This window comes from Microbacterium sp. TPD7012, assembly GCF_003075395.1.
GTDB lineage: Bacteria > Actinomycetota > Actinomycetes > Actinomycetales > Microbacteriaceae > Microbacterium.
The window spans coordinates 1-56,260 of the sequence record NZ_QDFV01000004.1 but is presented as its reverse complement, the minus strand read 5'-3'; the positions used below and the strand labels follow the sequence as shown (position 1 = coordinate 56,260).

Sequence of the window (56,260 nt, the reverse complement as noted above, 5' to 3'; positions counted from 1 at the left end):
ATGAGCCAGCCGCTCACCGCCAGCAGGCTGACGGCGGCGCCCGCCGAGAGCACCCCCCAGATCAGGCCCGGGAGGAACCGTCCGATCGGCGGCTGCGCGAGACGGAGGATGCCGCGCACACGCTCGGCGCGCGTGAGAGAGGTCATGCGCTCATCCCCAGGGCGACGACCTGATCGGCGATGTCCCGCGCCGACCGACGGTGCGAGACGAGCAGGATCGTCGCCCCGGCATCCGCCCGGTCCCGGAGAGACCGCCACAGCCGCTCCTCCGTGTCGGGGTCGAGCGCGCTCGAGGGTTCGTCGAGCGCGAGCACCCGGGTGGGATCCGCGGCATGCCGGTACAGCGCGCGGGCGACGGCGACGCGCTGCGCCTGTCCGCCCGACAGCCCGCTGCCCTGCACGCCGAGCATCCGCTCCGCATCGAGCGCGTCCGCGCAGGCGGCGTCCAGCGCAGAGCGGATGCCGCCGGCATCGGGCTCCGGGTCGCCGAGAGCCACGTTCTCGGCGACGGTCCCCTGCAGCAGACCCGGCTTCTGCCCGGCCCAGGCCAGCCATACAGCGGGTGAGAGGTCGCGCACATCCCTCCCCGCGAAACCGGCGCTGCCCTCGTACTCCGCCGCACCCCGCAGGGCCGCCAGCAGGCTCGACTTTCCCGCGCCACTGGGCCCTTCGATCAGGGTGATGGTGCCCGGTTCGGCCGTGAAGGAGACGGGCGGCAGGTCACGGACACGGAGGTCGGAGACCACGAGAGCCTCAGCCGCCGGAGGGACCCCGCCGGCGGTTTGCAGGTCGATTTCACGGATGCAGGCAGCATCCGCGGTATTTCGACCTGCATCCGTGATCTGGACCTGCAAAGTGACGCGGTCCCGGGTCCGCGCCCCGGCCTGGTCGAGCACGTCGAACACGTCCTCAGTCGCCGCCACCCCCTCGGCCGCGGCGTGGAACTGCACCCCGACCTGGCGGATCGGCAGGAACGCCTCGGGCGCGAGCAGCAGCACGAACAGCCCGACCTCGAGCGACAGGTCGCCGGAGAGCAGCCGGAATCCGACGGCCACTGCGATCAGCGCCACCGCGAGCGAGGCGAGCAGCTCCATCGCGAAGCCCGAGAGGAACGAGAACCGCAGCACCTTCATCGTCTCGCGCCGGTACTCGTCGGCGGTGACCTCGATGCGGTCGGCCGCACGCCGGTCGCGTCCGAACAGCCGCAGCGTTGAGAGGCCCTGCACCGTGTCGGCGAACCGCGCCGCGAGCCGCTGCAGCGTCTGCCACTGCTTCTTCTGCACGGTGCGCGTCGCGATGCCGATGAGGATCAGGAACAGCGGGATCAGCGGAAGGGTGATGATCGCTGTCAGCCCGCTCGGCCAGTCCTGCCACCACATCACCGCGACGATCACGGGCGTCGCGATCACCGTGAGCACCAGCTGCGGGATGTACCGGGCGAAGTACGCGTCGAGGGCTTCCAGCCCGTGCCCCGCGGTCACCGCCAGTGCTGTCTGGTTCCGCTGCGCCAGCCACCCCGGTCCGAGCCGGCCGACCGCCGCGATGAGCGCCGACCGCAGCTGCATCCCCGTCTTCGCGGCGGCGCGCGTCCCGGCGGCATCCGACGCGGCGATGAGAATGCCGCGCAGCAGCGCGGCCGCGAGCAGCCAGAACAGCGACGACGAGACATCCCGCCCCGCGAGCGCGCCGGTGACGGCATCCGTCAGCAGCCACGCGAACGCGACCGTCACGGCCGTCTGCACCACGCCGATCAGCGCGGATGCCGCGAGGAACCCCCTCGCGGCCCCCGCGTACCGCAGCAGTCGCGGATCGACGGGTTTCATGGCTCGGTCGTTGAGCGAGCGAAGCGAGACGAAACGCCCCGCACGGAGGACTTGCTCATGCGTGTGCCGGAGCCGCCTCGATCGACGAGCGCGTGACGCGCTTGCGGAAGATCCAGTACGTCCAGGTCTGGTACGCGATGACCAGGGGAAGGGCGATCAGCGCGGTCCAGCTCATGATCTGCAGCGTATACGGCGTGCTCGAGGCGTTGGCGATCGTGAGGCTGTACGCGGGGTCGATCGTCGAGGGCATGACGAACGGGAAGAGGGCGAAGAACAGCATGACGACGGCGAACAGCACGGTCGCAGCTCCCGCGGTGAAGGCCCGGCCGTCACGCCCGCGCAGCGAGAACAACACGGCGGCGATCAGCGAGACCGCGGCGAGCGCGCCCGCGACGACGACCAGCCAGAGCAGCGGCGCCTCGCGTCCCGCGGCGATCCCGATCGTCCAGAGCACGGTGCCTGCTGCCACGAGGATCGTCGGCACGGCCGCGATCTTCGCCAGGCGCCGCGCGTCGTCGTGCACCTGTCCGTCGGTCTTCAGCGCCACGAACAGCACGCCGTGCAGGAAGAACACCAGCAGCGTCGTGAGGCCCACGAGCAGGGAGTACGGGTTGAGCAGGGCGAAGAACCCGCCGACGTAGATGTGGTCCGCGTCGATCGCGACTCCCTGCACGATGTTGCCGAAGGCGACGCCCCAGAGGAAGGCGGGCACGGCCGAGCCGATCACGATCATCCGGTCGAAGCCGCGCTTCCACGCCGCGCTCTCGCGCTGGTGCCGGTACTCGAACGAGACCCCGCGCAGGATGAGCGCGAGCAGGATCAGCAGCAGCGGCAGGTAGAAGCCGCTGAACAGGGTCGCGTACCACTCCGGGAACGACGCGAACAGGCAGGCGCCGGCGACGATGACCCAGGTCTCGTTGAGGTCCCAGATCGGGCCGATCGTGTTGATGACCTGTCGGCGCGACACGTCGTTCCGCCCGAGGAAGGGCAGCGACATCCCGACGCCGAAGTCGAAGCCGTCGAGCACGAAGTAGCCGACGAAGAGGAAGGCGACGATGAAGAACCAGAGCGTTGCGAGATCCATGATGCTCCTTCCTCTCAGTAGACGACCGACGGCAGCTGGGCCGTCTCGTCGTGGGGTTGCTCTTCGGTGTCAGGCCCCTTCTGCGCGGCCCGGATGATGAGGCGGATCTCGACCACGGCGAGGGCGGCGTAGATCGCGGTGAAGGCGATGAGCGAGATCAGCACCTCGACGCCGCTGACGCCCGGCGAGACGCCGTCCTGCGTGGTCATCAGACCGAACACGATCCAGGGCTGCCGGCCCATCTCGGTGAAGACCCAGCCCATGATGTTGGCGGCGAGAGCGAGCGGGAACGACCAGATCGCGAGCTTCCACATCCACTGCGTCGGAGGCTTCTTCGCACTCTTGCGGGTGAGCCACAGGCCGATGACGGCGACGAGACCGGCGGCCATGCCCAGGCCGATCATCCAGCGGAACGCCCAGTACGTGACCCACAGGATGGGGGCGAACTCGGTCAGCCCGGTGTCGGCGAAGGTCTGGGAGTACTCGGCGTTCAGGTCGTTGATGCCGTGCACGCATTCGTCGAACGAGTGGGTCGACAGCAGGGAGAGCAGATACGGCACGCGGATCGAGAACAGCTCGGAGCTCCCGTCCGGCGTGCCGAGCGTGAACAGGCTGAACGAGGCGTCGTAGCCGCAGACCGTGTTGAAGGTCGCCTCGGCCGCCGCCATCTTCATCGGCTGCGCCGCGTACATCGCGAGCCCGAGCTGGTCGCCCGTGAGCACGACGCCCGCAGTGGAGAAGATCATCGCCCACAGCCCGAACTTCAGCGAGATGCGCATGGTGTCGAAGTGCTGGCCGCGGGCGAGGTGCCAGGCCGAGACCGAGATCACGACGCCGGCGGCGAACATGAGCGCACCGAAGATCGTGTGCGGGAAGGCCGCGAGCGCGACGGGGTTCGTGAGCAGCGCCCAGAAGTCGGTCAGCTCTGCGCGGTTCGTCTCGGGGTTGAAGACGTAGCCGACCGGGTTCTGCATGAAAGCGTTGGCGGCGATGATGAAGTACGCGGAGAGGATGCTGCCGATCGACACGCACCAGATGGTGGCGAGGTGCAGCTTCTGCGGGAGCTTGTCCCAGCCGAAGATCCACAGGCCGATGAAGGTGGCCTCGAAGAAGAAGGCGAGCAGGCCCTCGAAGGCGAGCGGAGCTCCGAACACGTCGCCGACGAAGCGGGAGTAGTCCGACCAGTTCATGCCGAACTGGAACTCCTGCACGATGCCGGTGACGACGCCCATCGCGAAGTTGATCAGGAAGATCTTGCCGAAGAAGCGGGTCAGGTGCAGGTACTGGACCTTGCCGGTGCGCACCCACACGGTCTGGAAGATCGCGGCGACCAGCGCCATGCCGATCGTGAGGGGGACGAACAGGTAGTGGTAGACGGTCGTCAGCCCGAACTGCCATCGGGAGAGGACGAGCGGATCAAGCCATTCCATGCGCGACTCCTGTCGTGTCGGTCAGCGGCGCTCTGTCGGTCGGCGGCACTCTTTCGGTCAACTGCACCGTGCAGTCCGTCGGTCCGTCGGCGGCGCGCACGCAGTCGGCGACCAGCGGTCCGCCTGCTTCGTTGAGCACGCCCTGCATCAGCCCCAGGTGCACCTGGCAGAGCATCGGGCGGGCCTCCGGACGGCCGGTCGCGTGCGGGCACGGGCTGAGGTCGACCGTGAGCCGCACGTCGTCGACCACGGGCTCGAAGCCGCTCTCCTCCAGGTGCTCGACGAGCGCGTCGAGCTGGTAGGTGGCCTCCCTGCTCAGATCGGATGCCGGGGCGGGCAGCATCCGTCGCATCAGATCTCCGCGGCGCGCTGCGGCCTTCGCCTTGTCGCGGGCGACCGGGCTGGACGCGCCCGGCGCTCCGGTCGCGGCCCGGTAGAGCGTGCGCGGACGACCGCGGACGGTCCGGTGCTCGATCGTCGGGATCACGTACCCGCCTTCGATGAGACGCTGCAGGTGCTCGCGCACCGTGTTGGCGTGAAGCCCGGTGGCCTCGCACAGCTCGCCGATCGTGAGCTCGGCCGGTCCGTGCGCGCGACCGGCCTCGAAGAGCAGGTGCAGGAGCTGCACCCGCGAGTAGGTCGAGATCGGCCCGCAGACGGGCCCGCCGTTGCGCATGCCTCCATCATCCCAGCGGCGTCCGTCCCGATCGAGTGGTTCGGCCGTGAATAATGCCCGGTTCCGATAGGGATGTCGGATGCCGGCGATAGCCTGGCTGCATGGCCACCCGAAAACCCGCTCCCCCGGCGTACGTCTGCACGGAATGCGGGTGGACGACCGCGAAGTGGGTGGGCCGCTGCGGCGAGTGCCAGCAGTGGGGCACCGTACAGGAGCAGGCCGCACCCACGGGCATCCTGCGCCGGGTGACCGCGCTCGCGCCGACGGCCGAGCGCACCGCGCGACCGATCACGCAGATCACCACGCAGGATGCGCCTCGTCGCACGAGCGGGGTCGGCGAGTTCGACCGCGTGCTCGGCGGCGGCATCGTCCCGGGCGCCGCGATCCTGCTCAGCGGAGAGCCGGGCGTCGGAAAGTCCACGCTGCTGCTCGAGGTGGCGGCGCAGGCCGCGCGGTCAGGACGCCGCGTGCTCTACGCCAGCGCCGAGGAGTCGCCGGGCCAGGTGCGACTGCGCGCCGAGCGCACCGGCGCCCTGCACGACGAGCTCTACCTCGCGAGCGAGACCGACCTCGCGACGATCCTCGGCCACATCGACGAGGTCAAGCCCGAGCTCGTGATCGTCGATTCGGTGCAGACGGTCTCGTCGTCGCTGACCGACGGTGCGGCCGGCCAGCCGAGCCAGGTGCGCGAGGTCGCCTCCACGCTCATCCGGGTCGCGAAGGACCGCGACCTGCCGATCATCATCGTCGGCCACGTCACGAAAGACGGTCAGGTCGCCGGCCCCCGGGTGCTCGAGCACCTGGTCGACGTCGTCTGCCACTTCGAGGGCGACCGGCAGACCGCGCTCCGCTTCATCCGCGCACTCAAGAACCGCTTCGGCCCGACCGACGAGGTCGGCTGCTTCGAGATGACCGGTGCCGGCATCGCCGAGGTGCCTGACCCGTCCGGGCTGTTCCTGTCGCAGTCGACGGCCGAGGGCACGTGCGTCGCGATCTCGCTCGAAGGGCGTCGAGCGCTCCCCGTCGAGGTGCAGGCGCTGACGGTGCCGTCGAACGCGCCGAATCCGCGGCGCATCGTGCACGGCGTCGACTCCTCGCGTGTGGCGATGGTGCTCGCGATCCTCGAGCGGCGCGCGAACATCAAGACGAGCGACCTCGACGTGTACGTGTCGACCGTCGGCGGCGTGCGGTTCACCGAGCCCGCCGCCGATCTCGCCATCGCCGTCGCGGTCGCCGGGTCCGTGCAGCGCACGTCGGTGCCGCGCACGGTCGCCGCCGTCGGCGAGCTGAGCCTCGCGGGCGAGATCCGCCCCGTCACGCAGGCCGCCCAGCGCCGCTCCGAGGCTGCGCGACTCGGCTACGAGCAGGTGGTCGACGATCGCTCGAAGACCCTGGTCGGCGCACTGAAAGACATCAAGGCGCGCGATCGCTCTCCGCGCGACCAGCGCGACATCCCGCCGTTCTGACGCACCCGGGACCCTGAGCTCCTTGGGTCCCTGAGCTCGCGCGCCCTGGGTTCCTGAGCTTGTCGAAGGGCCCCGTCACGAGGCTTCGACAGGCTCAGCCACCCTCAGCCGAGGGAGCTACGCGTCGAGCGCCTTGAGCAGCTCGACCGGGTCGGCCTGCATGGGGTGGGGCCCGGCGATGTCGAGGAACACCGTGGTGATGGGGTGCGCGGCAAGGAACTTCCGCAGCCAGTCCGCGGTGTAGATGCCCACGCCCGGCGGCAGGTTGGCCGGCTTGTTCTTCGCGTCGCTGAACAGCAGCAGAGCCAGGTCGCCGGTCTTCGGGTCGCGGTACGTCCAGACCTCGCCGCTGTCGAGCGGGTTGTCCCTCGCGCCCGGCTTGATCAGAGGGACGATGGTGGTTCCGTGGCGGAGGGCCAGGGCGACCGCGGCGACGTCCTGCTTCTCGAGGGCCTGGGCCAGCGCATCGGATCGGAAGTCCTCCGGTGCGGGCTTGTTCTTCGAGGCCTTCGCCTTCTTCGCTGCCATGCACCCAGCCTATTCGCGGTCGACGGCGCAGAGCGCGGCATCCGACGCCGGCCGAGACCGACCGCGGAGACGATTGGGGCCCTCTCGAGTCCCACATTGGGGACTGGGGTACTCGAGAGGGCCCTCGGACTCTCGAAGCGGCGATGTCGAAGCGCTGGGGACGCTGTAGTTCGACGCCACTGGGGATGGCATGTGCCGCTGGTGCGGAGAGTCACCTAATGGTATCCCAGAGACGAGCCCGTGTCTGCACTCCGTGTAGAAAACCTCTGACGTCGAGGTATTCCGAATGCGCCACCCGGATCGACGAGCAATTTCGAAGTTCACGGGCGGGAATCGCTTCGAACCTCGGCGATCCGCCGCACGAGGAAGCGGCGCTCGGGATCGGACGGCGCGAGCTCGAGCGCGCGCTCGTAGTGCGGAAGTGCCTCAGCGGGGCGTCCGGCGCGACGCAGCAGGTCGGCACGGGCGGCCGGCAGCAGGTGATAGCCGTCGAGACGCGCGTCGTCGAGTTCGTCGAGCAGGGCGATCCCGGCGAGCGGCCCCTCCGCGAGACCGACGGCGACAGCCCGATTCAGCTCCACGACCGGCGAGGGCGCCACGCGCGCGAGCCTGGCGTACAGCTCGGCCACGCGCGCGAAGTCGGTCGATTCGGCCGACGGGGCGGTCGCGTGATGCCGGGCGATCTCGGCCTGCAGCCGGTACGGCCCGGCCACGCCGTCGATGCGTCGGCGTGCGGACTCCGACGCTGCCAGCGCGGCCACGCCCTCGCCGATCATCGCGGCGTCCCACCGCGCGCGATCCTGGTCCTCCAGCAGGACCAGGTCGCCCTTCTCGTCGAGACGTGTCGCCGCGCGCGAGTGCTGGAACAGCATCAGTGCCAGCAGGGCGAGCACCTCCGGCTGCGGCGGCGCGTCCACGAGGAGAGTCGAGAGCAGCCGCGCGAGCCGGATCGCCTCCTCGGCCACGGGCACCCGCACGAGCCCGGATCCGCCCGCGTACCCCTCGGTGAAGAGCAGGTACAGGACGGCGAGCACGCCCTGACCGCGCTCGGGCAGCGCCTCGGCCGACGGAACCCGGTACGGGATCCCGGCACCGCGGATCCGAGCGCGCGCCCGCACCAGCCGCTTCTGCATCGTCGCCTCCGACACGAGGAACGCCCGCGCGATCTCGCCGACCTCGAGCCCGGCGACGGTGCGCAGGGTCAGCGCGACGCGCGCCTCCATGGGCAGCGCGGGGTGGCAGCACGTGAAGATCAGTCGCAGCCGATCGTCGTCGACCACCCCGAGAGCGTCGACATCCGGCGCGGAGCCGAGCGCCTGATCCTCCCGGTCGACAGCCGCCTCGATGGCCGCACGACCCGCGGTCCTGCGTTCGGACGCCGCGCGTCGGAGCATGTCGACGGCCGCATTCCGGGCGGCTGTCGTGAGCCAGGCGGCCGGGTTGTCGGGGATCCCCCGCGTCGGCCAGGCGGTCAGGGCGCGGGTCATCGCATCCTGCACGGCATCCTCGGCGAGCTCCCAATCTCCGGTGCGACGGATGAGCGACGCCACGATCCGCAGACGCTCGGCGGCGACCGTCGCGGCGAGCGCCTCGCGCACCGCGTCGGTCGCCGTCCGCTCGCTCACGCGATCACTCCATCGGCCAGACCGGACGCACCTCGACGCGCCCGAACCGGGCCATCGGATGCTTCGCCGCGATCTCGATCGCCTCATCGAGGTCGGCGACGTCGATCAGATCGAAGCCGGCGATCCACTCCTTCGTCTCGGTGAACGGGCCGTCGGTGAGGATGGTCCGGCCGTCGCGGACCGTCACCGTGGTCGCATCGGACGGCGGTCGCAGCCGATTCCCGGTACGCGAGACGTTGCGGCGCTCGACATCCGCCGCCCACTCCTCGATGTTGTCCTCTTCCGGGATGTACTCCGGGGCGGCCGGGTCGCTGACGATGAACAGCAGATACTCCATGTGCTCTCTCCTTCTCGGGTCGATTCTTCGTCATGACGACGAAGACGGCGAGGCCTGGAGGACAGATCGGAGAAGAAATCCGGTCGTTCGGGGATCAGTAGAGCAGGATCTGCGTGGTGCTCGCGCTCGTGAACCCGCCGATCGACACCTCGACGTGGTACGAGGATCCTCCGCCCGGCGCGCGCTGCCGGTTCTCATCGGCGCAGGTCTCGACGCTCGATCGCGTGCGGTCCCATACCACCGGATCCTTGCTGGTGACGGTCGTGCCCGCCGCGAGCGTCGCGATCATGCTGCTCGGATTCTCCTGGCAGTCGGTCGAGCGCCACCAGACGTCGGATCCGCTCGAGACCGTGAAGACCTGGGTGGTGGAGCCCACATCGATCGTGCAGTCCGTCGAGCCCTTGTTCGTGAGCGAGATGGAGAGCTGCGGCGTGACGCCGGCCTGGTACGAGTCCGAGTCGGTGACCGCGGTCACCTCGACGTCCTTCGCCGCGCAGGCGACGATGGCCGGTGTCTGCTCGGCCGACGGCGACGGCACGGGTGAGCCGGTGCCGTCGGTCGGCGTCGTCGAGGGAGTGGTCGTCGCCGAGCTGGTCGGGGCGGGCCCGGCCTCGCCGCCGGCCCACGGGCGCGCGACCAGCAGCCAGGTCGAGACGCCGATCACGGCGACCGCGAGGATCAGGCCGATCAGGAGCACGAGCCGCCGACGACGATAGACGGCGGCGGAGTGGCGTGGCATGTCTCCAGGCTAAGCGATCGGCCCGGGGATCGACCGTGCGACCGACCCGTGGATCACCCAGGAATACCGATACGACGCTCGCCGGACCGCAGCTGCTGGATCACGACCGCGATCACGAGGAGCGCTCCCTGAGCGACGTTCTGCCAGAACGTGTTCACACCGAGGATGGTCATGCCGTTGGTGAGCACGCCGAGCAGGATCACGGCGAGGATGGTTCCGGAGATCGTCCCCTTGCCGCCCTTCAGCGCCGCGCCACCCAGGGCAGCGGCGGTGATGGCCTGCAGCTCCAGGCCCTCCGAGCCGGAGATCGGCTGCCCCGAGCCGGTGCGGGCGGTGATGAGGATTCCCGCGATCGCCGCGATCGCGCCGGTGACCATGTAGACGCCGATGATGTAGCGGTTGATGTTGATGCCCGCGAGCCGGGAGGCGATGTTGTTGCCGCCGACCGCGTAGATGTTGCGGCCCCACGAGGTGTATCGCAGCACGATGTGCGCGAGCAGCGCCACGATCAGCAGCACCAGGATGAGGGTCGGGATGCCGGCGACGCCGCCGCGGGCGAGGAAGACGAAGAACGGGTCTGCTCCGGTGTAGCCCTGCGCCCGTCCGTCCGAGATCAGCTGCGCGACGCCCTTGAAGGCGGCGAGGGTCGCCAGCGTCGCGATCACGGGATTGACCCGTCCGAAGACGATGATGCAGCCGTTGACCAGACCGCAGAGGATGCCGATGCCCACCGCGCCGACGACGCCGACGGCGGGGCCGGCGGCGGTGAACAGCATCGCCGATGTCACCGACGTGAGACCGGCGATCGATCCGACGGAGATGTCGAGGGCGCCGAGGATGATGACGATCGTCTGCACGACGGCCAGGAGCCCCATGATGGCGATGGCCGTGCCGATCACCTTGAGGTTGCCGACGCTGAAGAACAGCGGATTCTGGAAGCCGATCACCGCGACCACCAGCACGATCGCGATGATGAGCGAGATGTTCTGCGCTCCGACCCCGCCGATCAGCCGCGCGACGGGCGATGCCCCCTTGGCCGGTGCGGCCGCTCCGACCGGTGCCGGCGCCGTCTTCACAGTGTTGTCGCTCATGCGGCGACCTCCTCGTCCATCGCGAGCGCGAGAATGCTCTCTTCGGTTGCCTCGGCACGCGGGAGCTCTCCCGTGATGCGCCCGTGGGCCATGACATAGATGCGGTCCGAGACGCCGAGCACCTCGGGAAGTTCGCTGGAGACGACGATGACCGCGACGCCCTCGTGCGCGAGGCGGTCGATGATCGCGTAGATCTCCGCCTTCGCTCCGACGTCGATGCCTCGCGTCGGCTCGTCCAGCAGCAGCAGCTTCGGCTTGGTGGCGAGCCACCGCGCGAGCACCACCTTCTGCTGGTTGCCGCCGGAGAGACGCCCGACCAGCTGCTCGGGACTCGGTGTGCGGATGCGCAGCGAGTCGATGTAGCTCTTGGTGAGCGCCGACTCCGCGGCATCCTTCACGAAGATCCATCGGGAGAGCGACTTCAGCACCGCGAGGGCGGTGTTGTCGCGGACGCTGCGGTCCAGGAGCAACGCCTCAGCCTTCCGCTCCTCCGGCGCGAATCCGATGCCGGCCTGGATGCTGTCCTGGGGGCTGCGGAACCGCCGTGCGGCGCCGTGCATCTTGATCTGTCCCTCGGTGACCAGCAGGTCGCCGGCGATCGTCTTCATGAGCTCGCTCCGCCCGGCGCCGACGAGGCCGGCGACACCGACGACCTCACCCGCGCGCACGGTGAGGGAGATGTCGTGGACGATGTCGTTCGACACGTGCTCGAGCTCGAGGACGACGTCGCCGAGGGCCGCGGGCTCGCGATGGAAGAACTGGGTGAGGTCGCGGCCCACCATCATGCGAACGAGTTCGTCGTGGTCGGTCTCGCCGACGGCCTTCGTGCCCACGTAGGCGCCGTCGCGCAGGACCGTGATGCGATCGGCGAGCTGGAAGATCTCTCCCATCCGATGCGACACGTAGCCGATGGCGACCCCGTCGGCCTTCAGCCGGCGGATCAGCGCGAACAGCAGCGCGACCTCCTCGTCGCCGAGGGAGGAGGTGGGCTCGTCGAAGCAGATGACCCGGGGCTGCGCGATCACCGCGCGCATGATCTCGACGATCTGCCGCTGCGCGGGAGAGAGGTCGGCTCCGAGCGTGCGGGCGTCGATCACGCGGTCGAAGCCCCAGCGGCGGAGTTCTTCGGTCGCCGTGCGTTCGAGCTGGCTCCGACGGAACCCGACAGAGCCCAGGGCGCCGATGTAGATGTTCTCCGCGACGGAGACCCAGGGCACGATCTCCGGTTCCTGGGCGATGACCCGCAGCCCGGCGTCACGGGCATCCGCGGGGCCGGAGAAGTCCATCGCCTCGCCCGCCAGCAGCAGTTCGCCGCCATCAGGGCGGTAGTCGCCACCGAGGATCTTGAGGAGCGTGGACTTCCCCGCGCCGTTCTCGCCCATCAGGGCGGTCACCTCTCCGGCGCGGAGCTCGAGGTCCACGCCGCGCAGGGCGTGGACGGGACCGAACGACTTCGTGATCGCGTGCGCCCGCAGTGCGGCTGCCTGCTCCGTCATGCTTTCCTCTTCTGATCTGGTGGCGGTGGCCGGACCCGGCCCGAGGGGGGACGACCGCCGGCGCGGCCGCCCCCGAGGAAGGCGTCAGGTGCAGACGACGCCCTTCTCCTCCCAGTTGGAGGCGTCGACGATCTCGGTGTTGGCCACGGTCTTCGGCGGCAGCTCCGTGCCGTTGCGCAGCAGGTCGACCATCGACGTGACGGCGGCCTTGCCGACCTCGACACCCGAGATGAACAGGGCGGACTTGTTGCCCGTCTCCTGGCCGGCGTTCCAGTCCTTGCAGGTCAGGTACGCGCCGAGACCCACGCCGATGATGTCGGCGGGCGCGACGCCCGAGTTCTGCAGCGCCGTGACGACACCCGTCTCGTTCTCGTCGTTGCAGCCCCAGACCACCCAGTGCTTCACGCCGGCGTTGGCCGTGATGATGGCACCGGCCTTGTCCTGCGCATCGGTGGCCGAATTGTCGGTGCCGACCTCGATCACCTCAGGGCCGTCGGGGACGGCCTCGGAGAAGGCGGCGACCGCACCGTCGACGCGCTCGACGCAGTTGGGCTGGTCCTGCTTGTAGGCGGAGAGGATGCGGGTGTCTGCGGCATCCCATCCTGCCTCCTGGTACAGACGGGCGGCGTCGGCGCCGACCTTCTCACCCATCGACGTGCCGTCGAAGCCGGTGAAGGCCGCGGCAGCGCCCTTGGCGTCGACGATCGGATCGTCGGCCGCCATGATCGGGATGCCGGCGTCGGTCGCGAGCTGGATCACCTGCGGGCCGATCTGCGTGTCGGGCACGACGATGATGATCCCGTCGACGCCCTGCGCGATGGCGGCCTCGACCTCGGAGATCGCCTTGTTCGAGTCGGTGCTGACGTCGACGACGTTGATCGTGACGTCGCCGTCGGCCTTCGCAGCCTCCTTCGCGCCGTCGGCCTCGTCGATGAAGTACTGCTGGTCTCCCTGCTTCTGGATCAGGGCGATCGTGAGCGGACCGTCGGATGTGCCCCCGCCCTCGGCGGCGGGCTCCGCCGTCTCCATCCCGGACGAGCAGGCGGTGAGCGCGGCGAGAGCCAGAACGGCGACCCCGCCCGCGGCAGTGCGCGCCCAGAGGCGGCTGCGTGTGGCGAACATTGAGACTCCTTCGTCTTCGTGCGATGACCGGCCGTGATGACCGGATGCTGTGTGGAACAGATCGAACGTACATCGATCGCGCCACGTCGCTTGAGGACGATCTCACGGAACATATGGACTTTTCTCCGGCTCCGCGCAAGAGGACGGGAATCATCCGTTTGACTGGGTGCACCGGCCAGCGGCTAGCCTGGCAGGATCGGTCTGCACGCATCGCCGCCGACAACCGCGACACTTCTGCGAGGCCTCATGGACGAGACGCCTATCCTGCTCGAACCGCACTATCGGATGGAGGGGTTCGAGCACCAGCGCCTGTGCGTGCTTCCCCGCCCGCAGGTCGAGGCCGCGCTGGGCGCCGCGGGTACCCGGCGCCTGCTCGTCACCGATGCCGGCTACTTCCCCACGGCGCGGGGCCACCGCCGGGTCCGCCCGCGCGGCTGCGCCGAGACGGTCCTGCTGCTCTGCGTCGCCGGGCGCGGCACCGTGACGATCGCCGGCGAGGTCCATCCGCTCACAGCCGCCACCTCGATCGCGATCAGTGCGGGAACGCCGCACTCGTACGAGGCATCGGAAGACGATCCCTGGACGATCTGGTGGCTGCATGTCCGGGGGACGGACGCCGCCGAGCTCGCGGCCCAGACCCTGGGGCGCCAGAGTCCCGTGACCCGGCTCCGCTCGATGGACCGCGTCGTCGCCCTGTTCGACGAGCTCGTCACGCTGCTGGAGCGTCGGCTCTCCCCACCGCAGCTGCTGATCGCCTCCGGGGTCGCATGGAACCTCCTCACCCGGATCGCGGCCGACAGCATCCTTCCGAGCGAGGGGTCGGCTCTGGAGCGCGCCATGCGCTATCTCGAGACGCGGGTCGACGGGAACATCCAGGTCAGCGAGCTCGCCGCTCTCGTCGGGATGTCGCCGTCGCACCTGAGCGCGCTGTTCCGCCAGGCCACCGGCAGCGGGCCCGCCGCTTTCCACACCTCGCTGCGGATGACGCACGCGAGGAATCTGCTCGACACGACCTCGCTCTCGGTCCGGGAGATCGCCACAGCTGTCGGCTACGCGGATCCGCTGTACTTCTCCCGGCACTTCCGGCGATTGCACGGCCTCAACCCGACGGCCTATCGGGCGCAGCACAAAGGCTGACGGATCAGCGGACTCGTCGGATCATCCAGCCCGCACCGACCGACTCCCCGGCCTCGACGATCAGGAGGTCGCGCCGGGAGTTGAACGCGTCCGGCGGGCAGGTCATCGGCTCGATCGCGACGCCGCTGCGGAACTCCTCGCCGTCGCCGTGATCGGTCGTGTAGATCTGCACCCACGGGCAGCGGTCGTCCCACTCGACCTCGACCCCTGCGCCCGCGTCATCCAGGAGCCGGGCGCGCGCCCGTCCGTGCCGGCGCGCGAGATCGGTGAAGGCGTGGTTGAGCGCGGTCGACCCGATGCGCCGCGGCTCCCGGAAGTCGCGCTCCCCGGCGAGCGGGTCGGACACGGGCACGCTGCGCTCTGGCAGCATCCGATCCGGAGAGACGAGCAGGATCTCGCCGGCATCGAGCTCGAGGCTCAGATCGTCGATGCCGCACTCCCGCGGCCGCCCGACCACGAGGTACGGATGCCCGCCGAGGCCGACCGGGGCGGCGGTCGCGCTCTCGTTCGACGCCGTCACCTCCTGCGTGAGCCCGTCCGGGCCGAGGCGGAACTCCGCGTCGATGCGCACCCGCCACGGATACCCGGGCTGCGCGGCGATCATGCCGGTGAGCACCAGGTGATCCGAGGCCACCGTCGTCGCCGTGAAATCGGTCCACGCGATCAGCCCGTGGGCCGCAGTGCGGGTCTCCGGCTCGTTCTGCACGAGCCGGTGGACGACCCCGTCGAACTCGTACGCGCCGTCGGCGATGCGGTTGGGCCACGGTGCGAGCAACGCGCCGCGCATCGACGGTCTGATCTCGTCCGCTCCGAACGGCACGATGAGGTCGACGCCGTCGCACCGGAGCGATCGCACGGTGGCACCGACGCTCGCGATCCGCGCCTCGTACGGTCCCGAGCGCAGCACGAACGCGTTCCCCGACAGCGGCACCGTCACAGTCCGTCGTCCTCGCCCTCCTGGTTGAACAGCAGCAGTTCCGGATGGCTGGTGGCGAAGTAGTCGGTCACCCCGTCGTCCCGCACGGCCGCCGGCGCGACATACGCCGCGCGGGCCTCGCCGAGCGTGGCGGGCGGGTCGGTCAGCGGCAGGCCGAGTGCCTCGAGCGTGAGATCCCACGTGGCGATCGCCTGCCCCTCCCCTCCCTCCCACGGATGGAACGGGCGGGTGAGGAGGATGCTGTGCGCCTCGGCGGCCGCCCCCTCGGCGACGAGCAGACGCGCGTACTCGATCGCGAAGTCGTCGCGGGTGAGCACCAGGTCCTCGACCGGCCGCAGAGCGGCGAGGCGCTGAGCGGTCGTGTGCCCGAGTCGGGCCGCGAGCTGATCCTGCTCGTAGCGGATGCGCGCATCCGTCGAAGCGCTCTCGACGGCCTGCGCGTACAGCCGCCAGGCCTTCTCCTCGTCGCGCTCGACGTTGTAGGCGGCGAGGGCCGCGTTGCGGAACAGCACCGGATCGCGGTGGCCGCTCTCGATCGCGCGATTCCAGGCCGCCGCCGCCTCACGGCGCCGCCCGACGGCATAGAGCAGCATCCCGAGCAGCGAGAGGGCGGTCGCGTCGTCGGGTCCGGCGTCGATCGCGAGCTCGAGGGCCTGCAGCGCATCGAGGCCCGAGGGGAACGCCCAGCGCTGCTCGGCCGCTCGCGCGAGCGATCGCTCGTACGCTGCGGCCTGCCGGTCGCCGCGACTCTCCCGGATCTCGGCGGCGAGGTAGTGCGCGAGCGGTCTCACGTTGCCGGAGCGACGGATGGGCGCGGCGATCGCGGCGTCGAGGAGGCGCACGGCGTCATCGGCGGCGCCGGCGAGCTTCAGATCGAGAGCGACATCGAGCAGCAGTCCGGCATCCGCGTCGACCTCCTCACCGGCGAGCACGCGCAGCGTCGCGTCGAGCGGGTCGGCGACGAGCGCTGCCCGTGCGACGGCGGCGCTCCCCGCTTCGTCGCCGCGTGCCCGCAGAATGATCGCGCGGAGGGCGGCGCGGCGCGTGTCGTGCCCGGCGACGCCGTCGAGCGTGTCGAGCACCCGCAATGCGGCGCGCTGCTGACCGGTGCGCAGCAGCGACCGGACGAGCTCGACACCGGATGCCGCCGCCCAGGCCCCGTCCCACCCGGCCTTGCCGAACATCTGCTGCGCCTCGACCTCACGGCCGAGACGGGCGAGGACGAGTCCCGCGAGGTAGTACGCCTCGGTATCGGTCGGGTTCGCGTTGCGCCGCGTCAGGCGGGTGATCGCCGTCTGCGCATGCGTGAGCGCGCTGTCGAAGCGCCCGGAACGGTACGCGCGATCCGCGAGCGCGAGGTTCGTCCGCGCGTCACCGGCGTCGCGCGCGAGCGCCGCCCGCCAGTACGGCATCGGGGAGCGGGTGGGATGGCGGTTCTGCTGCAGGTGGAGGCCCGTGAGGTAGAGCTCCTCGACGCTGTCGATCTCGTCCGGCAGCGGCGGCTCGTCGGCGACCCACGGCTCTTCGTCCGCGGCATCCGTCGGCGTCCACCGCACGAGAAGACCGCCGTCGGAATCGAGGAGCTCGGCGGTGATCGCATCCGACGGTGCGACATCCGACTCGAGCGTCACCGGCACCCCGGGGACCAGGTCGGCCGCGGTGCTCGCGACGACGGCACCCCCGTCGAGGATCCGCAGCGTCACACCGTCGCGGCGGCTCGTGACCGCGAAGCTCGCCGACACCCGCTCCCCGCGCTCGACGTGCACGGCGGCATCCGTCGTCGCCTGGTGCGCCGCGCCGATCGCGGGGATCGGATACCAGTACTGCGAGAAAACCTTGGTCTCGCCGGGCAGCAGCCAGGAGAAGTCCGGCTGGTTGTCGGTGTAGACGCCCGCCATCAGTTCGACGTACGGACCGTCGCCATCGGTGAGCTGGTCGTCCCAGGCGTGGCCGAACGGCGCATCGCCCCACGTCCACTGCTTCTTGCCCGGCGCGAGTCGACGCTCGGCCCAGTGCACGAACCCTGCTCCGGCGGCGTGGTCGTAGCCGCCGAAGAAGTCCTGCTGCGAGTCGACGATCATGTACGACGTCGGCACGGGGATATTGCGGTAGAAATCGATGCGGTCGGCGCCTTCGTGCTCCGCCGCCAGTGCCGGGTAGTCGACGCCGTAGTACGGGCGATCGGCCTCGGGAAACGCGGTGAGCGCCCGACGGGCGTGGTCGGCGACATAGCGGACGTCTTCGGGAAAGAAGGACTGGTAGTCGTCGTGCACCCGGGCGGCGACGTTCGCCCACCAGAGGAAGGACTGCCGCTCGCTGGTGCGGTTGTGCAGCCGCACCACCAGTTCGACGACGGAGCTTCCCTGGCGCAGTCGGATGCCGTGCTGCGCCGACATCCGGGTGAACGGGTCGTGGTCGTGGCACCACACCGTGACCGAGCCGTCGTCGTCGTTCTCGATCGTCGTCTCGACGGGGAGGTAGGTTCCCGGACGGTGGTGCTGCGGCCAGTTGAACTCGACCCCGCCGCTGATCCAGGGGCCTGCGAGACCGACGAGAGCCGGCTTGATGACGTTGTTGCGGTAGAAGAAGTCGTAGCCGGTGGTCTTGTCGTACCCGATGTGGATGCGCCCGCCGAGCTCGGGGAGGACCACGAGCCGCACGTATTCGTTCTCGAGATGGACGGCCTGCCATTCGCGGACCACGCCCTCATCGGCGATCTGCTCGGTGAACGGGATCGGATACACCGTGCCGCTCGACCCCTGATAGACGCGATGGTCGAGGTACATCGGGTGGGTGCTCGGCTCTGCGGCCTCGTACGTGAGGATGCTCAGCGGCTCGCTCCAGGCGATGGCATCGCCGCGATCGAGGGCGGCACGCAACGGCCCGGCGGCTTCCGGCAGGACGATCCGCTCGTTCTGCCGACGCTCCGCGTCGACGCCCATGGTCGATCCGACGTCGACGCGATCGTTGTTCATCCGTTGAACCTCCGTGCAGATGCGTGCCGACGGCACACTGCAGCCGACGACAGGACGCGTGGTCCTGCGACGAAGCTATCGTCGGCCCGCACGGAGCCCCATGGCGTGAACGGGGAAGAACATGGACGATTCGATGGACCGTCCGGTCCGGCGACTCCGTCGGTCAGAGCACCTTGAGCATGCGCGTGTTGCCGAGCGTGTTCGGCTTCACGTGCGCGAGGTCGAGGAACTCCTCGACACCCGCGTCACCGCTGCGCAGCAGCTGCGAGTACACGTCGGGGTCGACGACCTGCTCGCCGATCGGGGTGTAGCCGCGGCGTCCGAAGAACGAGACCTCGAAGGTGAGGCAGAAAAGTCGCGAGAGGCCGAGCGCGCGGGCGGTCTCCTCGAGGCGGTCGACGATCCCGCGGCCGACGCCGTGGTGCAGCCAGTCCTCGCGCACGAGGAGCGTGCGCACCTCACCGAGGTCCTCCCAGATCACGTGCAGCGCGCCGCATCCGATCAGCTCGCCGTCGGCCTCGGCGACGACGAACTCCTGCACGGCGCCGTAGAGCACCGCCAGGTCCTTCCCGAGCAGGATGCGCTGTTCGACGAGCGGCTGCAGCAGGTTCCGGATGCCGACGATGTCGGCGCTGCGCGCCGGTCGGACGATGTACTCGCTCACCCGTCCAGCCTAGACACCTGCAGGGCATCCGTAAGAAAGCGCGGATCAAACCGAGGTCTTGCGGCGTGGCGTCGACGAGAATCGCCGTGCGGACAGCATCCCCTCTCCGTTTTCCCACCGGCGGATGCCCCGGGCACAGAGAAGGGGCGGATGCCGCAGCATCCGCCCCTTCCACGATTCGGCTGGGTCACTCCCCGCTGGCGACCGCCAGGTCGGGGGTGCCGGAGATCCCGGCGCCGCCGGTGTTGATGCCGACCGACACCTTCTCTCCGCGCGGACCGTGCTCGAACAGGAACTCGCCGTTCGCGGCATCCACCTTGACGTGGTCGCCGGAGTTGAGCTCGCCGTGCAGGATCTTCTCGGACAGACGGTCCTCGACCTCGTGCTGCATCGCGCGACGCAACGGACGGGCGCCGAGAGCCGGGTCGAAGCCGATCTCGATGAGACGCTCCTTCGCCGCCTGCGACAGCTCGATCGTCATGTCGCGGTCCAGCAGACGCTCGCCGAGGCGCTTGGTGAACAGATCCACGATCTGCACCAGCTCGCTCTTGGAGAGCTGCGGGAACACGATGATGTCGTCGACACGGTTGAGGAACTCGGGCTTGAAGTGCCGCTTGAGCTCCTCGTTCACCTTGCCCTTCATCCGGTCGTAGCTGGTCGAGTCGTTGCCCTCGATCTGGAAGCCCACCGGGCCGCCGGCGATGTCGCGCGCACCGAGGTTGGTGGTCATGATGATGACCGTGTTCTTGAAGTCCACGATCCGACCCTGACCGTCGGTGAGACGACCCTCTTCCAGGATCTGCAGCAGCGAGTTGAAGATGTCCGGGTGGGCCTTCTCGATCTCGTCGAAGAGCACCACGCTGAACGGCTTGCGGCGCACCTTCTCGGTGAGCTGGCCACCCTCTTCGAATCCGACGAATCCGGGAGGGGCACCGAACAGACGCGAGACGGTGTGCTTCTCGCCGAACTCGCTCATGTCGAGCGAGATCAGCGCGGCCTCGTCGTCGAACAGGAACTCCGCGAGGGCCTTCGCGAGCTCGGTCTTTCCGACGCCCGTGGGGCCGGCGAAGATGAACGAGCCCGAGGGACGCTTCGGGTCCTTGAGTCCGGCGCGCTGGCGACGGATCGTCTTGGAGAGGGCGGCGATCGCCTCCTCCTGACCGATGACGCGCTGGTGCAGGGCCTTCTCCATGAAGACGAGCCGCGAGGACTCCTCTTCCGTGAGCTTGAACACCGGGATGCCGGTGGCCTGCGCGAGGACCTCGGCGATCAGACCCTCGTCGACGACCGCGGAGGTCGCGACGTCGCCCGCACGCCACTGCTTCTCGAGACGCAGTCGCTCGGCGAGGAGGCTCTTCTCCTCATCGCGGAGAGACGCGGCCTTCTCGAAGTCCTGCTCCTCGGAGGCGACTTCCTTCTGCTCGCGGACCTTGGCGATCTTCTCGTCGAATTCGCGCAGCTCGGGCGGGCTCGACAGGATGCTGAGCCGCAGTCGCGCACCGGCCTCGTCGATCAGGTCGATCGCCTTGTCCGGCAGGAACCGGTCGGAGACGTAGCGGTCGGCGAGGTTCGCCGCGGCGACGATGGCTCCGTCGGTGATCTGCACCTTGTGGTGCGCCTCGTAGCGGTCGCGCAGCCCCTTGAGGATGTTGATCGCGTGCGGCAGCGTCGGCTCGTTCACCTGCACCGGCTGGAAGCGGCGCTCGAGCGCGGCATCCTTCTCGAAGTGCTTGCGATACTCGTCGAGCGTGGTCGCACCGATCGTCTGGAGCTCACCACGGGCGAGCAGCGGCTTCAGGATGCTGGCCGCGTCGATCGCACCCTCGGCGGCACCCGCACCCACGAGGGTGTGGATCTCGTCGATGAAGACGATGATGTCGCCGCGCGTGCGGATCTCCTTGGTGACCTTCTTCAGGCGCTCCTCGAAGTCACCGCGGTAGCGGGAGCCGGCGATGAGCGAGCCGAGGTCGAGCGAGTAGAGCTGCTTGTCCTTCAGCGTCTCGGGGACATCGCCCTTGACGATGGCCTGAGCGAGACCCTCGACGACGGCGGTCTTGCCGACGCCGGGCTCTCCGATCAGGACGGGGTTGTTCTTGGAGCGGCGGGAGAGGATCTGCATGACCCGCTCCGCCTCCTTCTCGCGACCGATGACCGGGTCGAGCTTGTTGTCGCGCGCGGCCTGGGTCAGGTTGCGACCGAACTGGTCGAGGACCTGCGATCCGCCCTGCGCGCTCGGAGTGTCGTTGGTCTGCGCGCCGACGGATGCCGGCTCGCGGCCGGGGGCACCGGAGAGGAGCTGGATGACCTGCTGGCGCACCTTGTTGAGGTCGGCGCCGAGCTTGACGAGCACCTGGGCGGCGACGCCCTCGCCCTCGCGGATGAGGCCGAGGAGGATGTGCTCGGTGCCGATGTAGTTGTGGCCGAGCTGCAGGGCCTCGCGGAGGCTCAGCTCGAGCACCTTCTTGGCGCGGGGCGTGAACGGGATGTGGCCGGTCGGCTGCTGCTGACCCTGGCCGATGATGTCCTGCACCTGCTCGCGCACCGCGTCGAGGGAGATGCCGAGACTTTCGAGCGCCTTGGCGGCGACGCCCTCGCCCTCGTGGATGAGGCCGAGCAGGATGTGCTCGGTGCCGATGTAGTTGTGGTTGAGCATCTTCGCCTCTTCTTGGGCGAGGACGACCACTCGACGGGCTCGGTCCGTGAATCTCTCGAACATGCTGTGACTCCTTATTCGCACTGGGGCGAAGCGCTACGTCAAAGACGGCGATCTGCGCTTGTACATCGAGAGTAACCACCGCTCAGGCGCTGTATGCCCGTGTTCGCCGTGGGCATAGCCCCGTCGCTCCCGTGGCACGTGCGGCGGGTGCGACGGCCGAGCTCCCGCCGTTTCTGCCACGGGAACGCACGCCGGGGTTGACGGACGTATCGACAGTCGATAACTTAACGTCTATCGACAACAACGACTATCGATAAGGAGTGGGGATGATGAACGTGGAGAAGCAGGGATCGAAGCAGGGCGAGCTGTCCCGGGGGGACAAGGGGAGCCTCATCGCCTTCTGCATCGCCGGCGCCGCGATCGCGGCATACATCGCCGTCCACTCGATCATCCGCATCATCGGGCTCGGCTCCGGCACCGCGGTCCCCGTGATGCTCGAGTTCGTCGACCAGCCCGTCGACGTGCCGCTCGGTGCCGGCGGGGCGGACCTCACCCTCGACCTCGATCGCGCATCCGTCACCGCCGCGGACCTGCCGCCGCTCGCGGTCGTGCCCGGCATCATCGGCCAGGTGCTGCAGATCCTCACGATCGTCGTCGTGATCGGATGCCTGCTGCTGCTCGCCCGCAGCATCCTCGGCGGCACGGTGTTCAGCCGCCGGAACACCGCCCTCGTGATGACCGCCGGGATCACCGGTCTCTTCGGCTTCGCGGCCGTGCGGTTCTTCGACAACATGCTCGCCAACGCGACCGTCAGCGCGGTCACGGACAATGCCTTCGATACGGCGGTGATGAGCGTCGAGCCGTTCACCTTCATCCTCGGCGCCTTCATCCTCGCGGTGATCGGCACCGCGTTCTCGGTCGGCGATCGGCTGCAGCGCGAGACGGAGGGCCTGGTGTGAGCCCGGCCGAGAACGACGAGGAGTTCCCCGGCATCCACTGCCGTCTCGACGAGCTGCTCGCCGAACGCGGCATGACGCTCACCGAGCTGAGCGGGCTGGTCGGCGTCAGCATCGTCAACCTGTCGGTGCTGAAGAACGACCGTGCTCGGGCGATCCGCTATTCGACCCTGCGGGCGATCTGCGATGCCCTCGGGTGCGAGGTCGGCGAGCTGCTGGTGCTGGCGCCGCGCTGACGCTCGGCCCGGATGCCGTTCCGGTCGCACTTCCTCATGGATTCGCCGTCGGGCGATTCAGACGGCGGGTGGCGCGGGAGGAGCGGATGCCGCGGCGAGCGTCTCCACGACGACCGCGGTGCCGTAGCCGCACACCTCGCTGAAGTTGCCGATGGACCCGGTGTCGAAGCGCATCGCGACGATCGCGTTCGCGCCGCGCTGCTGGGCCTCGGCCCACATCCGGCCCATCACGACCTGGCGGCTCTCGTACATGACCTGCGTGTACTCGGGGATCTCGCCGCCGCCCAGCGAACGGAATCCGGCGGTGAAGCTCTGCCCGAAGTCGGTCGAGCGGACCGTGAGGCCCATGACCTCGCCGAGCACCTGCGTGATGCGATAACCGGGAACGTCGTTCGTGGTCACGATGAACATGAGGACATCGTGGCAGAAGCATCCGCTCCTGGCACGGGCAATTGTGCCCATGCAAGCCCCTCTATGAATCGGCTGTGAAGCAGTAGCGTTGGCCACATGAAGATCAACGACCGGAACCTGCGCACCCCCAGCAGCCTCCTCCTCGCCCTGCCGATCGCCGCGCTCGCGTTCTCGCTCGCCGCGTGCGGCGGACCGAGCCGCCCGTCCGAAGCCGATGTCGCGAAGGGACTCGCCGAGTTCTTCGACAGCCAGGGCATGGGCGACCAGATCGACGCCGACGCCGCCGAGTGCCTGGCCGAGTACCTCGTCGACTCCGAGCTGAGCAACGAGACCCTCACCTTCCTCGCGAACGGCGAGGACAAGCAGAAGAACGAGGCCGACAAGGCTCTCACCACCCAGATCATCTCGGACAACGTCCAGGAGTGCATCGCCGACTGATCCCGGCGGTCTGCAGCGCAGAGGATGACGGATGCTCTCGGCATCCGTCATCCTTCGTCATATCGGGCCGGGGAATGACGGGGCGCTCCTAGCGTTGAGCGTTATGGCGTGCATTCGGCCCGCCGCGATTTCCTGGAGTTCCCCACACACCATGAGCACTACCGCACGCGCCCAGAAGGCGCCTGACACCCGCGGTCCGGTCCGGAAGCTGCTGACCTCGTTCGGCTTCCAGATCCTCGCCGCCCTCGTCCTCGGCATCGCCGCCGGCCTGATCGCCCGCCAGCTCGGCGCGACCTCGGAGAGCCCCAACGGACTGTCCGCGACCCTCGACACCATCGGCAGCTCGTACGTGACGCTGCTACGCGCCGCCGTCGTCCCGCTGATCTTCACGGCCATCGTCGCGAGCATCTCGAACCTGCGTCGCGTGCAGAACGCCGCGCGCCTCGCCGGCCAGACGCTGCTGTGGTTCGCGATCACCGCGTTCATCGCCGTGACCATCGGCATCGTCCTCGGCCTCGTCATCCAGCCGGGTTCGAAGGCCGGCGACGGCCTCACGCCCGGTGAGCCGTACACGGTCGGCACGTGGTGGAACTTCCTCCTCGGCCTGATCCCGCAGAACTTCCTCGGACTCGGTGCGAGCACGCAGGTCGACCTCGAGACCGGCAGCGCCACCTCCAGCATCAGCTTCAACATCCTGCAGGTCATCGTCGTGGCCGCTGCCGTGGGCATCGCCGCCCTCAAGGCCGGCAAGAAGGCCGAGCCGTTCCTCGCGTTCACCGAGTCGCTGCTCAAGGTCATCCAGCGCGTGCTGTGGTGGATCATCCGCATCGCCCCGCTCGGCACGTTCGGCCTCATCGGCGCCGCCGTCGTCGAGTACGGCTGGGAGAAGCTGGCCTCGCTCGCGTGGTTCGCCGCGGCGATCTACATCGGCCTCGCGCTCGTGCTCTTCGTGGTCTATCCGATCCTGGTGAAGACGCACGGCCTGTCGATCAAGCAGTACTTCTCCGGCGTGTGGCCTGCCGTGCAGCTCGCCTTCGTCAGCCGCTCGTCGATCGGCACCCTGCCGCTGACCGAGCGCGTCACCGAGCGGAACCTCGGTGTGCCCCGCTCGTACGCCTCGTTCGCCGTGCCGTTCGGCGCGACCACCAAGATGGACGGCTGCGCCGCAATCTACCCGGCCATCGCCGCGATCTTCGTCGCGCAGTTCTTCGGCATCGAGCTGAACTTCGTGCAGTACCTGCTGATCGTGATCGTCTCGGTCGTCGGCTCCGCGGCCACCGCGGGCACGACCGGCGCGACCGTCATGCTCACGCTCACGCTGTCGACCCTGGGCCTGCCGCTCGAGGGCGTCGGCCTGCTGCTCGCGATCGACCCGATCCTCGACATGGGCCGCACCGCGGTCAACGTCGCGGGCCAGGCGCTCGTGCCGACGATCGTGGCCAAGCGCGAGGGCATCCTCGACGAGGAGCTCTACAACGCGCCGCGCGAGGGCCTTCCCTTCGCCGACGACAGCGACGCCGACGACGCACCGGAGACGGATGCCGCCAGCGACAAGGAGCCGGTCGGCGCGCGCTGACCCCTGCTTCGCGGAAGCGCCCCGTCCCCTCGTGGGGCGGGGCGCTTTCGTGTTCGCGGCCGTCACCACGGATGCCGAAACCGGCGTTCTAGGCGCGGCCCTGCTCGCGCGTGGCGCCGCGGGTGTCGAGCGCGAGCTCCTCGGCATCCATCGCGGTCAGCAGCTCGCGCATCACCTCCTCGTCGAGGTTGCCGGCGTCGCGCTCCGCCAGCAGGATGTCGCGCCGCACCTGCAGCCATCCCCGCGACAGCGCGACCAGATCCTCGTACGAGGGCTGGTTCGCGGAATCCCCGACGCGCTGCGCCTCGTCCGTGTCCTTCTCGACCCGGGTCATCCGCTTCGTGAAGGCGTCGAAGAGGGGCATGTCGACCTCCCCGTGCGTCGCCTCCCACTCGAGGCGCTTCTCGGCGAGGAACGCCTTGCCGGCGGCACGGCTCTTCTCCTTCACGTCGGCCAGGGCCTTCTCGTCCTCGACCGCGTCGATGTCGCTCGCGATGCCGAGCCCGCGGATGAGCATCGGCAGCGTCAGCCCCTGCAGCAGCAGCGTCGCGACCGTCACGATGAACGCCACGACCACGATCGCGTGCGAGGCGTCCGAGTCGAGGGCCGCGAGATCGGCGGCGGCGAGCGCGGTCGCGAGCGTCACGACGCCGCGCATCCCGGCCCACGAGATGACCGCGTTGTCCTTCCAGGTGAGCTGGAGTCCTGCCATCCGCTCGCGCACGATCTGCGACCGCAGCTCCTCGGCGCTGTACTGGCCCCAGCGGCGGGACTGCTCGCGGCGCTTGTCGAACTCCCCCGAGGCGATGCCGCGATCCATGCGGGCGAGGCGTCGGCGGTCCTGGAAGTTCGACCAGGCGCTCGTCGGATAGACGTAGAGCGGGCGCACCACGAGCACGACCAGCAGCACCGCACCGGAGAGCAGCAGGATGTGCCCGACCGACTCGCTGCCGAGATCGCGGAGCACGCGCGGGAACTGCAGTCCGATGTAGGCGAACACGAAGCTCTCCAGCAGCAGGTCGGCCGAGAGCCACAGCGGCTTCTCCTGCTGCCGAGTGGTGTAGTCGGTGCGCGGAGCGTTGAAGCCGACGTAGAGTCCCATCGCGACGACCGCGAGCACGCCCGATCCGAGCAGGTGCTCCGCGATCGCGTACGCGCCGAACGGCGCCAGCAGCCCGAAGGTGCCGATCACGACGGGGTCGCTGATCCGCATGCGCAGCTGGTGCAGCACGACACCGAAGACGAGGCCGACCACGACGCCGACCACGACCGCGAGCAGGAACTGCCAGACGCCGTCCCAGACCGTCAGCGTCGCTCCGGCGAGGATCGCGGCGAACACCCGGTACAGCGTCAGCGAGGTCGCGTCGTTGATCAGGCTCTCCCCCGACAGCACCGTCATGATGCGGCGCGGGAGCCCGAGCTTGCGGCCGATCGCCGCCGCCGAGACGGCATCCGGCGGAGCGACGATCGCGCCGAGCAGCAGCGCGCCGGGGAGGGTCAGCGCCGGGAAGATCCACCAGGCCACGAAGCCGACCGCGAGCGCGGTGAGCAGCACGAGCGTGATGCCGAGCCTGCGGATCTGCGGCAGGCTGCGTTTGAAGCCGACGAACGACACGTCCAACGCCGCCGAGTACAGCAGCGGCGGCAGCACGAGGTTCAGCAGCAGGTGCCCGTCGATGTCGACCTCGGGCACGAACGGCAGGAATGACGCGGCGAGCGCGACGATCGTGACGAGCAGCGGCGCAGGCCACCCGCGCCATCTCGCGACGGCGGCCACGGCGACGGCCCCGACGATCACGTAGAAGATCTCGGCATCCATGTGCCAACGCTAGCGGGGGAATGCGCGGGGAGGGAGCGCGGGGTCACCAGTGGACGACATGGTTGTAGAGATGATCGTTGCGGGTGTCCGACGAGGCGCTGCGCAGGAACCTCGGCAGCATCGCGTCGCGGAGGGCGATGCCGAGCCGGGACTTCGTGACCCGCTTGTTCCGGTTGACGGCTCGCGCGTACTTCACGACCTCTTCTGCTCGTGGCCGCCGGTCGCGCTCGTAGGCGGCGAAGGCCTGCTCGTGGTCGGCGGCGTCGCGCAGGTGCCTGGCGAGCACGATCGCGTCCTCCAGCGCGAGGGACGCGCCCTGTCCTGCACTGGGCGAGGTCGCGTGCACGGCATCACCCACGAGGACCAGTCGCCCTCGATGCCAGTGCGGGACGTGGGTGAGATCGGAGAGCGGATAGGCGCCGATCTCGCCCTCCACGTGCTCGAGGATCTGAGGCACGGGATACGGGTCGTCGGCATGCAGGTCGCGCAGTCGCGTCAACCAGTCCGTGTCCGTCATCGCGCGGGTCTCCGCGCGCCCGAGCGCCGGCGCCGTCACGTTGGCGAACCAGTAGGCGGTGCCGTCTTCGCGGACCAGGTAGCCGAAGAAGGACTTCGCCCCGAACACCATGTACTGCTCGCCGGGAGTCGGCGCGAGACCCGGCACCCGGGAGAATCCGCCGACGCTGATCAGCCCGCTCGGGGCGGGGGCCGGCGCCTGCGGATCGATGGCCATCCGCACGATCGATCCCACACCGTCGGCGCCGATGAGCACGTCGCCGCGGACGCTGCGACCGTCGGCGAAGTGCGCGACCACGGCATCCGGCGTCTCCTCGATGCGGTCCAGCCGTGCATCGAACGCGAGCGGGATGCCGGCATCCGTGATCGCCTCGCGCAGCACCTCGTGCAGCCAGGCGCGTCGCACGACGACGCTGCCGCGCTCCGGATCGCCGGCGGGCCCGTTCGGGACCACGCCGAGTCGCGCTCCCCGCCCGCTGAGCATCACCATGTGCGGGCTGAGGTGCCCGTCCGACACGAGCCGGTCGCGCAGCCCGAGCTCGTCGAGCACCGCGAGGCCGTTGGTGGCCACATTGAGGAAGAGCCCGCCGTACGGTGCCGGCGCGCTCCGCGCCTCGAAGAGCTCCACCTCCCATCCGGCACGGTGGAGGAAGAGAGCCGTGGCGGGTCCGGCGACGCCGCCCCCGATGATGAGCGCCTTGGGCATGCGTGGTTCCTTCGATAGTCTGAGAGCAGATGAGAGAGACTCTAAAAGAGAGTCTCTCGAATATAGAGAGATTAGCGGATGCCGGAGAAAGCGTCAACGCGCGATGCCGCGATCGCCCGTCAGGGCGAGGTGATGCGCGAGTTCATGGCCAGGTCGGTGCTGTTCCAGGAGGCCGTGGCGCGCTCGGGCGGCCTCAACGGCACCGATCTCCAGGCGGTGGGCCTGCTGCTGAGCGAGGGCCCGGCGACCCCCGGGGAACTCGCCGCGCGCTCGGGCCTGACCGCCGGAGGCGCGGTCACCGCCATGATCGACCGTCTCGAGCGGGCGGGCTTCGTCACCCGCACCCGCGACGAGACCGATCGCCGCCGCGTGATCGTCTCCGCGGTCCCCGAGACCGTGATGGCACGGGTCGGGCACATCTATGGGCGGGTCGCGGAACGCTGGAACGACTATCTCGACACCCTGACCGACGAGCAGATCGAGTTCGCGAACGAGCTGCTCGATCGCGCGGCGACCATCAACCGCGAGGAGATCGAGACCCTCCGCGATGAGACGCGCGGACCGTCCTCTCGCGCACCGCGGACCTGAATCCGGGGAATGCGCGGTGGCGTCTCGTGGTTTGCCCTGAGGATGTCTGAAATCGCTCTCTCCGTCCTCGACCTCGTCCCGGTGCGCACCGGCCAGACCAGCGCCGAGGCCATCGCCTCCTCGCTCTCGCTGGCGGAGACCGCCGACCGGCTCGGCTACCGCCGCTACTGGTTCGCCGAGCATCACAACATGCCGGCGGTCGCCTCCACGACGCCCCCGGTGCTGATCGCGGCGGCTGCGACCCGCACTTCGCAGCTGCGCCTCGGATCCGGCGGCGTCATGCTCCCGAACCACGCTCCGCTGATCGTCGCCGAGCAGTTCGCGGCTCTCGAGGCCATCGCCCCCGGACGCATCGACCTCGGTCTCGGGCGTGCTCCGGGCAGCGACCCTGTGATCACCCAGCTGCTCCGCGGTTCCGGCACCACGAGCGACGTCGAGCAGTTCCCCCGCCACGTGCAGGACATCGCCGCGCTCGTCTCCGGCGACGGCGCGACCGTGCGGTTCACATCCGGCGGCGAGTACACGGTCCGTGCGACGCCCGCCGCGACCGGTGCACCCGAGGTCTGGCTCCTCGGGTCGAGCGACTACTCCGCCCAGCTCGCGGCCGCCCAGGGCCTGCCCTACGTGTTCGCGAACCACTTCTCGGGTCAGGGTCTCGAGCGTGCGCTCGATCTCTACCGCACCGGCTACCAGCCCAGCGAGGAGCACCCGGCCCCGCGCACGTTCCTCACGGTCAACGTCGTCGCCGCACCGACCGCCGAAGAGGCGGAGGCGCGCGCGCTGCCGCAGCTGCGCATGATGGCGCGCCTGCGCCTGAACCAGCCGCTGGTCGCGCTGGAGACCGTCGAGGAGGCCGTCGCCGCCGAGACGGATGCCGCCACCGACCAGGTCATCCAGGCGGCGCGCTCGCGCTGGTTCGTCGGGACGGGCGCGTCGGTCGCCGCCGAGGTCCGCGCGTTCGCCGAGACCTACGGCGTCGACGAGGTCATGCTGTCGCCCGTCGCGGCTTCGTACGAGTCGGAGCCGCGGACGACCTCTCCCGGGCGTGCGCAGACGCTCGAGCTGATCGCCGCCGCGCTCTGATCGCCGCCGCGCTCTGATCGCCGCCGCGCCCTGATCCCACGCCCCTCTCCCTGCGCGGGAAATGTGCCGCAACATGGCGCACGAACCGCCGAGACGGGCGGCGACCCGGGCGTACGCTGAGTCCATGCGCGCCGCCTCTCCCCCGTCCGGCGCGCGCGCGATGCGCCGCACCGTGGAGGAGCACCTCGAGGTCGTCCTGTCGGCCGTCGCCCTTCTGCCCGCCGTGACCGTGTCGCTCGACGACGCCGTGGGACGCACGCTCGCCTCCCCCGTGCTCGCCCGCGTCGACGTGCCGCTGTTCGACAACTCGGCCATGGACGGCTACGCCGCGCGCCTCGAGGACGTCGCCGCCGCAGACGCCGAGCACCCGGTGACGATGCGCATCGTCGCCGACATCCCGGCGGGCTCGCCCGTCGATCCGCCCCTCGCTGCGGGTGAGGTCGCCAGGATCATGACCGGCGCTCCCGTTCCCTCGGCGGCGACCGTGGTGATCCCCGTGGAGGACACCCACGGCGGATTCGCGCAGTCGCCGATCACCGCGATCGTGACCGGCGCGCCGCGGAGCGAGGGCGCGCACATCCGGCGACGCGGTGAAGACGTGCGAGCCGGCGACGAGGTCGCTCCTGCCGGCATCGTCGTGGGCGCCCTGCAGGCGACCGCCTTCGCGGCATCCGGTGTGGATCGGGTCGACGTGCGGCGGCGTCCGCGCGTCGCCGTCATCTCCACCGGCAGCGAGCTCGCCCCGCCCGGCGGCGTCTTCGCCCGCGGGCAGATCCCCGAGTCCAACTCGATCCTGCTCGCGGCCTCGTGCCGGGAGGCCGGCGCCGACCTCGTCTCGGTGACGACGGTGACCGACGAGGATGCCGCGTTCGACGCGGCCTTCGCGCGTGCCGTCGACGACCTCGGCGCCGACCTCGTCGTGACGTCCGGCGGGGTCAGCGCCGGCGCGTACGAGGTCGTCCGCAGCGTGCTGAGCGACCGGATCGCCTTCGTCTCCGTGGCCATGCAGCCGGGCGAGCCGCAGGCGTTCGGACGGGTCGGCGATGCGCTCGTGTTCGGCCTTCCCGGAAACCCGGTGAGCGTCGCGATGTCGTTCGAGGCGTTCGTGCGCCCTGCCCTGCTGGCGCTGCAGGGCCGGGCGGAGCTGCAGCGACCCACGATGCGGCTGCCCGTCGCGGCCGGATGGCGCACGAAGCAGGGGCGTCGACAGTTCGTTCCTGCGCGCATCGACCGGGATCCGACGGGTTGGACGGTGCGGCCGGCGACCGCCGGAGGCTCCGGTTCGCACCTGGCGGCCGGACTGGCGCAGGCGGAGGCCTACGTGGTGGTTCCGGAGGATGTCGCGACCGTGAGCGCCGGCGACCTGGTCGACGTGGTGCTGCTCTCATGACCGCTCCCGCCCTTCCGCACGCCACCGGCGGCGTCGCCGCGATCATCCTCGCCGGCGGGCGCGCCTCCCGTCTGGGCGGAGCCGACAAGCCGCAGCTCGTCGTGGACGGCGAGACCCTGCTCGATCATGCGCTGCGCGCGGTGTCGTGGTGCGATCCCCTCATCGTGGTCGGACCGCCGGCATCCGTGCGCGCAGAGGTCGTCTGGACCCGGGAGACGCCCGCGTTCGGCGGCCCGGTGGCCGCGATCGCCGCCGGCCTCGCGCATGTCGACCGGGAGGAGGTCTGCGTCCTCGCTGCCGACACCCCGCGCGCCGTGGAGGCGGTCGCGCTGCTCCGCGCGCATCCGACGGGTGACGCCGACGGGACCTGTCTCGCGGATGCCGACGGCGTGCAGTGGCTGATCGGGCGGTACCGCACCGCCACGCTGCGCCGTGCTGTCGAGGCGCTTCCCGACGGCGGCCGCGACGCCTCGATCCGCTCCCTCGTCTCGGGGCTGCGCCTGGACCTGGTGAACGCCGGCGACCTGGCGGCGGACGTCGACACATGGGACGATCTGGAGCGTGCGAGAGCGCGAGCCGCTCAGGCCGCTCAGGTACGAGGACGCACGGATCAGGAGGCGACATGACAGACCAGCCGCGGCATCTCCCCGTCGACGCCCTGGAGGACTGGACCGCGGCGGTGTGCACCCGCCTGGGTCTGGATCGCTCCGACGTCGACACGGCACTCGTCCTCGACCTGGCTCGCGACGTCGCGCACGGCGTCGCCCGCCCCGCCGCGCCGCTGAGCGCGTTCCTCGCCGGGCTGGCGGCCGGCCGTGCCGGAGGAAGCCCGACCGACGCCGCGGACGCGGCGGCCGCGATCAGCGAGCTCGCCGCCGGCTGGCGCACCGCGGACGATCACGCCTGAACGACCCCGCCGATCGCGAAGACCTCTCATCGGCGTCCTCGCCCGTGTGATGCAAAAGTAATCATCCGGAAATCGCCGAAGAGCAGTCGGGAAATACGTGACCCCTAGGTTCGGAGCATTCTTCCTCTCGAACTCCAGGAGCCGCGATGTCTCAGACGCTCGGAAACACCAGGGTCGATTCGGCCACCACCCTCACCCGCCGCGACGGTCGCTGGATCGACGGCTGGAACCCGGAGGACGCCGTCTTCTGGGCCGCGGAGGGCCGCGCGATCGCCCGCCGCAACCTCGGCTGGTCGATCTTCGCCGAGTTCCTCGGCTTCATCGTCTGGCAGCTGTGGAGCATTGTGGTCGTGCTGCTGCCGAACGCCGGCTTCACGCTCACCACCACCGAGTCGTTCTGGCTCATCTCGCTGCCGAGCCTCGTCGGCGCCACCCTGCGTTTCCCGTACACGTTCCTCGTCGCACGGTTCGGGGGCCGCAACTGGACCATCGTCTCCGCCCTGCTGCTGCTGATCCCAGCCGGCCTCCTCGGCGTCGTGGTGCAGAATCCCGAGACGCCGTTCGGCATCCTGCTGCTCGTCGCAGCCCTCGCCGGGTTCGGCGGCGGCAATTTCGCGAGCTCCATGTCGAACATCACCTACTTCTTCCCGCAGAAGGAGAAGGGATGGGCGCTCGGTCTGAACGCCGCCGGCGGCAACCTCGGCACCGCGGTCGCCCAGCTCGCCGTGCCGATCGTCGTGTCACTCACCGCCGCCCTGACCTTCAACCTGTCGTTCGCCGGATGGATGTGGATCCCGCTCATCCTCCTCGCCGCCTGGGGAGCCTGGCGCTACATGGACAACCTGTCCTCCGCGAAGGCCGACTTCGCGGGTGCCGCCGCGGCCCTGCGCGAACCGCACCTGTGGGTGCTGGCCCTGCTCTACATCGGCACGTTCGGATCCTTCATCGGGTTCTCCAGCGTGTTCCCCAAGCTGATCGCCGACACCTTCCCGGAGTACTCGTCGTTCCAGGTCGGCACCGCCTCGCTCTCGCTCGCGTTCCTCGGCGCGCTGGTCGGATCGCTCGCCCGCCCCTACGGCGGCAAGCTCGCCGACCGCTTCGGCGGGGCGCGCATGACGATCGCCGCATTCGGCCTGATGATCGCCGGCGCTCTCTCGCTGCTGCTCACGCTCGAGATGAACAGCTTCGCGCTCTTCCTCGGATGCTTCCTGCTGCTGTTCGTCGCCGCCGGCCTCGGCAACGGCGCGACCTACCGGATGATCCCGAACGTGTTCGCCGCCCGGGGCGCCGCCACCGCGGGCGACCCTCTGACGGTGAGCACGCAGCGCAAGGCCGCCGCGGCACTCGGGCTGATCTCGGCGATCGGCGCATACGGCGGGTTCGTCATCCCGCAGGTGCTGGCCGCCGCGAAGAACGCGAGCGGCTCCTACGCTCCGGCCTTCGCGGGCTTCGTCGGCGCCTACGTCGTGCTGCTCGTGATCACCGTCCTCGTCTACGCGATCCCGCGCGCCTCGCTCGCCGGACACCGGATCTGATCGTGCGGATCGTCGTCGTCGGCGCAGGTCCCGTCGGCATCCGGTTCGCGGAGGAGCTCCTGCCGCTCGTCTCCGCCGGCCGTGCGACGGTCACGGTGGTCGGCGCCGAGACGGCAGATCCGTACAACCGCGTGCTGATCGGCGAGTACGCCGTCGGGGAGGTCGCGGCATCCGAGCTCACGCTCACCACGGCGGCCGGCCTGCCGGGGATCGATCTGCGGCTCGGCGCCCGCGCCGAGCGCATCGATCGCGACGCGCAGCGGGTCGTCCTCGGCGACGGGTCCGCCGTCTCCTACGACCGGCTCGTGCTCGCCACGGGCGCCCGGCCGATCATCCCGACGCTGGACGGGCTGCACACCGTGGGCCCGGACGACAGCGGCCTCGACGCACGTCTGACGACGGGCGTGTGCGTGCTGCGCGACCTGTCGGACGCCGCCCAGGTGCGCGAGGTCGTGGAACGCGGCGGGCGCGTGGTCGTCCTCGGCGCCGGCGTGCTCGGCATCGAGCTGGCCATGCTCCTCGCGGATGCGGGCGCGACACCGGCCGTGGCGCACTTCGGACCGATCCCGATGCCGCGGCAGCTCGATCGCGGCTCGGCCTCGGTCCTGTCCTCCGCCCTGGCATCCGCGGGCGTCGCGCTGGTGCCGCACACCCGCGCCGAGGGCGTGATCGTCCGCGAGGACGAGAACGGAGAGCGCCGCTTCCGCGCACTCGTCAGCTCCGACGCCAAGCACATCGAGGGCGACCTGCTCGTGCTCTCGTGCGGCGTACGGGCGCGGACAGAGCTCGCCGAGGACGCCGGGCTCCGCGTCGGGAACGGCGTGCTGGTCGACAGCGACCTGCGGTCGTGGACAGACCAGCGCATCCACGCGATCGGCGACTGCGCCCACATCGCCGATCCGGAGCTCCACCTGCACGAGAAGCGCGTGCCCGGCGGTCCGAACGGCCTCGTCGGACCGGGCTGGCGCCAGGCCTCCTGGCTGGCCGCCCGCATCACCGCCGAGCTCGATGCGGCTCTCGACGCCGGTCTCGACACCGCAGAGGATCACGCTCCGTTCCGCGAGGATCAGCCCGGTGTCGTGGTGCTCAAGGGCGAGCTCGTCGATCTCGTCTCGGCCGGCGACGTCTCGGCCGATCCGTTCGCGCCCGTCCCGGCCGGCGAGGACGCCCCGGGCATCGCGGTGTGGGCCGACCCTGAGCACGGCACCTACGTGAAGATGGCGACCCGCAGCGGGGTCCTGACCGGATTCGTCTCCGTGGGGATGCCGCGCACCGCGGCCGAGCTGAGCGTGCTGTACCTGCGCGGTGGCGAGCTGCCCGCCGATCGCTCGCTGCTGCTCCGCCTCGACGACGCCGACGAGGTCGAGACGGCGAGCGGCCGCGACGCCACCCTCTGCATCTGCAACGACGTGACGGTCGGACAGGTCGAGGACGCGATCGACGACGGCTGCGGCACGGTGGCCGAGGTCGGAGGCTGCACGCGTGCCGGCACCGGATGCGGCGGATGCCGCGCCCGCATCGCCGAACTCGTCCACGCGCACGCGGCGGCGACGGCATGACCGACACCCACTGCCCCTACTGCGCGCTGCAGTGCGCGATGACTCTCACCCCGGCGCCCGACGGCCCCCTCCCGGTCAGCGTCGCCGGACGCGATTTCCCCACCAACCGCGGAGGCCTCTGCAAGAAGGGCTGGACATCGGCCGAGCTTCTCGGCGACGCCGGCCGGCTGACGACCCCGCTGATGCGCGGGGACGACGGCGAACTGCATCCCGCGGACTGGGATGCCGTCCTCGACCTGCTCGCCGCACGACTGCAGGGCATCGCGGCGGAGCACGGACGCGACGCGATCGGGGTGTTCGGCGGGGGCGGCCTCACGAACGAGAAGGCCTATCAGCTGGGCAAGTTCGCGCGCATCGCGCTCGGCACGTCACGGATCGACTACAACGGCCGCTTCTGCATGTCGTCGGCCGCCGCGGCCGCGAACCGCTCGTTCGGCATCGATCGGGGTCTCCCGTTCCCGCTGACCGATCTCGACACGGCCGAGACGATCCTGATGCTCGGGTCGAACGTGGGCGACACGATGCCGCCCTTCGTCTCGCACCTGCAGGGCGCCAGGGCGCGCGGCGGTCTCATCGTCGTCGATCCCCGACGCAGCTCGACGGCCCGCCTCTGCGCCGACGGCGGCGGCATCCATCTCCAACCCGTGCCCGGCACCGACCTGCCCCTTCTGCTCGCCCTCATCCACGTGGTGATCGCGGAGCGGCTGTACGACGCGGGATACGTGGCGCAGCGGACCTCCGGGCTCGAGCAGCTGCAGCAGTCCATATCGTCGTGGTGGCCGGAACGGGCCGAGACGATCACGGGTGTGCCGGCGACGCGCATCCGCGAGATCGCCCGCGCGCTCGCCCGCTCAGGCTCCGCCTACATCCTCACCGGCCGCGGCGTCGAGCAGCACGTCGACGGCGCCGACACCGCGACCGCCGCGATCAACCTCGCCCTGCTGCTCGGGCTCCCCGGCACCCCGGGCTCCGGGTACGGCACTCTCACCGGGCAGGGCAACGGGCAGGGCGGCCGCGAGCACGGCCAGAAGGCCGACCAGCTGCCGGGATACCGCAAGATCACCGACCCCGCAGCCCGCGCGCACGTCGCCGCCGTGTGGGGTGTGGATCCCGATGACATCCCCGGGCCTGGCGTTCCGGCCGTGGAGCTGCTGCAGGGCGCGGGCCTCCCCGGCGGAGTGCGGGCGCTGCTCGTGCACGGCTCGAACGTCGTGGTCTCCTCCCCGAACGTCGCGACGGTCCGCGCGTCTCTGGGGCGCCTCGATCTGCTCGTGGTGTCGGACTTCTTCCTCTCCGAGACGGCGCGCATGGCCGACATCGTCCTCCCGGTGCTGCAGTGGGCCGAGGAGGAGGGCACCATGACCAACCTCGAGGGGCGCGTGCTCCGGCGCCGGCGGGCCATCGCAGCGCCGGCGGGCGCGCGCAGCGAGCTGTGGATCATGGCCGAGCTCGCCCGGCGCCTCGACGCTCCCGGCGAGTGGAGTCTCGAACCGTCCGAGGTCTTCGACGAGCTCGCCCGCGCCTCCGCCGGCGGCCCCGCCGACTACTCCGGCCTCAGCCATGCCCTGCTCGACCTCGGGGTCGAGGCGCACTGGCCCTTCCCGGTCGGCAGCCTCGGCACACCGCGTCTCTTCGCCGACCGCTTCGCCCACCCCGACGGCCGCGCGCGGCTGGTCGCGGTGCGGGCCCGCGAGCACGAGGCGGCGGACGGAGGCCGGCTCAACCTCGTCACGGGGCGACTGCTCGAGCAGTATCAGAGCGGCACGCAGACCCGCCGCGTCACCGAGCTCACCGCCAAGCGCCCGGCGCTCATCGCGCAGCTGCATCCCGCCACGGCCCGGCAGCACGGCATCGGCGAGGGCGACGGCCTCCGCATCGCGAACCACCGCGGCAGCGTCACCGCGCGTGCCGAGCTGACGCGCGACATCCGTCCGGACACCGTGTTCCTGCCCTTCCACTACCCGGATGCCGGCAGCGCGAACCTGCTGACCGACGACCGCGTCGACCCCCATTCGGCCATGCCCGAGTTCAAGCGCGCCCTGGTGAGCATCTCCCCGGAGTGACTCGGAGTGCCCCGGAGCGCCCTGTCAAGGCCTGGTGCTCGGCGTGCGCGAGGCGTAGCGTCACGAGCACGGTCACCGGCCGTGTCATGGCAGTGGAAGGAGTTCCGACGATGAGCAGCACCAAGACCCTCGCCCTCTGGGTCGCCTACGGATCGAACGGAGTGGTCGGCAGCATCCGCCACGACGAAGACGGCTACGTCGTCACGATGACGGGATCGGATGCCGCGACGGGCACGTACCCGAGCCTCGCATCCGCCAAGGGCGCCCTGCACTCCCACATGGCGCCGGGCAGCGACTGGCCGCGCTTCCAGGAGCACTGACCCGTCGCCCGCCCGGCGCCCGAGGGTCAGGCCTCGGGCTCGCCCGAGAGGATGCCGCGCAGCCAGTCGCGCGCTTCGACGAACACATCGTCGGCGTAGCGATCGGGGTACTGCACGATCTGCCGATCCGCGCGGGGGTAGGAGCCGAGGAAGACGACGCGCGGGCTGAATCGGCGGATGCCGAGCAGGGCGTCCGCCATCCGCTCATGCTCGATGTGGCCGTCGGCGTCGATCACGAACCGGTAGCGGCCGAGTTCGTCGCCGATCGGCCGCGACTCGATCAGCGACAGGTTGATGCCGCGCGTCGAGAACTGCTCGAGCATCTCGAGGAGCGATCCGGGGTGGTCATGCGGGAGCTCGACGATGAGCGAGGTCTTGTCGGCACCGGTCGGCTCGGGCGGCGTCGTGGTGCGGGTGACGAGCACGAAGCGCGTCACGGCCTGCGCGTTGTCGCCGATGCCCTCGGCCAGCACGTCGACGTCGTAGTGCTTCACGATGCCGGGCGCCGCGATGGCGGCCTGCGCCGGAAGCGTGCCGTCGAGCACGCCGATCGCGGACGCCACGTTGCTGGCCGCCGGCACGTGCGAGTGCGACGGCACGTGCGCGCCGAGCCAGCCATGGCACTGCGCGTAGGCGACCGGGTGCGCCGCGATGACCTCGACCTGGTCGAGCGTGGTGCCCCGCGGGGCGACGAGCACGAAGTTCACCTGCACGAGGTACTCGCCGATGATCCGCAGACCCGGGAGTGTCGCCAGCGCATCCTGAGTGGTGGAGACACCGCCCTCGATCGAGTTCTCGATCGCGATCATCGCCGCATCGCTGCGCCCCTCGAGCACGTCGTCCAGCGCCTCGCCCACGTTGTGCACGGGGCGCCAGTCCTGCCCTCGCGCCTCGGCGACCTGGTCGAGTGCCGCCTCCGTGAAGGTTCCGGCAGGGCCGAGATAGCTGTAGGTGCGGCGTTCAGTCACGGCGTTCAGCCTATCCCCCGGTGTCGAAACGGACGTTCGGATGTCAAGACGGATGCGGTCCCCGCGATCAGAGGGCAGACTGTGGGGATGACGAGCCGTGCCGGCCTCCCCGCGGAGGACACTGACCTGATCGACGTCGACGAGCTGATCGCCGCCTACTACGACCGCGTGCCGAACCCGGAGGTCGCCGCCGAACGGGTCGTCTTCGGCACCAGCGGCCACCGCGGCTCTTCGCTGTCGAACAGCTTCAACGAGACGCACATCCTCGCCACCACGCAGGCGATCGTCGACTACCGCGCCTCGCAGGGCATCACCGGCCCACTGTTCCTCGGTCGCGACACCCACGCCCTGTCGCTGCCCGCCGAGCGCAGCGCGATCGAGGTGCTCCTCGCCAACGGCGTCGACGTGCGCGTCGACTCGCGCGACGCGTGGGTTCCGACTCCGGCGCTCAGCCACGCGATCCTCACGTACAACCGGGTCCTCGGACCGGCCGAGGGCAATGCGGGCCGCGCCGACGGCATCGTGGTGACGCCGTCGCACAACCCGCCGCGCGACGGCGGCTTCAAGTACAACCCGCCGCACGGCGGCCCCGCCGACACGGATGCCACGGGCTGGATCGCCGACCGTGCCAACGAGCTGATCGCGAACGGACTCGAGGGCGTGAAGCGCGAGCGCTTCGCCGACGTCGACTGGGACGCGATCACCGGCTACGACTTCCGCGACGCGTACGTGCGCGACCTTCCCTCGATCATCGACATCGACGCGATCCGCCGCGCGGGCGTGCGCATCGGCGCCGATCCCCTCGGCGGAGCATCCGTCGAGTACTGGGCGCTGATCGCCGAGGTCCATGACCTCGACCTCACGGTCGTCAACCCCGAGGTCGACCCGACCTGGCGATTCATGACGCTCGACTGGGACGAGAAGATCCGGATGGATCCGTCGTCGCCGTCGGCGATGGCGTCGCTGGTCGCCAAGAAGGGCGATTACGACGTGCTCACGGGTAACGACGCCGACGCCGACCGGCACGGCATCGTCACCCCGGATGCGGGCCTGATGAACCCGAACCATTACCTCGCGGTCGCGATCGACTACCTGTTCTCGCACCGGAACAAGTGGCCGCGGGATGCGGCCATCGGCAAGACCCTCGTGTCGTCGATGATCATCGACCGCGTCGCGGAGTCGCTCGGCCGGCGCCTGCTGGAGGTGCCCGTCGGGTTCAAGTGGTTCGTGCCGGGTCTGCTCGACGGCTCCGTCGCGTTCGGCGGCGAGGAGTCCGCGGGGGCGTCGTTCCTCCGCAAGGACGGATCCGTCTGGTCGACCGACAAGGACGGCATCCTGCTGTGCCTGCTCGCGGCCGAGATCATCGCCGTGACGGGCAAGACCCCCTCGGAGCGCTACGCCGAGCTCGAGCAGGCCTTCGGCTCCTCGGCCTATCAGCGCGTCGACGCCCCCGCGACCCCCGACCAGAAGGCGACGCTGTCGAAGCTGGCGCCGGATGCCGTGACCGCGACGTCGCTCGCCGGCGAGGAGATCACGGCGAAGCTGTCGCACGCGCCGGGCAACGGTGCGGCGATCGGCGGTCTCAAGGTGCAGACCGAGCACGCCTGGTTCGCGGCGCGCCCGTCGGGTACGGAAGACGTCTACAAGCTGTACGCCGAGAGCCTGCGCGGCCCCGAGCACCTCGCCGAGGTGCAGGCCGAGGCCCGTGCGGTCGTGTCGGCGGCACTCGGCGGCTAGCTCCTGCGGGCGAGGGCCGCGCCGGCCTCGCGCAGCCAGCGGGCGGGCTCGGCGAGGGCGGCATCCGAGGATCCCGCCAGGTCGGTGAGCGAAGCGGATGCCGTGAACAGGCTGGTGTCGGAATCGGCGGTGATGCGTCCCGCGGCGAGCATCGCCCTGGCACCGGCCTCCGCGGCGAGCGAGGCGATGAACGACGGGACCTTGCCGTCGCCGGACTGACCGTCGTACGAGCCCTCGCCGGTGATGACCACGTCGGCGTCGGCGATCGCATCGGCGAGGCCGATGAGCTCCGCCACCTCGGCGGCTCCGGGGGCGAGCACGCCTCCCCAGACGACGAGCGCCCCTCCTGTGCCGCCGGCAGCGCCCGTGCCGGGCAGATCCGCGTCGAGCCCGAGGAGTGCCGCGAGCTGCCCGAGCCCACGGTCGGCGAGAGTGATGTCGGCGACGGAGTTCAGCCCCTTCTGCGGGCCGAAGACGGCGGACGCGCCACGCGGGCCGACCAGGGGGTTGGTGACGTCGGTGAGCACGCGCACGTCGGGCGCGGCGCGCAGACCCGACAGATCGATCGAGGCGATGTCGGCGAGCCCACGGGCACCTCGCGCGACGGGGGCGCCCGCGGCATCGAGGAATCGGGCGCCGAGAGCTGCGAGCATCCCGGTCCCGCCGTCCGTCGAGCCGCTGGACCCGATGCCGACGACGACCCGCGAGACGCCGTGGTCGAGAGCGGCGGCGATCGCCTGCCCGAAGCCGGTCGTGTCGGCATCCCAGGGGCGGAGCGTGTCGAGCAGCTCGATGCCCGACGTCGAGGCGAGATCGATCACGGCGGTCCCGCCTGCCGCGTCGGCGGTCGGCGGCAGAAGCAGCCACGACGTGTCGATGTCCGCGCCGGTGGGTCCCTCGACCGTGACGGGCATGCGCCGGGAGCCGGGAACCGCCGCCTCGAAGGCCGCGATCGTTCCTTCGCCGCCGTCCGCCATCGGGCGGTGCACGAACTCCGCGCCGGGGTCGACCTCGGTCCATCCGGCCTGCAGGGCGACAGCGGCATCCACCGCCGTGATCGTCCCCTTGAAGCTGTCCGGAGCCAGCACGATCCGGGTCATGCCGTCGCCTCCGGCGTGCTCGCGCGCACGACGACCTCGAGAGGAAGCGGCGGCTGCTGCCAGTCCGGATCGACCGTCGCGCGGAAGGCCTGATAGCCGACCTCGGTCAGGGGCACCCGCACGGTCGTGAGGGCCGGGGTGACGTCGCTGCTGGACGGCACGTCATCGAAGCCGCAGACGGCGATGTCGGCGCCGACCTGCCTGCCGGCGTCGCGGATCGCGGACATCGCGCCGATCGCCACCACATCGCTGATCCCGAACACGAGCGTCCCTTTCTGCACACCCTCGGCGAGGGCCTCGCTCATCGCGGCGGACCCGGATTCCCGTCGGAAGTCGCCGCGCAGCACGCGTTCGACGGTTCCCCCCGCGGCCTCGAAGCCCGCGCGGAAACCGTCGAGGCGCTCATCCGAGGTGCGCACGCCCTCTGCCGCGCCGATCACGACGGCCGTGCGGTATCCGAGCTCCGCCATGCGGCGCCCGAGGGCCTCGGCGCCTGCCCTGTTGTCGATCTCCACTCGGCGCTCACCGAGACCGTCCGGGCCGAACGTGACCGTGCGGCCGCCCAGCCTGGTGTATTCACCGAGCTCGCGTGCGGTCTCCGCTTCCATCGGCTCCTCGGTGCGCGATGCCGCGAGGATCAGCCCCTGAGGTCGTTGTCCGCGGAGCGCGCGGACGATCCTGGCCTCCCGCGCGGCGTCGCGCTCGGTGATCGCGATCGTCACGACCAGGCCGTGCTCATCCGCGCCGCGGGCGACGCCGGAGGCGATCAACCCGAAGTAGGGGTCGGCGATGTCGGCGACGAGCAGCGCGATCACGGGCGATGTCCCGCGGGCGGTGGCCTGCGCCGAGACGTTGGCGGTGTAGCCGAGGTCTGCCGCTGCCGCCTCCACCCGCGCGCGGAACGACTCGGCGACCTTGCGCTCCGACCCGTTCAGGACCCGCGAGGCCGTGGCGAGAGAGACACCCGCCGCTCGGGCGACGTCGTGCAGCGTCGCCGCGGCTCCTCGAGCGGACCGTCCCGCGCGCGAGGCGGACGCAGGACCCGGGGGCGGCGAAGACGCGCTCATGATCGAGAGCCTACTGGGAGGAGCACGCTCACCCGAGCCGTCCGACGTAGGCGCGCAGCGCGGCGGCTTCCCCGAGGAGCATCTCCGGATCATCACCCGGCACGAACTCGATCAGCGCGTCGCGGGGTGGGTCCGCGACACCCTTCGCCTCGGCGAAGAACCGGGTCCAGAGCGAGTCGCGCGCACGGAGCGGCAGCCGCTCGGTCGCCGGCCACCAGGAGAAGACATGGACGGCGCTGGTGCGGTCGGCGAGCGCCCGATACTCGTCGATCGCGGTGTCGACCGATGCGTCGACGGTCGGCTGCCAGTAGGTGCTCAGGCCCGGATCGGCGACGTCGTCCAGCAGACGCAGGGTGGCGGGCGCCGTGTCGGCGAGCGTGCCGGAGTGGAACTCGAGGGCGAGACCGATCCCTCTCGCGCTGGCTTCGGATGCCGCGGCCTGCAGCCGCTCGACCACCGCCGCCCGGTCGCCCGCCGTGGCCTCGCCGGAACCGACCGAGCCCGCCCAGATCCGGATGCGATCGGCACCGAGCGCCTCGGCGCTGTCGAGGACCGGGGTGAGAGGCTCGTCGGCTCCGGCGCGGAAGTAGGAGCCGTACGAGGCGACGGCCAGCCCGGCATCCGTCGTCGCCTTCGCCACCTGCGTCGCGCGGGCGATGTCGCCCGGAGGCACGTGCACGTCGCCGCCCCACTCGATCGCCTCGAGCCCGGCATCCGCCGCCAGCGCGATGATCCGTTCCGGCGTCAGGCCGCGGAACGTCACCGAGCACAGTCCCGGCCTGATCACGGTCATGCGTTCATCCTCTCGTGAATCCCTGGGTCCCTGAGCCTGTCGAAGGGCCGACCCGGGGACGCTTCGACAAGCTCAGCGACCCAACTCAGCGCAGGTGCGGGGAGACCGCCGCGGCGAAGGTCTCCGCCGTCCGGCGCACGACGTCCTCCGGCGCATCCGCCCAGATGTCGGCGTTGAAGAGCTCGACCTCGATGTCGCGGTCGTACCCGGTCTCGATCACCGCGCGGGTCAGCGAGCCGAAGTCGATTACGCCCTCCCCGGTGTAGTGCCGCGACAGCAGCACGTCCGCGGCGAGCGGCGTCCTCCAGTCGCACACCTGGTACGTCGCGATGCGCCCCTCTCGGCCCGCGCGGGCGATCTGCGCGAGCACCTGCGGATCCCACCAGATGTGGAACGTGTCGACGGCGACGGCTGCGACCTCCGGGTCGAAGTCGGCGGCGATGTCGAGCGCCTGTCCGAGCGTCGAGACGACGGCCCGGTCGGACGCGTACATCGGATGCAGCGGCTCGATCGCCAGCGTCACTCCCGCAGCCTCGGCGTCGGGGGCCAGTGCGCCGATCGCGTCGCGCACCCGTTCGCGCGCGCCGATCAGATCGCGCGACCCCTCGGGAAGTCCGCCGGCGACGAGCACGAGCACAGCGGTCGATCCGTCGGCGCCGGCGGCGGCGAGCGCCGCGGTCTCCTCGATCGCCCGGCGATTGTCGTCGAGCGCGGCGTCGCGGGCCGGGCCGGCCGGGAGGGTGAAGAAGCCACCCCGGCAGTGCGTCGTGAAACGCAGGCCGGAGTCCGCCAGCATCCGGGCGGCGACGTCGAGCCCGACCTCGTTCACCGGCTCGCGCCAGAGGCCGATGGCCTGGATGCCGGCATCCGCGGTGACCCGCAGCGCCGTCGCCAGATCGGCGCGCTTGATGGTGGCCTGGTTGATCGAGAGGCGGGGGTCGGGGCCGGTCATACGTCCACTCCGTCCAGTCGCAGCATCCCGTGCCAGCGCTCGCGGGCGAGCTCCGGGTCCTCGAGAGCGAGGGAGGCGTTCGCGAGCTCGACGATGCGACTCAGGTGCGGCAGGCTCCGCGCCGAGTGCAGGCCGCCGACCATCTGGAACGCGGGCTGGTGGCCGTTGAGCCAGGACAGGAAGGCGACACCCGTCTTGTAGTAGAACGTCGGCGCGGCGAAGACCTGCCGACTGAGCTCCTCCGTCGGGCCGAGGATGCGCAGGTACGACTCGTGGTCGCCGGCGTCGAGCGCCTGGATCGCCGCGGACGCCGCCGGCGTAATCGCCGCGAACGCGCCGAGCAGAGCGTCGGAATAGATGCGTGCAGGACGTTCCGTCGCGCTCGCTTCGCTCCCGCGTTCGACGACCGACGAGCCGCCGATGAGGCTCACGTAGTTGAAGTCGTCGCCGGTGAACATGCGCACGCCCTCCGGGAGGCGCTCGCGCACCGCGATCTCGGACTCCGCATTCAGCAGGCTCATCTTGACGCCCGCGACCTTGCCCGGGTTCTCGCCGATCACCTCGAGCAGGACCTCGGATGCCGTCTGCCAGTCCTCCGCCCCGAAATATCCCGCCAGCTCCGGGTCGAATGCCGTGCCGAGCCAGTGCAGCACCACGGGGACCGTCGCCGACTCGAGCACCGACCGGTACACGCGCCGGTAGTCGTCGGCACCCGTCGCGATCCGCGCGAGGTGACGCGAGGCCATCAGCACGGGGCCGGCGCCCTGCTCCTCGGTGAAGTGCAGCTGCTCCTTGTAGGCATCGATGACCTGCTCGAGCGAGACGTGCGTCTCAGCGAGATGGTCGGTGTTGACGCCGACCACGACGGAGCCGCCCTCTTCCCGGGCGACCTCGGCGCTGCGCGCGATCAGCTCGCGGGTCGCCGCGGCATCCAGACCCATGTTCCGCTGGGCGGTGTCCATGGCGTCGGCGACGCCGAGCCCCCACGAGTACACGTTCCGCCGGAAGGCGAGCGTCGAATCCCAGTCGATGTCGGCGGGCTGCCCCGGAGTGTTGTCGGCATGGGTCTTCGGCACGACGTGCGCGGCCGCGTAGGCCACGCGGCTCTGCAGAGCGGATGCCGGGCGGGCGAAGGCGCCGCCCGCGTTCAGCTCAGCATCCGTCACCGAGCCGTCGGCCGCGAGGAGTCGGAGAGTGCTCATCGGGTCAGTCCAGGCTCAGGGTCGACAGCGCGATCTTGCGACCCTCGGCACTCGAGGTCAGGCCGGCCTCGGCGAACTGCACCCCGCGTGCGCCGGCGAGCAGGTCGAACGGGTAGTCGGTGCCCTCCACGAAGGAGACCAGGTACTCCTCCCACTGCTGGCGGAAGCCGTTCAGGAACACCTCGTTCGTCGGCACGGTCTGCCAGTCGGCGTCGTAGTCGCGGGTGTCCTCCAGGTCGGGGTTCCACACCGGCTTGGGCGTGGCGTTGCGCGGCTGGATCTTGGCGCCGAAGAGGCCGACCACCGCGGATCCGTGCGTGCCGTCGACCTGGAACTCGACGAGTTCGTCGCGGTTCACGCGCACGGTCCACGAGGAGTTGATCTCGGCGATGATGCCGCCCTCGATCTCGAAGATGCCGTACGCGGCGTCCTCGGCGGTGGCCGTGTAGTGCTCGCCCTTCTCGTCCCAGCGATCGGCGATGTGCACCGCCGCCTGCGCGTAGACGCTCTTCACCTCGCCGAACAGGTTCTCGAGCACGTAGTTCCAGTGCGGGAACATGTCGCTGATGATGCCGCCGCCGTCTTCGGTGCGGTAGTTCCAGCTCGGGCGCTGGGCGGGCTGCCAGTCGCCCTCGAAGACCCAGTAGCCGAACTCGCCGCGGACCGAGAGGATGCGTCCGAAGAACCCGGAGTCGATCAGGCGCTTGAGCTTCTGCAGACCGGGGAGGTAGAGCTTGTCGTGCACGACACCCGTCTTGACGCCCGCGCTCTCGGCGAGGCGGGCGAGCTCGAGCGCCTCGTCGAGCGACTCGGCGGTCGGCTTCTCGGTGTAGATCGCCTTGCCGGCGGCGATGGCCTTGCGGATCGCCGTGGCACGCGCCTTGGTCACGAGGAAGTCGGCGTAGATCTCCCACTGCGGGTCGGCGAGGGCGGCGTCGAGGTCGGTCGTCCAGTCCTCGATGCCGTGCTTCGCGGCGAGCTCGGCGAGCTTGGCCTCGCTGCGTCCCACGAGGATCGGCTTCACCGTGATGCGGGAGCCGTCGGGCAGCTCGATGCCGCCTTCTTCGCGGATGGCGAGGATCGAGCGCACCAGGTGCTGCCGGTAGCCCATGCGCCCGGAGACGCCGTTCATGATGATCCCGATCTCGCGGGTGGGGGTCTGTGTCATGGTGATGGTCCGTTCTCTGGAAGTGGGTGCGCCCCGAGGTGGGTAAGCGCTTTCCGAGATCATGGCACGAACCGGTCGGATGCCGCAACCCGCCCGTTGCTACAGCCGCGCGCTCGCGATCGCCGCCCCGGCCGACAGGGTCTCGAGCTTGGCGTAGACGATGTCCGGGTCGACGGCGCCGAATCCGGCGAAGGTCGAGAACCCGCAGTCGGATCCGGCGATCACGCGCTCCGGGCCCACGAGGGCGGCGAACTGCTCGATGCGCTGAGCGACCACCTCGGGGTGCTCGATGAAGTTCGTCGTCGAGTCGATCACCCCGGGGATGAGCACGCGGTCGTCGGGCACGAGATGCGCGAGATCGCGGAACGCCTGCCAGTCGTGCTGGTGGCGGGGATTCGACGCCTCGAAGAGCAGCCCCTGGGGCTTGGCCTTCATCAGGGCCGGGAGGATGGTGCGCATCTCGATGTCGCGGTGGTGCGGCCCCTCGTAGTTGCCCCAGCAGACGTGCATCCGCACCCGGTCGGCCGGCACGTCGCGCAGCGCGTGGTCGAGCACCTCGACGTGTCGCTCGACGACCCGCAGGTACTCGGCATCCGTCCGGTCCTTGTACGTCATGTGACGGCCGAGCCCGATGTCGGGGCTGTCCAACTGGAGGATGAACCCGGCGGCCACGATCGCCTCGTACTCCGGACGCATGGCCTCGGCCAGCGCCTCGAGGTACGCGTCTTCATCGCCGTAGTGCCGATCCGGCTGGAACAGCGCGATCACCCCCGGCGACGCCGCATTCATGAACGCGCCCGTGGGGCGGTTCCGGTCGACCGCCGCCTGCAGATGCTGCAGATCGGCCTCCAGCGGCGCGAGCGTCTTCGGGGCGATCGGCCCGACGCAGCAGGGCCGGCGGTACGTGGGCGTGCCTCCGCTGCTCGCCTGCCGCCGCAGGAACCCGGGGAACTCCTCCAGGTCGGCCGGCGGTGTGCGCGGACTGTCCCCGTCGAACCCCGTGATGCGGTCCTTGATGTAGGTCGCGTAGGAGATCTTCGACATCTCGCCGTCCGAGACGAGGTCGATCCCCGCGGCTGCCTGCCGACCGACGCACTCCTCGACCGCGGCACCGATCACCGCGTCGAACTGCGCCGCATCGACGGCGTCGCCACGCTCCTGCGCGAAGACCAGATCGGTCACGGCAGCGCTGCGCGGCAGGGATCCGACGTGCGTGGTCAGGATGCGGTCGGCCATGTCACTCCTCGATCGGCGCGCTCGCCGCGCCTCCGTCGAAGTCTGGCATACGCATGCATCGCTGGCGAGCCGAGGGGGTCGGGCCGACGCGGACACGGCGCGCGCGAGCAACCTGCGATCCAGGAAGCAAGCACCAAAATCGCTATATGTGGTTATATATTGCGTTTTTGGTGTTTATCTGGAAGCCTGACGACATGCGCGACTCTTTTCATTCGCTCACAGACGCGTTGGACGGCGACGAGCTGCTCACCACCGGCGAGGCGGCTGCACTGCTCGGAGCATCCCGCCAACATGTGGTCAATCTGATCGACCGCGGCGACCTTCCTGCTACGAGAATCGGCACGCACCGCCGCGTGCGCCGAGGCGACCTCCTCGCCGTCCGCAGCGCCTCCGTGCGATCGACGCGAGATCAGGAGCGCAGTCTCTGGTTGGGAATCGCCGTCGCAGGCGAGCTGGTGCGAGATCCGAGGCGCACTCTCGAAGCCGCACACACCACGCTCGCGGAGACCGCACGACCGAATCGATGGACCAAGGAGTGGGCGGATCTTCTCGAGGGACCGCTGTTCGGCGTTCTCCGCGCGCTCACGTCGGACACCGTCCACGCTCGCGAACTCCGCCAGAACTCCCCGTTCGCCGGCGTCCTGTCCGACCATGACCGGCAGCAGGTGCTGGATGCCTTCCGCGACTCGGCTTCCAGACGATGAGACGCGCGGATCTTGCTCACCTTCTCCGCGCTGCGGCACGCATCGCCGATCCGGAGATCCTCGTGATCGGAAGTCAAGCGATCCACGGAGCGTTCGCAGAGCACGACCTCCCGCCGCTCGCGATGGTCTCTCGCGAAGCGGACATCGCCTTCTGGAACGACGAGCGGGACCTGCTCGCCGATCGTCTCGATGGAGCCATCGGCGAGTTGTCGATGTTCGACCAAACGCACGGCTACTACGCCCAAGGGGTCAGTGTCGCGACCGCGATCCTCCCTGAGGGCTGGCGAGGGCGGGTCGTTCCGTTCGAGCATGACTTCGTGCAGGCATTGCTGGAGGCGAACCTCCTCGACGCGGTCATCCTGGATCAGAGAGCCGAGTCGCTGCCGATCACACGGATCCAGATATCCACCATCCGACGATTCCTCAAGCGGCACCTGCCCACCTCCTGACACCCGCGCTCGCCCGTCAGCCAGCCTCAGCGGGGGTCGGCGCGATCCGTGGTGAAGAGCTCGGTGACCATGTCATATCCGGCGCCGCGCGCGAAGACGTCGCTGTCGGCCGCCACGGTCACGAGCCCGGGAGCGGTGCCGTCGCCGTAGACGTACTCGCCGACGAGCGCCTGCTCGCAGCTCTCCCGGAAGGCCGGGACCCGTACCTCGGGCGAGAGCACCAGCACGATGCGCTCGGGGCCGAACATCTTCCCGGCATTGGCGAGCGCGATGCCGAGCTGGCGGCCGCCTTCGGCCAGCACGTCCTGCGCCACCTTCTCGGTGAGATCGGCCGCACCCCCGCGCCGCTCGGATTCGCGCTGCATGCCCCACACACTGCTCCAGGTCTCCAGGCACCCGGAGCCGCCGCAGTGACACGGCCGACCGCCGTCCCGATCGCCGAGGGCGGAGTGCGCGAATCCGCCGGCCGATCCCCCGAACCCGCGGTGGATGCGCCCGTGGACCAGCATCGATGCCCCGAGGCTCACCCCCACGCTGACGACGATCACGTCGCGCTCCGCGAGATCCGCGTCGAGGAGGACGAGCCCCGCGGTGAAGCTGTTCACCAGGCTGTCGATCACCACGCGCCCGGAGCTGCGGTCCTCGACCATCCGCGCGAACGGCACATCCTGCCAGCCGAGCGCGCCGCTGTGGCGGACGATCCCGCGCGGGCGATCCACGATCCCGGACAGCGCGATGCTGATGCCGCGGAGTGCGGATGCCGGATGCTCTGCCGCGACGGCATCCACGATCGCGACGACCGCATCGGCGGCGGACTCCGGATCAGTCGCGGTCAACGGGGCCGTGCGCGTGGAGACGACGTCGCCTCTCAGGTCGACCAGGGCTACCTCGACGCCGTCCGGCGAGAGACGGACGCCCGCCGCGACCACCGCATCGCGCCCGAGCTCGATGAGCCGAGCGGGGCGCCCTCCCGTCCCCCGCAGCATCTCGCTCTCGATCAGCAGTCCATCGCGGACGAGCTGGCTGGTGATCCCCGTCACCGTCGCGGGGCTGAGGCCGGTGACGCTCGTGACCTCGGCGCGCGAGGTCGTGCCGCTGCGACGGACCACATCCAGCACGAGGGCCTCATTGATCTCGCGGATGAGAGCCTTGCTCCCCACGCGCGCCAGCAGCCGGACATCCATGACCCCGTGCACCATCGCCGCTCCTCATCGTTCAGCCGATGCTCTCATTCTATTATTTTTGTCATTGACAAAACGAATCACGGCTGATTGACTTCCTGGCATGTCGAACGATGATGTCCGGGCGGACCCATACCCGCAGAGCCGCGTGTCGAGGCTGCTGCTGAGCGTCGGGAGCGCCGAGCGTGCGGCGTTCTTCCCGGCAGGGGCGCTCGAGGACCTCTCGCTCCACGCGGCCGGCATCGACATCGTCGAGCCGGAAGACGCGCGCAGCTCCGATGCCGTCTCGCTCGCCGAGATCGCGGTCGTGGCCTGGGGCTTCCCCCGACTCGACGCCGACATGCTCGCCCGGATGCCGCGGCTGCGGCTCGTCGTGAACGCGGCCTCGTCGGTGCGGGGCATCGTGAGCGACGAGTTCTGGGCCTCCGGCATCCCGATCTCGCAGGCGGGCGCCGCGATGTCACCCGCCGTGGCGGAGATGTCGCTCACCCTGACCCTCTCCCTCCTGCGCCGCGTGCACCGCATGGACCATGCCCTGCGCAACGGCACTACGTGGGCCGCGGCCCGTGACATCGCCCGCGCCAGGGAGATCAGCGGATGCCGCATCGGGGTGATCGGCGCGTCGCGCACCGGCCGCGAATACATCAGGATGTGCACGGCGCTCGGCGCCGACGTCCAGGTCTTCGACCCGTACCTGCGGGAAGACGACCCGCTCAGCACGCTGGCGGCACCCCTCGACGAGCTCCTGTCGTCCAGCGACGTCGTCGCGATCCACGCCCCCGCCACGGCGGAGACCGCAGGGATGATCGGACGCCGCGAGCTCGCGGCGATGCCGGACGGTGCGGCACTCGTCAACACGGCGCGCGCGTCGCTCGTCGACATGGACGCGCTGTTCGACGAGGTCGCCTCCGGCCGGCTCGACGCCGCCCTCGACGTGTTCGAGAGCGAGCCGCTCCCGGACGACGACCGCTGGCGCTCGCTGCCCAACGCCCTGCTCACCGGTCACGTCTCCGGAGCGACCAAGGAGTCGCGTGCGCGTGCAGGACGGATCGTGATCGGCGAGATCGCCCGCTTCCTCGCCGACGAGGACCTGCAGCACCGGGTGGCCGCCGACGCACTCGAGAGGATGGGCTGAGCATGGCGCGCAGCATCCTGCTCCTGCACTGCCACGACCTCGGCCGCTTCCTCGGGGCCTACGGCGTGACCACGGTGACGACACCGCACCTCGACGCGCTCGCTGCCGAGTCGACGGTGTTCGATGCGGCGTTCGCCACATCCCCGCACTGCAGCCCGGCACGCGCATCGCTCTTCACCGGCGCGTACCCGCAGCGCCACGGCGTGCTCGGCCTCACGCACGAGCCCTTCGGCTGGGACCTCGTCGATCCGACCACCCACCTCGCGCATCGACTCAACCGCACCGGCTACCGCACCGAGCTGATCGGCGTGCATCACGAATCGCGCGCGCTCCCCGACGAGGAGCTCGCCGCACGACTCGGCTTCGACCGGGTGCGCACGGGAGGCGACCGTGACGTCGTCGTCGAGCGCGCCATCGACGCGCTGCAGCGCGCCTCGGCATCCGACCGGCCGTTCTATCTCCAGGTGGGATTCCACGAGCCCCACCGCAGCCCCTCCGCCCGCGACCGCGCAGGGATCATGGGCTTCCTCGGCGATCGCGTCGAGCCGGACTCGGCGAACGGGGTCTCCGTCCCGTCGTACCTGAGCGACACCGCCGACGCCCAGGAGGAGATCGCCGAGCTGCAGGGCGCCGTCCGCCACATGGACGAGGGCGTGGGCGCGATCCTCTCCGAGCTGGAGCGTCTGGGCCTCGCGGACGACACGGTCGTGGTCTTCACGACCGACCACGGCCTGGCCCTCCCCCGGGCGAAGTGCACGCTCTATGACGCGGGCGTGGGAGTCGCCCTCTTCCTGCGTGTGCCCGGCCGCCCCGCCTGGACGGCGCGGCGCATCACCGGGCTCGTGAGCCACGTCGACGTCGTGCCCACGCTCCTGGAGCTCACGGCATCCGCCCCCTCCGCCGACATCGCCGGGACGAGCCTGGTGAGCCTGGTCGAGCAGGATGCGCCCGCCCGACCCTTCACCTACGGGCAGCTGAGCTATCACACCTACTTCGACCCGAAGCGCTCCGTCCGCTCCGCCGATGCGAAGCTGATCCTCAACCTGTCCAACGCGCCGCGCGCGATGGACCCGACCCAGTCGTGGATGCACCGCAGCATCCCCGTCGATCTGACGGGACCGACCATCGGGACGAGCGCGGTCATGGAGTTCTACGATCTCGCCGCCGACCCCGACGAGCTCGTCAACCTCATCGACGACCCCGCCTGGAGGGAACGGGTCGCCGCGTTCGCCGACGCCCTGTGGACCTGGATGCGGGACACCGAGGATCCTCTGCTGTCCCGCCCGGCCTCCCCCCGCCATGCCCTCGCCCTGACCACCCTCGAGCAGATCGCGCGCACGCACTCCGCGGCGTCCATCGGCGCTCGCACCTGACCCCCACCCGAGAGAGAGATCACTGCAATGAAGCACCGCATCGCCCGAGCGGCGGCCGTCACCGCCGTCGCCGCACTCGCCCTCACCGCCTGCTCCACCCCCGCTGCCGACACCGACGCCGGCGCCGGCGGCGACGACGCAGCCCTGAAGGGCGAGGTCACCCTCTGGATGTACCCGGTGATCCGCGACGAGGCCGCCAGCAAGGACTTCTGGGAGACCGCCGAGGCCGACTACGAGAAGGAGTTCCCCGACGTCGACCTCACCATCGAGCTGCAGACCTTCGACAAGCGCGACGAGCAGATCTCTGCCGCGCTCGCCGCGAACTCCGGTCCGGACATCGTCCTGATCACCCCCGATCAGGCGGCCACCTACCTCAACGTGGGTGGCCTGCTCCCCGTCGACGACGCCATCGAAGACGAGCGCGACGCGTTCTTCCCTGCCACGTTGGAGGCCGCGACGTTCGAGGACGAGCTGTACGGCGTCCCGCTGTTCCAGAACGTCTTCACGACCGCCTACAACAAGACGGTGTTCGATGAGGCGGGTCTCGAACCGCCGACGACCTGGGACGAGATCCGCGAGGCGGCCCCCGTCCTCGCCGACAGCGGCATCGCTGTGATGGACTACCTGGGCACGCCGGAGCAGACGCTGAACCTCAGCTTCTACCCGTTCCTCTGGCAGGCGGGCGGCACGGTGTTCTCCGACGACGGGACCGAGATCGCCTTCGACTCGAAGGAGGGCATCGAGGCGCTCGAGTTCCTCGTCGAGCTGCAGAAGGAGGGCGGCCTCCCCGCGGACGCCGCCACCCAGTCGGTCGGCATCGAGGGCTCGCCGCTCGCGGCCGGCACCGTCGGCATCCGCCCCACCACGCAGCCGTCGGAGCTGGCGCAGATGCGTGCGGCCCTCGGCGAGGAGAACGTCGTGGTGGGCCCGCCTCTGGAGGGCGAGACGCAGGCCACGTACGGCAACCCCGGCCTGCTGTCCCTCACGTCGATCAACAAGAGCGAGAACAGGGCGGCCGCGTCGTCCGTGCTCGCCTTCCTGACCTCGAGGGACTTCCAGACCGAGCTCAACGCCGCGGCGGGCAACTTCCCGTCCCGGACAGACGTCGAGATCGCCGGCCCTGAGGCGGACAGGGCGGCGTACGAAGCGGCTCTGAAGGTCGCGAACCCCGGCGAGCCCAACCCGGCCGCCCGCCAGGTGATGGCCGTGCTCGCCCCGTACATCCAGTCGGCTCTGCGCGGCGACCTCTCCGCGAAGGATGCTCTCGAGAAGGCCGCCGAAGAGGCGCAGGCCGTCCTCGACCGCTCCTGACCCTTCCCGCCGACACCGTGCGGGGGCTCCGGCCCCCGCACACCCACCCGAGAGGACGCCATGTCCGTCACCACCGCACCGCGCCGCACCACCGGCACCCGTGCCGCTGCGGGCCGCACCGCTCGCCGCCGCGAGGCGCTGGCCGGCATCCTGTTCGTCCTGCCCACCCTCGCGATCTTCGCCCTGTTCAAGTTCCTCCCGATCGCGGGAGCCGGGGCGATGAGCCTGACCCGGTACCGGCTCAACGGCGACATCGAGTTCCTCGGCGTCGACAACTACACACGGCTGTTCGCCGATCCGCACTTCTGGCAGAGCCTGTGGGTCACGCTGCTCTACGTCGTCTTCTTCGTGCCGCTGATCATCGTGGTCTCGCTCGCCGGGGCCGTGCTGCTGAACCGGCTGCTGCGACTGAGCGGGCTGTTCCGCGCCCTGCTCTTCGTTCCCTACCTGAGCTCCTTCGTGCTCGCCGGCATCGTCTGGAAGTGGATCTTCGCCTCCGACGGCCCGCTGAACACCGTGATCACCTCGGTCGGACTGGAGCCGGTGCCGTTCCTCACCGGCGACCAGTGGCTCGTGCTGGCGAGCCTCGCGCTCGTCGCCGTCTGGAAGGGCTTCGGGTACTCCATGCTCATCTTCCTCGCGGGCCTCAAGGCGCAGCCCGCCGAGGTGCACGAGGCGGCGACCATCGACGGAGCGGGACCGTGGAAGTCGTTCTGGCACATCACGCTCCCCCTCCTCAAGCCGGTGCTCTTCTTCGTCCTCGTGATCGAGACGATCGTCGGATTCCAGGTGTTCGACACGATCTACGTGATGACCGGCGGCGGTCCCGCCCGGGCGAGCTACAGCCTCATCTACTTCCTGTACGACCAGGGCTTCAAGTTCTTCGACTTCGGATACGCGGCGGCGGTCGGCATCGTGCTGTTCGTCATCGTGCTCGTCCTCTCGCTCATCCAGCGGGGATTCTTCGAAAGGAAGGAGCGGTCATGACCTCGACCGCCATGACTCCCGCCGCCGTCGCGGACAGCATCCGTCCGTCCTCGCCCGTGCCGGGCACCAAGCGTCCGCGCCGGCGGCGCAGCACGGGCCAGACGTGGACCCTGGTCGCGCTCATCGTGATCTCGCTGTTCACCGTCGCCCCGCTGATCGCGGTCGTGATCCTCGCGCTGTCGCCGGCGGACGCACCGACGATCCCGCATGCGATCCCCGAGGCGCTCACCTTCGACAACATCATCCGGATCTTCCGCGTCGGCGAGTTCCCGCTCTGGGTGTGGAACTCCGTCGTGTACTCGGTCGTCTCGGTCGTCATCGTGCTCTTCACCGCGGCGATGGCCGCGTACGCCCTCGCCCGCAAGCGGTTCCCGGGGCGCAACGCCCTGCTGTGGTCGATCATCGCGACCCTCATGGTCCCGATGCAGGCGACGCTGATCCCGACGTTCATCCTCGTCGCCGGAGCGGGAGGCGTGAACACCCTGTGGGGCCTGATCCTGCCGACGCTCGCGAACGCGCAGGCCGTGTTCCTGATCCGGCAGTTCGTGATGGACATGCCGGACGAGCTCTTCGACGCGGCCCGCATCGACGGAGCCGGCGAGTGGCGCACTSTTCACCAGCATCCGCCTGCCCCTGCTCTCGCCGATCGTGTTCTTCTCGTCGGTGATCGCCTTCATCTCGTCGCTGCAGACCTTCGACACGGTGTACGTGCTCGTCTCCGGCGGCGGACCCGACAACGCGACCCGCACGATCGTCTATCACATCTTCGATCTGGGCTTCGGGCGGTTCGAGTTCGGTCTGTCGAGTGCGGCGAGCATCATCCTGCTCGTGCTCACCCTCGTCATCACGGCGATCCAGTTCGGTGCGCAGAAGAAGTTCGTCCACTACGAGGATGACCCCGCATGAGCATCCAGACGCCTCCCCTCGCGGCCCCCGCGCCCGCGACCGACTCGACCATCGCGCTCACCGCCCCCGGCTACCGTCGGCGCGGGGGCCGCGAGGGGAGGCG

52 protein-coding genes (1 of these 52 cut by a window edge) are annotated in these 56,260 nt (G+C 70.1%); 23 read left to right on the top strand and 29 right to left on the bottom strand.

Annotated features, from left to right (window positions below; all coding sequences use genetic code 11):
- The 5 genes in view from cydC to DC434_RS11625 are tightly spaced (at most 55 nt apart) and all read right to left on the bottom strand, a layout consistent with a single transcriptional unit that may run on beyond the window.
- Positions 1-146, bottom strand: partial view of a thiol reductant ABC exporter subunit CydC gene (gene cydC, locus DC434_RS11645; protein WP_116635477.1) — the start only. Its footprint begins 1,522 nt before the window's first position; the window shows 146 of its 1,668 coding nt (coding positions 1-146); it begins with the start codon at positions 144-146; the stop codon falls past the left edge of the window.
- A complete protein-coding gene (gene cydD, locus DC434_RS11640) occupies positions 143-1,822 on the bottom strand; it encodes a thiol reductant ABC exporter subunit CydD (RefSeq protein ID WP_116635476.1) in 1,680 nt (559 codons plus the stop codon). The genes cydC and cydD overlap by 4 nt, the downstream gene beginning before the upstream one ends.
- A 55-nt stretch (positions 1,823-1,877) precedes the next feature.
- The gene (gene cydB, locus DC434_RS11635) at positions 1,878-2,906 is read right to left on the bottom strand and encodes a cytochrome d ubiquinol oxidase subunit II (RefSeq protein ID WP_116635475.1); all 1,029 of its coding nucleotides are present in this window, start codon (positions 2,904-2,906) and stop codon (positions 1,878-1,880) included.
- A 14-nt stretch (positions 2,907-2,920) separates the two neighbouring features.
- A complete protein-coding gene (locus DC434_RS11630) occupies positions 2,921-4,336 on the bottom strand; it encodes a cytochrome ubiquinol oxidase subunit I (protein ID WP_116635474.1) in 1,416 nt (471 codons plus the stop codon).
- Positions 4,323-5,012 (bottom strand): helix-turn-helix domain-containing protein, encoded by a 690-nt coding sequence (locus tag DC434_RS11625; protein WP_116635473.1) that lies wholly within the window; start codon positions 5,010-5,012, stop codon positions 4,323-4,325. Before DC434_RS11625 ends, DC434_RS11630 begins: the two co-directional genes overlap by 14 nt.
- A 101-nt stretch (positions 5,013-5,113) precedes the next feature.
- On the opposite strand from DC434_RS11625, the gene radA reads away from it, so the two are divergent.
- A complete protein-coding gene (gene radA / locus DC434_RS11620) occupies positions 5,114-6,478 on the top strand; it encodes a DNA repair protein RadA (protein ID WP_116635472.1) in 1,365 nt (454 codons plus the stop codon).
- Positions 6,479-6,595: 117 nt separating this feature from the next.
- Here radA and DC434_RS11615 read toward each other — a convergent pair whose 3' ends face one another.
- The 7 genes from DC434_RS11615 to DC434_RS11585 all read right to left on the bottom strand — a co-directional run bounded on the left by DC434_RS11615 (position 6,596) and on the right by DC434_RS11585 (position 13,416).
- Positions 6,596-7,006, bottom strand: coding sequence for a dehydrogenase (locus DC434_RS11615; RefSeq protein ID WP_116635471.1), 411 nt, complete (start codon positions 7,004-7,006; stop codon positions 6,596-6,598).
- Between the two features lie 320 nt (positions 7,007-7,326).
- Positions 7,327-8,631, bottom strand: a complete 1,305-nt coding sequence (locus DC434_RS11610) for a sigma-70 family RNA polymerase sigma factor (protein ID WP_243408908.1) — start codon at positions 8,629-8,631, stop codon at positions 7,327-7,329.
- 4 nt (positions 8,632-8,635) lie between these two features.
- Positions 8,636-8,968, bottom strand: a complete 333-nt coding sequence (locus DC434_RS11605; protein ID WP_116635469.1) for a YciI family protein — start codon at positions 8,966-8,968, stop codon at positions 8,636-8,638.
- Positions 8,969-9,062: 94 nt separating this feature from the next.
- Positions 9,063-9,707 (bottom strand): hypothetical protein, encoded by a 645-nt coding sequence (locus tag DC434_RS11600; RefSeq protein ID WP_116635468.1) that lies wholly within the window; start codon positions 9,705-9,707, stop codon positions 9,063-9,065.
- Between the two features lie 53 nt (positions 9,708-9,760).
- Positions 9,761-10,798 (bottom strand): ABC transporter permease, encoded by a 1,038-nt coding sequence (locus DC434_RS11595; RefSeq protein ID WP_116635467.1) that lies wholly within the window; start codon positions 10,796-10,798, stop codon positions 9,761-9,763.
- Positions 10,795-12,294 carry a sugar ABC transporter ATP-binding protein gene (locus DC434_RS11590; protein ID WP_116635466.1) on the bottom strand — a complete coding sequence of 500 codons (1,500 nt, stop codon included), beginning with the start codon at positions 12,292-12,294 and terminating at the stop codon, positions 10,795-10,797. Before DC434_RS11590 ends, DC434_RS11595 begins: the two co-directional genes overlap by 4 nt.
- A gap of 84 nt (positions 12,295-12,378) precedes the next feature.
- The gene (locus DC434_RS11585) at positions 12,379-13,416 is read right to left on the bottom strand and encodes a substrate-binding domain-containing protein (protein ID WP_116635465.1); all 1,038 of its coding nucleotides are present in this window, start codon (positions 13,414-13,416) and stop codon (positions 12,379-12,381) included.
- Between the two features lie 246 nt (positions 13,417-13,662).
- Here DC434_RS11585 and DC434_RS11580 point away from each other — a divergent pair, with 246 nt between their 5' ends.
- Positions 13,663-14,553 (top strand): AraC family transcriptional regulator, encoded by an 891-nt coding sequence (locus tag DC434_RS11580; RefSeq protein WP_116635464.1) that lies wholly within the window; start codon positions 13,663-13,665, stop codon positions 14,551-14,553.
- A 4-nt stretch (positions 14,554-14,557) separates the two neighbouring features.
- On the opposite strand, the gene DC434_RS11575 is transcribed toward DC434_RS11580, so the two are convergent.
- The 4 genes from DC434_RS11575 to DC434_RS11560 form a co-directional block, all read right to left on the bottom strand.
- Complete coding sequence (locus DC434_RS11575; protein WP_116635463.1) at positions 14,558-15,490, bottom strand: aldose 1-epimerase family protein; 933 nt, start codon at positions 15,488-15,490, stop codon at positions 14,558-14,560.
- Positions 15,487-18,465: a DUF5107 domain-containing protein gene (locus DC434_RS11570; RefSeq protein ID WP_116635462.1), complete on the bottom strand. Its 2,979-nt coding sequence runs from the start codon at positions 18,463-18,465 to the stop codon at positions 15,487-15,489. The genes DC434_RS11575 and DC434_RS11570 overlap by 4 nt, the downstream gene beginning before the upstream one ends.
- 163 nt (positions 18,466-18,628) lie before the next feature.
- Entirely contained in the window at positions 18,629-19,129 is a 501-nt protein-coding gene (locus DC434_RS11565) for an amino-acid N-acetyltransferase (protein ID WP_116635461.1), read from the bottom strand.
- A gap of 187 nt (positions 19,130-19,316) precedes the next feature.
- The gene (locus tag DC434_RS11560) at positions 19,317-21,845 is read right to left on the bottom strand and encodes an ATP-dependent Clp protease ATP-binding subunit (RefSeq protein ID WP_116635460.1); all 2,529 of its coding nucleotides are present in this window, start codon (positions 21,843-21,845) and stop codon (positions 19,317-19,319) included.
- A gap of 266 nt (positions 21,846-22,111) precedes the next feature.
- Between DC434_RS11560 and DC434_RS11555 the strand changes: the two genes are divergently transcribed.
- Positions 22,112-22,744 (top strand): DUF2975 domain-containing protein, encoded by a 633-nt coding sequence (locus DC434_RS11555; protein WP_116635459.1) that lies wholly within the window; start codon positions 22,112-22,114, stop codon positions 22,742-22,744.
- On the top strand, positions 22,741-22,977 hold the full coding sequence (locus DC434_RS11550) for a helix-turn-helix domain-containing protein (RefSeq protein ID WP_116635458.1): 237 nt from the start codon (positions 22,741-22,743) through the stop codon (positions 22,975-22,977). The genes DC434_RS11555 and DC434_RS11550 overlap by 4 nt, the downstream gene beginning before the upstream one ends.
- A gap of 57 nt (positions 22,978-23,034) precedes the next feature.
- Here DC434_RS11550 and DC434_RS11545 read toward each other — a convergent pair whose 3' ends face one another.
- The gene (locus DC434_RS11545) at positions 23,035-23,388 is read right to left on the bottom strand and encodes a YbjQ family protein (RefSeq protein WP_116635457.1); all 354 of its coding nucleotides are present in this window, start codon (positions 23,386-23,388) and stop codon (positions 23,035-23,037) included.
- A gap of 96 nt (positions 23,389-23,484) precedes the next feature.
- Here DC434_RS11545 and DC434_RS11540 point away from each other — a divergent pair, with 96 nt between their 5' ends.
- Positions 23,485-23,826: a hypothetical protein gene (locus tag DC434_RS11540; RefSeq protein WP_116635456.1), complete on the top strand. Its 342-nt coding sequence runs from the start codon at positions 23,485-23,487 to the stop codon at positions 23,824-23,826.
- A 151-nt stretch (positions 23,827-23,977) separates the two neighbouring features.
- Positions 23,978-25,402, top strand: coding sequence for a dicarboxylate/amino acid:cation symporter (locus DC434_RS11535; protein WP_207769960.1), 1,425 nt, complete (start codon positions 23,978-23,980; stop codon positions 25,400-25,402).
- Between the two features lie 88 nt (positions 25,403-25,490).
- Here the strand turns inward: DC434_RS11535 and DC434_RS11530 are convergent, their stop codons facing one another.
- Both DC434_RS11530 and DC434_RS11525 read right to left on the bottom strand, forming a co-directional pair.
- The gene (locus tag DC434_RS11530) at positions 25,491-27,221 is read right to left on the bottom strand and encodes a cation:proton antiporter (RefSeq protein WP_116635455.1); all 1,731 of its coding nucleotides are present in this window, start codon (positions 27,219-27,221) and stop codon (positions 25,491-25,493) included.
- A 43-nt stretch (positions 27,222-27,264) separates the two neighbouring features.
- Positions 27,265-28,443 (bottom strand): NAD(P)/FAD-dependent oxidoreductase, encoded by a 1,179-nt coding sequence (locus DC434_RS11525; RefSeq protein WP_116635454.1) that lies wholly within the window; start codon positions 28,441-28,443, stop codon positions 27,265-27,267.
- A gap of 78 nt (positions 28,444-28,521) precedes the next feature.
- Between DC434_RS11525 and DC434_RS11520 the strand changes: the two genes are divergently transcribed.
- The 9 genes from DC434_RS11520 to DC434_RS11480 all read left to right on the top strand — a co-directional run bounded on the left by DC434_RS11520 (position 28,522) and on the right by DC434_RS11480 (position 37,888).
- Positions 28,522-29,031: a MarR family transcriptional regulator gene (locus DC434_RS11520; RefSeq protein ID WP_116635453.1), complete on the top strand. Its 510-nt coding sequence runs from the start codon at positions 28,522-28,524 to the stop codon at positions 29,029-29,031.
- Between the two features lie 42 nt (positions 29,032-29,073).
- Positions 29,074-30,114 (top strand): LLM class flavin-dependent oxidoreductase, encoded by a 1,041-nt coding sequence (locus DC434_RS11515; RefSeq protein WP_116635452.1) that lies wholly within the window; start codon positions 29,074-29,076, stop codon positions 30,112-30,114.
- Between the two features lie 124 nt (positions 30,115-30,238).
- Positions 30,239-31,504 (top strand): gephyrin-like molybdotransferase Glp, encoded by a 1,266-nt coding sequence (glp, locus tag DC434_RS11510; protein ID WP_243408907.1) that lies wholly within the window; start codon positions 30,239-30,241, stop codon positions 31,502-31,504.
- On the top strand, positions 31,501-32,130 hold the full coding sequence (locus DC434_RS11505) for a molybdenum cofactor guanylyltransferase (RefSeq protein ID WP_116635451.1): 630 nt from the start codon (positions 31,501-31,503) through the stop codon (positions 32,128-32,130). Before glp ends, DC434_RS11505 begins: the two co-directional genes overlap by 4 nt.
- On the top strand, positions 32,127-32,411 hold the full coding sequence (locus DC434_RS11500) for a DUF6457 domain-containing protein (RefSeq protein WP_116635450.1): 285 nt from the start codon (positions 32,127-32,129) through the stop codon (positions 32,409-32,411). Before DC434_RS11505 ends, DC434_RS11500 begins: the two co-directional genes overlap by 4 nt.
- Positions 32,412-32,557: 146 nt before the next feature.
- On the top strand, positions 32,558-33,946 hold the full coding sequence (locus DC434_RS11495; protein ID WP_116635449.1) for an MFS transporter: 1,389 nt from the start codon (positions 32,558-32,560) through the stop codon (positions 33,944-33,946).
- A gap of 2 nt (positions 33,947-33,948) precedes the next feature.
- On the top strand, positions 33,949-35,505 hold the full coding sequence (locus tag DC434_RS11490) for an FAD-dependent oxidoreductase (protein WP_347707149.1): 1,557 nt from the start codon (positions 33,949-33,951) through the stop codon (positions 35,503-35,505).
- Positions 35,502-37,568 carry a molybdopterin oxidoreductase family protein gene (locus tag DC434_RS11485; protein WP_116635924.1) on the top strand — a complete coding sequence of 689 codons (2,067 nt, stop codon included), beginning with the start codon at positions 35,502-35,504 and terminating at the stop codon, positions 37,566-37,568. The genes DC434_RS11490 and DC434_RS11485 overlap by 4 nt, the downstream gene beginning before the upstream one ends.
- A 110-nt stretch (positions 37,569-37,678) precedes the next feature.
- Complete coding sequence (locus DC434_RS11480) at positions 37,679-37,888, top strand: methyltransferase (RefSeq protein WP_116635448.1); 210 nt, start codon at positions 37,679-37,681, stop codon at positions 37,886-37,888.
- Positions 37,889-37,914: 26 nt separating this feature from the next.
- Here the strand turns inward: DC434_RS11480 and pheA are convergent, their stop codons facing one another.
- The gene (gene pheA / locus DC434_RS11475; protein ID WP_116635923.1) at positions 37,915-38,865 is read right to left on the bottom strand and encodes a prephenate dehydratase; all 951 of its coding nucleotides are present in this window, start codon (positions 38,863-38,865) and stop codon (positions 37,915-37,917) included.
- Between the two features lie 78 nt (positions 38,866-38,943).
- Here pheA and pgm point away from each other — a divergent pair, with 78 nt between their 5' ends.
- Positions 38,944-40,593, top strand: a complete 1,650-nt coding sequence (gene pgm / locus DC434_RS11470; RefSeq protein WP_116635922.1) for a phosphoglucomutase (alpha-D-glucose-1,6-bisphosphate-dependent) — start codon at positions 38,944-38,946, stop codon at positions 40,591-40,593.
- Here pgm and DC434_RS11465 read toward each other — a convergent pair.
- The 7 genes from DC434_RS11465 to DC434_RS11435 form a co-directional block, all read right to left on the bottom strand.
- Positions 40,590-41,693: a glycerate kinase gene (locus DC434_RS11465; protein ID WP_116635447.1), complete on the bottom strand. Its 1,104-nt coding sequence runs from the start codon at positions 41,691-41,693 to the stop codon at positions 40,590-40,592. The two genes, pgm and DC434_RS11465, sit on opposite strands and share 4 nt — an antisense overlap.
- The gene (locus DC434_RS11460) at positions 41,690-42,760 is read right to left on the bottom strand and encodes a LacI family DNA-binding transcriptional regulator (protein WP_116635446.1); all 1,071 of its coding nucleotides are present in this window, start codon (positions 42,758-42,760) and stop codon (positions 41,690-41,692) included. The genes DC434_RS11465 and DC434_RS11460 overlap by 4 nt, the downstream gene beginning before the upstream one ends.
- Positions 42,761-42,788: 28 nt before the next feature.
- Entirely contained in the window at positions 42,789-43,553 is a 765-nt protein-coding gene (locus DC434_RS11455; protein WP_243408906.1) for a sugar phosphate isomerase/epimerase, read from the bottom strand.
- Positions 43,554-43,638: 85 nt separating this feature from the next.
- Entirely contained in the window at positions 43,639-44,505 is an 867-nt protein-coding gene (locus DC434_RS11450; protein WP_116635445.1) for a sugar phosphate isomerase/epimerase family protein, read from the bottom strand.
- Complete coding sequence (locus DC434_RS11445) at positions 44,502-45,707, bottom strand: dihydrodipicolinate synthase family protein (protein ID WP_116635444.1); 1,206 nt, start codon at positions 45,705-45,707, stop codon at positions 44,502-44,504. The genes DC434_RS11450 and DC434_RS11445 overlap by 4 nt, the downstream gene beginning before the upstream one ends.
- A gap of 4 nt (positions 45,708-45,711) precedes the next feature.
- On the bottom strand, positions 45,712-46,875 hold the full coding sequence (locus DC434_RS11440; protein WP_116635443.1) for a Gfo/Idh/MocA family oxidoreductase: 1,164 nt from the start codon (positions 46,873-46,875) through the stop codon (positions 45,712-45,714).
- Between the two features lie 99 nt (positions 46,876-46,974).
- Positions 46,975-48,111 (bottom strand): cobalamin-independent methionine synthase II family protein, encoded by a 1,137-nt coding sequence (locus DC434_RS11435; RefSeq protein WP_116635442.1) that lies wholly within the window; start codon positions 48,109-48,111, stop codon positions 46,975-46,977.
- A gap of 194 nt (positions 48,112-48,305) precedes the next feature.
- Here DC434_RS11435 and DC434_RS11430 point away from each other — a divergent pair, with 194 nt between their 5' ends.
- Positions 48,306-48,815, top strand: a complete 510-nt coding sequence (locus DC434_RS11430) for a helix-turn-helix domain-containing protein (RefSeq protein ID WP_116635441.1) — start codon at positions 48,306-48,308, stop codon at positions 48,813-48,815.
- Positions 48,816-48,877: 62 nt separating this feature from the next.
- Positions 48,878-49,264: a hypothetical protein gene (locus DC434_RS11425; protein ID WP_133192799.1), complete on the top strand. Its 387-nt coding sequence runs from the start codon at positions 48,878-48,880 to the stop codon at positions 49,262-49,264.
- Positions 49,265-49,290: 26 nt separating this feature from the next.
- Here the strand turns inward: DC434_RS11425 and DC434_RS11420 are convergent, their stop codons facing one another.
- Positions 49,291-50,463: an ROK family protein gene (locus DC434_RS11420; RefSeq protein WP_116635439.1), complete on the bottom strand. Its 1,173-nt coding sequence runs from the start codon at positions 50,461-50,463 to the stop codon at positions 49,291-49,293.
- An 85-nt stretch (positions 50,464-50,548) separates the two neighbouring features.
- On the opposite strand from DC434_RS11420, the gene DC434_RS11415 reads away from it, so the two are divergent.
- From DC434_RS11415 to DC434_RS11400, 4 genes are read left to right on the top strand one after another with little or no spacing between them, the layout of a single operon-like run.
- Positions 50,549-51,580 carry a hydroxyacid dehydrogenase gene (locus tag DC434_RS11415; protein WP_116635438.1) on the top strand — a complete coding sequence of 344 codons (1,032 nt, stop codon included), beginning with the start codon at positions 50,549-50,551 and terminating at the stop codon, positions 51,578-51,580.
- 2 nt (positions 51,581-51,582) lie between these two features.
- Positions 51,583-52,953 (top strand): sulfatase, encoded by a 1,371-nt coding sequence (locus tag DC434_RS11410; RefSeq protein WP_116635437.1) that lies wholly within the window; start codon positions 51,583-51,585, stop codon positions 52,951-52,953.
- A 27-nt stretch (positions 52,954-52,980) separates the two neighbouring features.
- Entirely contained in the window at positions 52,981-54,264 is a 1,284-nt protein-coding gene (locus DC434_RS11405; RefSeq protein WP_116635436.1) for an extracellular solute-binding protein, read from the top strand.
- A gap of 60 nt (positions 54,265-54,324) precedes the next feature.
- Entirely contained in the window at positions 54,325-55,251 is a 927-nt protein-coding gene (locus DC434_RS11400) for a sugar ABC transporter permease (protein WP_116635435.1), read from the top strand.
- Here the strand turns inward: DC434_RS11400 and DC434_RS20345 are convergent.
- Entirely contained in the window at positions 55,211-55,732 is a 522-nt protein-coding gene (locus DC434_RS20345) for a hypothetical protein (RefSeq protein ID WP_243408943.1), read from the bottom strand. The genes DC434_RS11400 and DC434_RS20345 overlap by 41 nt on opposite strands.
- Here DC434_RS20345 and DC434_RS20340 point away from each other — a divergent pair.
- Positions 55,638-56,147 carry an ABC transporter permease subunit gene (locus DC434_RS20340; protein WP_243408939.1) on the top strand — a complete coding sequence of 170 codons (510 nt, stop codon included), beginning with the start codon at positions 55,638-55,640 and terminating at the stop codon, positions 56,145-56,147. The genes DC434_RS20345 and DC434_RS20340 overlap by 95 nt on opposite strands.
- Positions 56,148-56,260 lie beyond the last annotated feature (113 nt).

Excerpts from the sequence above, each read along its gene's own strand:
- DC434_RS11450 (WP_116635445.1), bottom strand. The coding sequence starts at position 44,505 with ATGACCGGCCCCGACCCCCGCCTCTCGATCAACCAGGCCACCATCAAG.
- DC434_RS11465 (WP_116635447.1), bottom strand. The coding sequence starts at position 41,693 with ATGACCCGGATCGTGCTGGCTCCGGACAGCTTCAAGGGGACGATCACG.
- pgm (WP_116635922.1), top strand. The coding sequence starts at position 38,944 with ATGACGAGCCGTGCCGGCCTCCCCGCGGAGGACACTGACCTGATCGAC.
- DC434_RS11580 (WP_116635464.1), top strand. The coding sequence starts at position 13,663 with ATGGACGAGACGCCTATCCTGCTCGAACCGCACTATCGGATGGAGGGG.
- DC434_RS11515 (WP_116635452.1), top strand. The coding sequence starts at position 29,074 with ATGTCTGAAATCGCTCTCTCCGTCCTCGACCTCGTCCCGGTGCGCACC.
- DC434_RS11405 (WP_116635436.1), top strand. The coding sequence starts at position 52,981 with ATGAAGCACCGCATCGCCCGAGCGGCGGCCGTCACCGCCGTCGCCGCA.
- DC434_RS11570 (WP_116635462.1), bottom strand. The coding sequence starts at position 18,465 with ATGAACAACGATCGCGTCGACGTCGGATCGACCATGGGCGTCGACGCG.
- DC434_RS11585 (WP_116635465.1), bottom strand. The coding sequence starts at position 13,416 with ATGTTCGCCACACGCAGCCGCCTCTGGGCGCGCACTGCCGCGGGCGGG.
- DC434_RS11595 (WP_116635467.1), bottom strand. The coding sequence starts at position 10,798 with ATGAGCGACAACACTGTGAAGACGGCGCCGGCACCGGTCGGAGCGGCC.
- glp (WP_243408907.1), top strand. The coding sequence starts at position 30,239 with ATGCGCGCCGCCTCTCCCCCGTCCGGCGCGCGCGCGATGCGCCGCACC.
- DC434_RS11415 (WP_116635438.1), top strand. The coding sequence starts at position 50,549 with ATGTCGAACGATGATGTCCGGGCGGACCCATACCCGCAGAGCCGCGTG.
- DC434_RS11625 (WP_116635473.1), bottom strand. The coding sequence starts at position 5,012 with ATGCGCAACGGCGGGCCCGTCTGCGGGCCGATCTCGACCTACTCGCGG.
- DC434_RS11480 (WP_116635448.1), top strand. The coding sequence starts at position 37,679 with ATGAGCAGCACCAAGACCCTCGCCCTCTGGGTCGCCTACGGATCGAAC.
- DC434_RS11535 (WP_207769960.1), top strand. The coding sequence starts at position 23,978 with ATGAGCACTACCGCACGCGCCCAGAAGGCGCCTGACACCCGCGGTCCG.
- DC434_RS11530 (WP_116635455.1), bottom strand. The coding sequence starts at position 27,221 with ATGGATGCCGAGATCTTCTACGTGATCGTCGGGGCCGTCGCCGTGGCC.
- DC434_RS11630 (WP_116635474.1), bottom strand. The coding sequence starts at position 4,336 with ATGGAATGGCTTGATCCGCTCGTCCTCTCCCGATGGCAGTTCGGGCTG.
- DC434_RS11430 (WP_116635441.1), top strand. The coding sequence starts at position 48,306 with ATGCGCGACTCTTTTCATTCGCTCACAGACGCGTTGGACGGCGACGAG.
- DC434_RS11455 (WP_243408906.1), bottom strand. The coding sequence starts at position 43,553 with ATGACCGTGATCAGGCCGGGACTGTGCTCGGTGACGTTCCGCGGCCTG.
- DC434_RS11525 (WP_116635454.1), bottom strand. The coding sequence starts at position 28,443 with ATGCCCAAGGCGCTCATCATCGGGGGCGGCGTCGCCGGACCCGCCACG.
- DC434_RS11615 (WP_116635471.1), bottom strand. The coding sequence starts at position 7,006 with ATGGCAGCGAAGAAGGCGAAGGCCTCGAAGAACAAGCCCGCACCGGAG.
- DC434_RS11440 (WP_116635443.1), bottom strand. The coding sequence starts at position 46,875 with ATGACACAGACCCCCACCCGCGAGATCGGGATCATCATGAACGGCGTC.
- DC434_RS11590 (WP_116635466.1), bottom strand. The coding sequence starts at position 12,294 with ATGACGGAGCAGGCAGCCGCACTGCGGGCGCACGCGATCACGAAGTCG.
- DC434_RS11420 (WP_116635439.1), bottom strand. The coding sequence starts at position 50,463 with ATGGTGCACGGGGTCATGGATGTCCGGCTGCTGGCGCGCGTGGGGAGC.
- DC434_RS11460 (WP_116635446.1), bottom strand. The coding sequence starts at position 42,760 with ATGAGCGCGTCTTCGCCGCCCCCGGGTCCTGCGTCCGCCTCGCGCGCG.
- DC434_RS11505 (WP_116635451.1), top strand. The coding sequence starts at position 31,501 with ATGACCGCTCCCGCCCTTCCGCACGCCACCGGCGGCGTCGCCGCGATC.
- DC434_RS11560 (WP_116635460.1), bottom strand. The coding sequence starts at position 21,845 with ATGTTCGAGAGATTCACGGACCGAGCCCGTCGAGTGGTCGTCCTCGCC.
- DC434_RS11400 (WP_116635435.1), top strand. The coding sequence starts at position 54,325 with ATGTCCGTCACCACCGCACCGCGCCGCACCACCGGCACCCGTGCCGCT.
- DC434_RS11410 (WP_116635437.1), top strand. The coding sequence starts at position 51,583 with ATGGCGCGCAGCATCCTGCTCCTGCACTGCCACGACCTCGGCCGCTTC.
- DC434_RS11445 (WP_116635444.1), bottom strand. The coding sequence starts at position 45,707 with ATGAGCACTCTCCGACTCCTCGCGGCCGACGGCTCGGTGACGGATGCT.
- DC434_RS11495 (WP_116635449.1), top strand. The coding sequence starts at position 32,558 with ATGTCTCAGACGCTCGGAAACACCAGGGTCGATTCGGCCACCACCCTC.
- radA (WP_116635472.1), top strand. The coding sequence starts at position 5,114 with ATGGCCACCCGAAAACCCGCTCCCCCGGCGTACGTCTGCACGGAATGC.
- DC434_RS11485 (WP_116635924.1), top strand. The coding sequence starts at position 35,502 with ATGACCGACACCCACTGCCCCTACTGCGCGCTGCAGTGCGCGATGACT.
- DC434_RS11555 (WP_116635459.1), top strand. The coding sequence starts at position 22,112 with ATGATGAACGTGGAGAAGCAGGGATCGAAGCAGGGCGAGCTGTCCCGG.
- cydD (WP_116635476.1), bottom strand. The coding sequence starts at position 1,822 with ATGAAACCCGTCGATCCGCGACTGCTGCGGTACGCGGGGGCCGCGAGG.
- cydB (WP_116635475.1), bottom strand. The coding sequence starts at position 2,906 with ATGGATCTCGCAACGCTCTGGTTCTTCATCGTCGCCTTCCTCTTCGTC.
- DC434_RS11600 (WP_116635468.1), bottom strand. The coding sequence starts at position 9,707 with ATGCCACGCCACTCCGCCGCCGTCTATCGTCGTCGGCGGCTCGTGCTC.
- DC434_RS11545 (WP_116635457.1), bottom strand. The coding sequence starts at position 23,388 with ATGTTCATCGTGACCACGAACGACGTTCCCGGTTATCGCATCACGCAG.
- DC434_RS11500 (WP_116635450.1), top strand. The coding sequence starts at position 32,127 with ATGACAGACCAGCCGCGGCATCTCCCCGTCGACGCCCTGGAGGACTGG.
- DC434_RS11520 (WP_116635453.1), top strand. The coding sequence starts at position 28,522 with ATGCCGGAGAAAGCGTCAACGCGCGATGCCGCGATCGCCCGTCAGGGC.
- DC434_RS11435 (WP_116635442.1), bottom strand. The coding sequence starts at position 48,111 with ATGGCCGACCGCATCCTGACCACGCACGTCGGATCCCTGCCGCGCAGC.
- DC434_RS11540 (WP_116635456.1), top strand. The coding sequence starts at position 23,485 with ATGAAGATCAACGACCGGAACCTGCGCACCCCCAGCAGCCTCCTCCTC.
- DC434_RS11605 (WP_116635469.1), bottom strand. The coding sequence starts at position 8,968 with ATGGAGTATCTGCTGTTCATCGTCAGCGACCCGGCCGCCCCGGAGTAC.